Source organism: Pseudomonas sp. 6D_7.1_Bac1 (assembly GCF_025465945.1).
GTDB lineage: Bacteria > Pseudomonadota > Gammaproteobacteria > Pseudomonadales > Pseudomonadaceae > Aquipseudomonas.
In genome coordinates, this window is record NZ_JANLNW010000051.1 from 1 (window position 1) to 57,206 (window position 57,206).

The 57,206-nt window shown below is 60.5% G+C and carries 51 protein-coding genes; 29 read left to right on the plus strand and 22 right to left on the minus strand.

Annotated elements, in window-relative coordinates; all coding sequences use genetic code 11:
* The 3 genes from NTD87_RS11600 to NTD87_RS11610 form a co-directional block, all read right to left on the minus strand.
* Positions 1-2,646 (minus strand): DUF6531 domain-containing protein (locus NTD87_RS11600; protein WP_262114073.1); only part of this gene is annotated, 2,646 nt, incomplete at its 3' end.
* A gap of 177 nt (positions 2,647-2,823) precedes the next feature.
* On the minus strand, positions 2,824-3,750 hold the full coding sequence (locus NTD87_RS11605) for an alpha/beta hydrolase (RefSeq protein WP_262114074.1): 927 nt from the start codon (positions 3,748-3,750) through the stop codon (positions 2,824-2,826).
* Positions 3,737-4,576, minus strand: a complete 840-nt coding sequence (locus NTD87_RS11610) for an SDR family NAD(P)-dependent oxidoreductase (RefSeq protein ID WP_262114075.1) — start codon at positions 4,574-4,576, stop codon at positions 3,737-3,739. Before NTD87_RS11610 ends, NTD87_RS11605 begins: the two co-directional genes overlap by 14 nt.
* Before the next feature lie 311 nt (positions 4,577-4,887).
* Here NTD87_RS11610 and NTD87_RS11615 point away from each other — a divergent pair, with 311 nt between their 5' ends.
* The 4 genes from NTD87_RS11615 to NTD87_RS11630 all read left to right on the plus strand — a co-directional run bounded on the left by NTD87_RS11615 (position 4,888) and on the right by NTD87_RS11630 (position 8,294).
* Positions 4,888-5,931 (plus strand): aromatic ring-hydroxylating dioxygenase subunit alpha, encoded by a 1,044-nt coding sequence (locus NTD87_RS11615; RefSeq protein WP_262114076.1) that lies wholly within the window; start codon positions 4,888-4,890, stop codon positions 5,929-5,931.
* 134 nt (positions 5,932-6,065) lie between these two features.
* On the plus strand, positions 6,066-7,196 hold the full coding sequence (locus NTD87_RS11620) for a helix-turn-helix transcriptional regulator (RefSeq protein WP_262114077.1): 1,131 nt from the start codon (positions 6,066-6,068) through the stop codon (positions 7,194-7,196).
* A gap of 94 nt (positions 7,197-7,290) precedes the next feature.
* Entirely contained in the window at positions 7,291-7,911 is a 621-nt protein-coding gene (gene nudE, locus NTD87_RS11625) for an ADP compounds hydrolase NudE (RefSeq protein WP_262114078.1), read from the plus strand.
* A gap of 215 nt (positions 7,912-8,126) precedes the next feature.
* On the plus strand, positions 8,127-8,294 hold the full coding sequence (locus NTD87_RS11630; protein WP_262114079.1) for a hypothetical protein: 168 nt from the start codon (positions 8,127-8,129) through the stop codon (positions 8,292-8,294).
* Positions 8,295-8,367: 73 nt separating this feature from the next.
* Here the strand turns inward: NTD87_RS11630 and dmpG are convergent, their stop codons facing one another.
* The 4 genes from dmpG to NTD87_RS11650 are packed head-to-tail and all read right to left on the minus strand — an operon-like array spanning position 8,368 to position 11,959.
* On the minus strand, positions 8,368-9,402 hold the full coding sequence (gene dmpG, locus NTD87_RS11635) for a 4-hydroxy-2-oxovalerate aldolase (protein WP_262114080.1): 1,035 nt from the start codon (positions 9,400-9,402) through the stop codon (positions 8,368-8,370).
* A gap of 13 nt (positions 9,403-9,415) precedes the next feature.
* Complete coding sequence (locus NTD87_RS11640) at positions 9,416-10,324, minus strand: acetaldehyde dehydrogenase (acetylating) (protein ID WP_262114081.1); 909 nt, start codon at positions 10,322-10,324, stop codon at positions 9,416-9,418.
* A 19-nt stretch (positions 10,325-10,343) separates the two neighbouring features.
* On the minus strand, positions 10,344-11,135 hold the full coding sequence (locus NTD87_RS11645) for a fumarylacetoacetate hydrolase family protein (protein WP_262114083.1): 792 nt from the start codon (positions 11,133-11,135) through the stop codon (positions 10,344-10,346).
* Positions 11,132-11,959 carry an alpha/beta fold hydrolase gene (locus tag NTD87_RS11650; RefSeq protein WP_262114085.1) on the minus strand — a complete coding sequence of 276 codons (828 nt, stop codon included), beginning with the start codon at positions 11,957-11,959 and terminating at the stop codon, positions 11,132-11,134. Before NTD87_RS11650 ends, NTD87_RS11645 begins: the two co-directional genes overlap by 4 nt.
* Before the next feature lie 162 nt (positions 11,960-12,121).
* Between NTD87_RS11650 and NTD87_RS11655 the strand changes: the two genes are divergently transcribed.
* Together NTD87_RS11655 and NTD87_RS11660 are read left to right on the plus strand one after the other, a co-directional pair.
* The gene (locus NTD87_RS11655; protein WP_262114086.1) at positions 12,122-12,898 is read left to right on the plus strand and encodes an SDR family oxidoreductase; all 777 of its coding nucleotides are present in this window, start codon (positions 12,122-12,124) and stop codon (positions 12,896-12,898) included.
* A 13-nt stretch (positions 12,899-12,911) separates the two neighbouring features.
* Positions 12,912-13,382, plus strand: coding sequence for an SRPBCC family protein (locus tag NTD87_RS11660; protein WP_262114087.1), 471 nt, complete (start codon positions 12,912-12,914; stop codon positions 13,380-13,382).
* A 153-nt stretch (positions 13,383-13,535) separates the two neighbouring features.
* Here NTD87_RS11660 and NTD87_RS11665 read toward each other — a convergent pair whose 3' ends face one another.
* The 6 genes from NTD87_RS11665 to NTD87_RS11690 are packed head-to-tail and all read right to left on the minus strand — an operon-like array spanning position 13,536 to position 18,790.
* On the minus strand, positions 13,536-13,922 hold the full coding sequence (locus tag NTD87_RS11665; RefSeq protein ID WP_262114088.1) for a steroid Delta-isomerase: 387 nt from the start codon (positions 13,920-13,922) through the stop codon (positions 13,536-13,538).
* Positions 13,923-13,931: 9 nt separating this feature from the next.
* Complete coding sequence (locus tag NTD87_RS11670; protein WP_262114089.1) at positions 13,932-15,134, minus strand: acetyl-CoA C-acyltransferase; 1,203 nt, start codon at positions 15,132-15,134, stop codon at positions 13,932-13,934.
* 31 nt (positions 15,135-15,165) lie between these two features.
* Positions 15,166-15,624, minus strand: a complete 459-nt coding sequence (locus tag NTD87_RS11675) for a MaoC family dehydratase (RefSeq protein WP_262114090.1) — start codon at positions 15,622-15,624, stop codon at positions 15,166-15,168.
* 2 nt (positions 15,625-15,626) lie between these two features.
* Positions 15,627-16,409 (minus strand): SDR family oxidoreductase, encoded by a 783-nt coding sequence (locus NTD87_RS11680; RefSeq protein ID WP_262114092.1) that lies wholly within the window; start codon positions 16,407-16,409, stop codon positions 15,627-15,629.
* Positions 16,410-16,427: 18 nt separating this feature from the next.
* Positions 16,428-17,621, minus strand: a complete 1,194-nt coding sequence (locus NTD87_RS11685) for an acyl-CoA dehydrogenase family protein (RefSeq protein WP_262114093.1) — start codon at positions 17,619-17,621, stop codon at positions 16,428-16,430.
* A complete protein-coding gene (locus NTD87_RS11690; RefSeq protein ID WP_262114094.1) occupies positions 17,618-18,790 on the minus strand; it encodes an acyl-CoA dehydrogenase family protein in 1,173 nt (390 codons plus the stop codon). Before NTD87_RS11690 ends, NTD87_RS11685 begins: the two co-directional genes overlap by 4 nt.
* Before the next feature lie 207 nt (positions 18,791-18,997).
* Between NTD87_RS11690 and NTD87_RS11695 the strand changes: the two genes are divergently transcribed.
* Positions 18,998-19,189, plus strand: a complete 192-nt coding sequence (locus tag NTD87_RS11695) for a hypothetical protein (RefSeq protein WP_262114095.1) — start codon at positions 18,998-19,000, stop codon at positions 19,187-19,189.
* Between the two features lie 50 nt (positions 19,190-19,239).
* Here NTD87_RS11695 and NTD87_RS11700 read toward each other — a convergent pair whose 3' ends face one another.
* From NTD87_RS11700 to NTD87_RS11725, 6 genes are all read right to left on the minus strand, one after another.
* Complete coding sequence (locus NTD87_RS11700; RefSeq protein ID WP_262114096.1) at positions 19,240-19,593, minus strand: DUF1428 domain-containing protein; 354 nt, start codon at positions 19,591-19,593, stop codon at positions 19,240-19,242.
* A gap of 327 nt (positions 19,594-19,920) precedes the next feature.
* Positions 19,921-21,213 carry a sensor histidine kinase gene (locus NTD87_RS11705; RefSeq protein ID WP_262114343.1) on the minus strand — a complete coding sequence of 431 codons (1,293 nt, stop codon included), beginning with the start codon at positions 21,211-21,213 and terminating at the stop codon, positions 19,921-19,923.
* 26 nt (positions 21,214-21,239) lie between these two features.
* Positions 21,240-24,317, minus strand: coding sequence for an efflux RND transporter permease subunit (locus tag NTD87_RS11710; protein ID WP_262114097.1), 3,078 nt, complete (start codon positions 24,315-24,317; stop codon positions 21,240-21,242).
* The gene (locus tag NTD87_RS11715; protein ID WP_262114098.1) at positions 24,314-25,507 is read right to left on the minus strand and encodes an efflux RND transporter periplasmic adaptor subunit; all 1,194 of its coding nucleotides are present in this window, start codon (positions 25,505-25,507) and stop codon (positions 24,314-24,316) included. Before NTD87_RS11715 ends, NTD87_RS11710 begins: the two co-directional genes overlap by 4 nt.
* Positions 25,504-26,904 carry an efflux transporter outer membrane subunit gene (locus NTD87_RS11720; protein ID WP_262114099.1) on the minus strand — a complete coding sequence of 467 codons (1,401 nt, stop codon included), beginning with the start codon at positions 26,902-26,904 and terminating at the stop codon, positions 25,504-25,506. The genes NTD87_RS11715 and NTD87_RS11720 overlap by 4 nt, the downstream gene beginning before the upstream one ends.
* A 341-nt stretch (positions 26,905-27,245) precedes the next feature.
* The gene (locus tag NTD87_RS11725; RefSeq protein ID WP_262114100.1) at positions 27,246-27,926 is read right to left on the minus strand and encodes a response regulator transcription factor; all 681 of its coding nucleotides are present in this window, start codon (positions 27,924-27,926) and stop codon (positions 27,246-27,248) included.
* Positions 27,927-28,047: 121 nt separating this feature from the next.
* On the opposite strand from NTD87_RS11725, the gene NTD87_RS11730 reads away from it, so the two are divergent.
* The 3 genes from NTD87_RS11730 (at position 28,048) to NTD87_RS11740 (ending at position 31,067) form a co-directional block, all read left to right on the plus strand.
* Positions 28,048-28,740, plus strand: a complete 693-nt coding sequence (locus NTD87_RS11730; protein WP_262114101.1) for a response regulator transcription factor — start codon at positions 28,048-28,050, stop codon at positions 28,738-28,740.
* A complete protein-coding gene (locus tag NTD87_RS11735) occupies positions 28,718-30,091 on the plus strand; it encodes an ATP-binding protein (RefSeq protein WP_262114103.1) in 1,374 nt (457 codons plus the stop codon). The genes NTD87_RS11730 and NTD87_RS11735 overlap by 23 nt, the downstream gene beginning before the upstream one ends.
* 295 nt (positions 30,092-30,386) lie before the next feature.
* On the plus strand, positions 30,387-31,067 hold the full coding sequence (locus NTD87_RS11740; RefSeq protein ID WP_410017485.1) for a histidine phosphatase family protein: 681 nt from the start codon (positions 30,387-30,389) through the stop codon (positions 31,065-31,067).
* A gap of 64 nt (positions 31,068-31,131) precedes the next feature.
* On the opposite strand, the gene NTD87_RS11745 is transcribed toward NTD87_RS11740, so the two are convergent.
* Positions 31,132-31,377 carry a hypothetical protein gene (locus tag NTD87_RS11745; RefSeq protein WP_262114104.1) on the minus strand — a complete coding sequence of 82 codons (246 nt, stop codon included), beginning with the start codon at positions 31,375-31,377 and terminating at the stop codon, positions 31,132-31,134.
* A gap of 65 nt (positions 31,378-31,442) precedes the next feature.
* On the opposite strand from NTD87_RS11745, the gene arnT (NTD87_RS11750) reads away from it, so the two are divergent.
* From arnT (NTD87_RS11750) to NTD87_RS11770, 5 genes are all read left to right on the plus strand, one after another.
* Positions 31,443-33,092 carry a lipid IV(A) 4-amino-4-deoxy-L-arabinosyltransferase gene (gene arnT / locus NTD87_RS11750; protein WP_262114105.1) on the plus strand — a complete coding sequence of 550 codons (1,650 nt, stop codon included), beginning with the start codon at positions 31,443-31,445 and terminating at the stop codon, positions 33,090-33,092.
* A 152-nt stretch (positions 33,093-33,244) separates the two neighbouring features.
* Positions 33,245-34,780: an ArnT family glycosyltransferase gene (locus NTD87_RS11755; protein WP_262114106.1), complete on the plus strand. Its 1,536-nt coding sequence runs from the start codon at positions 33,245-33,247 to the stop codon at positions 34,778-34,780.
* A gap of 435 nt (positions 34,781-35,215) precedes the next feature.
* Positions 35,216-36,232 carry an iron ABC transporter substrate-binding protein gene (locus NTD87_RS11760; protein WP_262114110.1) on the plus strand — a complete coding sequence of 339 codons (1,017 nt, stop codon included), beginning with the start codon at positions 35,216-35,218 and terminating at the stop codon, positions 36,230-36,232.
* A gap of 154 nt (positions 36,233-36,386) precedes the next feature.
* Positions 36,387-37,850 carry an ABC transporter permease gene (locus NTD87_RS11765; protein WP_262114345.1) on the plus strand — a complete coding sequence of 488 codons (1,464 nt, stop codon included), beginning with the start codon at positions 36,387-36,389 and terminating at the stop codon, positions 37,848-37,850.
* Positions 37,847-38,953, plus strand: coding sequence for an ABC transporter ATP-binding protein (locus NTD87_RS11770; protein WP_262114111.1), 1,107 nt, complete (start codon positions 37,847-37,849; stop codon positions 38,951-38,953). Before NTD87_RS11765 ends, NTD87_RS11770 begins: the two co-directional genes overlap by 4 nt.
* A gap of 10 nt (positions 38,954-38,963) precedes the next feature.
* Here NTD87_RS11770 and xerC read toward each other — a convergent pair whose 3' ends face one another.
* Complete coding sequence (xerC, locus tag NTD87_RS11775; protein WP_262114112.1) at positions 38,964-39,878, minus strand: tyrosine recombinase XerC; 915 nt, start codon at positions 39,876-39,878, stop codon at positions 38,964-38,966.
* A gap of 552 nt (positions 39,879-40,430) precedes the next feature.
* On the opposite strand from xerC, the gene arnB reads away from it, so the two are divergent.
* The 10 genes from arnB to NTD87_RS11825 are packed head-to-tail and all read left to right on the plus strand — an operon-like array spanning position 40,431 to position 51,426.
* A complete protein-coding gene (gene arnB / locus NTD87_RS11780; RefSeq protein ID WP_262114113.1) occupies positions 40,431-41,573 on the plus strand; it encodes a UDP-4-amino-4-deoxy-L-arabinose aminotransferase in 1,143 nt (380 codons plus the stop codon).
* 5 nt (positions 41,574-41,578) lie between these two features.
* The gene (gene arnC / locus NTD87_RS11785; RefSeq protein WP_262114114.1) at positions 41,579-42,598 is read left to right on the plus strand and encodes an undecaprenyl-phosphate 4-deoxy-4-formamido-L-arabinose transferase; all 1,020 of its coding nucleotides are present in this window, start codon (positions 41,579-41,581) and stop codon (positions 42,596-42,598) included.
* Entirely contained in the window at positions 42,595-44,586 is a 1,992-nt protein-coding gene (gene arnA, locus NTD87_RS11790) for a bifunctional UDP-4-amino-4-deoxy-L-arabinose formyltransferase/UDP-glucuronic acid oxidase ArnA (protein ID WP_262114115.1), read from the plus strand. Before arnC ends, arnA begins: the two co-directional genes overlap by 4 nt.
* Positions 44,586-45,470 (plus strand): 4-deoxy-4-formamido-L-arabinose-phosphoundecaprenol deformylase, encoded by an 885-nt coding sequence (gene arnD / locus NTD87_RS11795; RefSeq protein WP_262114116.1) that lies wholly within the window; start codon positions 44,586-44,588, stop codon positions 45,468-45,470. The genes arnA and arnD overlap by 1 nt, the downstream gene beginning before the upstream one ends.
* The gene (arnT, locus tag NTD87_RS11800; RefSeq protein WP_262114117.1) at positions 45,467-47,116 is read left to right on the plus strand and encodes a lipid IV(A) 4-amino-4-deoxy-L-arabinosyltransferase; all 1,650 of its coding nucleotides are present in this window, start codon (positions 45,467-45,469) and stop codon (positions 47,114-47,116) included. The genes arnD and arnT (NTD87_RS11800) overlap by 4 nt, the downstream gene beginning before the upstream one ends.
* A complete protein-coding gene (gene arnE / locus NTD87_RS11805; protein WP_262114118.1) occupies positions 47,113-47,457 on the plus strand; it encodes a 4-amino-4-deoxy-L-arabinose-phosphoundecaprenol flippase subunit ArnE in 345 nt (114 codons plus the stop codon). The genes arnT (NTD87_RS11800) and arnE overlap by 4 nt, the downstream gene beginning before the upstream one ends.
* The gene (arnF, locus tag NTD87_RS11810) at positions 47,454-47,867 is read left to right on the plus strand and encodes a 4-amino-4-deoxy-L-arabinose-phosphoundecaprenol flippase subunit ArnF (protein ID WP_262114119.1); all 414 of its coding nucleotides are present in this window, start codon (positions 47,454-47,456) and stop codon (positions 47,865-47,867) included. Before arnE ends, arnF begins: the two co-directional genes overlap by 4 nt.
* Positions 47,864-49,243 (plus strand): UDP-glucose dehydrogenase family protein, encoded by a 1,380-nt coding sequence (locus NTD87_RS11815; protein WP_262114120.1) that lies wholly within the window; start codon positions 47,864-47,866, stop codon positions 49,241-49,243. Before arnF ends, NTD87_RS11815 begins: the two co-directional genes overlap by 4 nt.
* Before the next feature lie 11 nt (positions 49,244-49,254).
* Complete coding sequence (locus NTD87_RS11820) at positions 49,255-50,862, plus strand: ArnT family glycosyltransferase (protein ID WP_262114121.1); 1,608 nt, start codon at positions 49,255-49,257, stop codon at positions 50,860-50,862.
* A 42-nt stretch (positions 50,863-50,904) separates the two neighbouring features.
* Positions 50,905-51,426, plus strand: coding sequence for a GNAT family N-acetyltransferase (locus tag NTD87_RS11825; protein WP_262114122.1), 522 nt, complete (start codon positions 50,905-50,907; stop codon positions 51,424-51,426).
* 261 nt (positions 51,427-51,687) lie between these two features.
* On the opposite strand, the gene NTD87_RS11830 is transcribed toward NTD87_RS11825, so the two are convergent.
* On the minus strand, positions 51,688-52,653 hold the full coding sequence (locus tag NTD87_RS11830; RefSeq protein ID WP_262114123.1) for a LysR family transcriptional regulator: 966 nt from the start codon (positions 52,651-52,653) through the stop codon (positions 51,688-51,690).
* Positions 52,654-52,947: 294 nt separating this feature from the next.
* Here NTD87_RS11830 and argH point away from each other — a divergent pair, with 294 nt between their 5' ends.
* The 4 genes from argH (at position 52,948) to NTD87_RS11850 (ending at position 57,074) form a co-directional block, all read left to right on the plus strand.
* Positions 52,948-54,375 carry an argininosuccinate lyase gene (argH, locus tag NTD87_RS11835; RefSeq protein ID WP_262114124.1) on the plus strand — a complete coding sequence of 476 codons (1,428 nt, stop codon included), beginning with the start codon at positions 52,948-52,950 and terminating at the stop codon, positions 54,373-54,375.
* A 189-nt stretch (positions 54,376-54,564) separates the two neighbouring features.
* Complete coding sequence (locus NTD87_RS11840) at positions 54,565-55,440, plus strand: amino acid ABC transporter permease (RefSeq protein ID WP_262114125.1); 876 nt, start codon at positions 54,565-54,567, stop codon at positions 55,438-55,440.
* Positions 55,441-55,460: 20 nt separating this feature from the next.
* Positions 55,461-56,225: an amino acid ABC transporter ATP-binding protein gene (locus NTD87_RS11845; protein ID WP_262114126.1), complete on the plus strand. Its 765-nt coding sequence runs from the start codon at positions 55,461-55,463 to the stop codon at positions 56,223-56,225.
* Positions 56,226-56,249: 24 nt separating this feature from the next.
* Positions 56,250-57,074: an ABC transporter substrate-binding protein gene (locus NTD87_RS11850; protein ID WP_262114127.1), complete on the plus strand. Its 825-nt coding sequence runs from the start codon at positions 56,250-56,252 to the stop codon at positions 57,072-57,074.
* The last annotated feature ends 132 nt before the right edge of the window (positions 57,075-57,206 follow it).

A 57,206-nucleotide genomic window follows, 5' to 3' on the forward strand; every position in this document is an offset into this window, starting at 1 on the left:
CTCGGCGGTGACCTTGCCGTAGGCGTTGTAGCTGAAGGCGCGAGTGGCGCCATCGGGCAAGGTGGTTTGAATCAGCCGACCGACCAGATCCCACTGATAGAGCGTGGCCGCGCCATGTTCGTCCTGACGGCAGATCCGTCGGCCCAACGCGTCGTAGGCAAAACGCCGCCGTCCACCGTCCGGCAATTGCTCCTCAGTCAGTTGCCCGAGAGTGTTCCAGGTGAAAGCGTGGCGGCTGTTGTCCGGGTAACGAATGGCAACGAGTTGGCCTTTCGCGTCATGGCTGTAATGGGTGACCTGCCCGTCGGGGTCGACCTGTTCGCTGATGTCGCCCTGGGCATTGCGCCGATAGGTCCACACCGCTTTACCGCGATAGCGCTTATGCAGGTGGCCGTTGCGATACTCGTACGCCGTCGGCTCATCGTCCGGCGGCAGCAGCGCGATCAGTTGGCCGACCTCGTCGTAGCGGTATTCGGTGATTGCGCCGAGCGGGTCCTGCTCGGCGATCAACCGGCCGTTATCGTCATAAGCCTTCAGGTGTTCAGCACCATTGGCCTCGACTTTGCGCACCAGCCGCGCCTGCTGGTCGTGGACGTAAACCTCTTCGCTGCCGTCGGCGTTGTGCACCGTGACGCGGCCGTCATCGTCCCAGACATAACGCGCGTCCATCTGCGAAAACGACGCCCAGTGGCGCACGCAGCGAGCGGCCTTGCCGTCGCGCTCCCACTCCCAGAAGAAGCTCGCGCCACCGGCCAGTTGCCGCTGCAAAATCACGTGCTGATCGTCGTAGTCGTAACGCTCGCTTTCGCCGGCGGCGTTGGTGGCCTCGATCAGTTGATCACGTTCGTCGTAGCGATAACTGACCAGCGTCTGCTCGGTCTTCCAGACTTCATCAAGGCTGTCGGCCGGGAGAAAGACCTGATAGTCGACGGCGATCAGATGTCGCCGGTCGTAGCGCAACAGCAAGGCGCGACCGGCGCCGTTATCCAGGCGCTTGATCCGGTCGAAGCGGTCGCGGCTGATGCGCAAGCGGTTGTCGTAGGCATCGCTGATGGCCGTGAGGCGGCCATCGCGAAAGTGGTAAAACCGTGGCGTTTCACCGGCCTGGGCGAGGATCAGTTCATCTCTGTCATCACCCAGGTAAATCGCCGCCCGCGACAGGCTGTTGTGGATCGCCGGGCGTTCGGCGCTGGGCCTGGGGAAGCGTGTGCGGCGGTTTTCGTGGTCGATCCAGACGACGTCATTGCCGTCGATTTCCAGGCGATGCGCCAGCGAATGGCTCCAGCCGAACCCCAATCCACTGTCAAGTTCCACCGCGCTGGTGCGGTACAGCCGGGTGAAGGCAAACGGCAGCACGCCGTCCAACTCGGCATCGGTGAGGGTCAACAGCTCTTCACCGGTGACCATCGACACCGGGCAGCCATGGGTCGCGGTTTTGTTCGCGGTGTCGGCGCTGGCGCCGTTGGGGTTTTTCGCCTGAGCCGGGGCGTTGTCGTGGTGCTGGTTTTGCTTGAGCGTAGTGTTGCGGCGCCCGTCCCAGCGCAATTGCATCGTTCCCTTTTTCAGGCCCGCAGCGACGCCTCGGGCTGCGACTTTTTTGTAGTGGTCGATGTAGCCCATGAAGCTGTCGATGATCTTGTAAATGGCGGCAACGAAGCGCAGCGCGGCATCGACGATGTATTGGCCGTGGCGCATCAGCCGCACCGAAAGGTAGGCGACGCCCACCCCGAAAAAACTCAGCACGATGCCGATCAGTAGATCGATCACCAACTCGACCACCAGCTTCGAAACTGCCTCTGCCGTAGCTCCGGCAATCTGGCTCGGCGGCAACGCCTCCAGCCACAAGCTCGCGGTGTGCAACAACAAACACAGCGCCGCCTCATCACTGGCCAGCAACAGGGCTTTTTCCATCACCTGCGGTGATGCTTGCGCCAGGTTGGCCAGAGCCTCAGCGCTGCCCTCGACTCTTTCTCTGAGCTTCGCCGGGTCTTTGAGGATGTCGCCAATCAGGCCAATGCTGTCCCAAACCCCTTCGATGGCCGCCCAACTGCCGGCAAGTAATCCGTTGCCCACCGCCAGCAGCGACGCCGAGGCCGACTGTTGCGACCACTGCGGCTTGAAGCCTTTCCACTCGTTGCGCAGCCAGGTTTCCAGCTCGCCGGTCAATCCGTCATAAGCGCCAAACAGCTCGTCGAGTTGCTTCGGCGTGACCGCGCCATGCACCCGCACCCGATAGAACTTCCCTGCCTCGCCCTTGAACTGCCCCTTGCCGAATTCATCGAGATCAATCGGTGTAATTGGCCCACCGTCCGCCGGTACCACCTCGACCCGAATGTTGCCCAGAGGAATGTCGTAGACCGATTCGAACTTGCTCTCGATCTGCAGAATGCCGCCGTCCGGACACTGCGCCACGCTGGAGATGAAGTCGTCATCGCCGGTACTCACCACTTTGCTCGTGTTACCCAGTTTGATCCGCCGATCCATGCCCATCAGCGATGGCAGGTCGGCAGCGTGGCTAACCCTGTCGGTGGCCTGGATGAACCAGTGGTTGAGCTGTTCGCGGTAAAGGCTGAGGGTGTCTTTGAAGCTGTCGAGTTCGTGCTCGATGTACGGAATGTGACCGTGTTGCGGCACAGAAGCGGGCATCCATGATGTCTCTGCAGAATGAGGGCGGGCGATTCTGCATGAGCGACATGGGGGGTTGATCAGGGGTCTGAAAAATCAGATTTACCCTGATCTTTTAGGGATTTTTCCTTCATAAATAAGGATCGACGACTACAGACAATCCTTTCGTCGATCCGAACGCCGGGCTCGCCGCGCCGTTCAATTGAGCGCCCCGCGCAGGTCGGCGGCGGCTTCGGCCAGGGCCTCGGCGGCGCGTTCGACAAACGGCGCCATGCTGATAAAGCCGTGAATCATCCCCTCGCAGCGTTGCACACGTACCTGCACACCAGCGGCCTGCAAGCGTTTGGCTAAAGCCTCGCCTTCATCGCGCAGCGGGTCGAACTCGGCGCTGATCAGGGTGGTTGGCGGTAAGTCGGCAAGGTCTTCGGCGCGCAACGGCGAGGCCAGCGGATCGTCGACTTGCGCGGGGTTTTGCAGGTATTGCTGCCAGAACCAGCCCATCATCGCCCGTGTGAGGAAATAACCCTCGGCGAAGTCGGCATAGGACGCGCTGTCGCAACCGCCGTCGGTGACCGGGTAGAACAGGCATTGATGACGGATCTTCGGTCCCTGCCTTTGCGCCGCGAGACGGCTGACCGCCAACGCCAGATTGCCGCCGGCGCTGTCCCCGGCCAACGCCAGACGACTGCCATCGACGCCCAGCTCAAAGGCGTGTTCCACCAGCCAGCACGTGGCCGCGTAGCAGTCCAGCGGTGCCGCCGGGAACTTCGCTTCCGGTGCCAGTCGGTAGGCGACCGACACCACCACCGCGCCGGTCTGGCTGGCCAGTGCCCGACAGAGGTTGTCGTGAGTATCCAACGTGCCAATCACAAAACCGCCACCGTGGAAGAACACCAACAGCGGTAATTTGTCCTGGGGCAGTGGTCGATAAAGTCGTGCGTCCAACTCGCCCTCGGCACCGGCCACCTGCAAGTCACGCACATCAAACATCGGCGCGCCGGGAATCGGAGGCATCAGGTTGTCGGAGAACTGCCGGTACTGCACGGCATCGAGATGGCGGTAGTCGGGCTCCGGCACGTCGCGAAACGGCTGGAGCACGGCGGCGATCTGGCTATCGAGAGGCATGGGCATCTCCCTGGACATCGGTCATCTGAAACACCGGGTTGGTTTCCTCGAAAATGCTCTGCACCCGACGTTCCAGCGCCGGTTTGAAGTCTTTGTGCGGCAGGATCCAGAAGCGTTTGTCGTCAATGGCGCTGAACACCACCTCGGCCAGCTCGGTCGGGGTCATGCCCTGGCGAATACTGGAGTCGAGCAATTGGCTGAAGGATGAACCGGCGGCGTCAGCGACCTGGTTCGAGGCCATGATCTCGCTGGCCACCGGGCCCGGACACAGCACTGACACCGAGACCGGTGCGCCAAGCAGCGCCAGTTCGTAATGCAGGGTTTCCGAGAGCGCGACCACCGCTTGCTTGGTCACGTTGTACGGCGCCATCAACGGGCTGCTGAGCAATCCCGCCAGCGATGCGGTGTTGATCACATGAGCAGCGCGGCCCTGGCTCAACAACAGCGGCACGAAACAGCGAATGCCGTTGATTACGCCTGTAAGGTTGATGTCGAGCATGCGTTGCCACTGCGCCTGGCTGATCTCCCAGCTGTAACCGGTTTGCATCACCCCGGCGTTGTTGAACAGCAGATCGACACCGCCAAACTGCTCAACGGCAACATCACGCAGTCGCTCGACCTGCGCCAGTTGCCCCACATCCGTGACACAAGCAATCGCCTGCGTACCCGTCGCCTGCAAGGTCGCGCACAACGCCTGCAAACCCGCCGCATCGACATCCGCCAACACCAGCTGCATGCCGCGCCGTGCCGCCTGTTCGGCCAACCCCCGGCCAATCCCGCTGGCGGCACCGGTAATCACCGCGACCTGCCTGTGTTCACTGCTCATCTGAAGACTCCCGCTGTCGGTCAATGCCGTCAGTAGAGCTGCCCGCCGTTCACCGGCCATCGTCCATTCAGACGATGCCGCGCAGCACAGGGGCGGCAGAATCGGAGCAGCACAAGCGCTTGCCAGTTAATGCACAAACCTGTGGGAGCGAGCCTGCTCGCGAAGGCGGTGCTCCAGTCAACATTGATGTTGGCTGTGGCGGCCTATTCGCGAGCAGGCTCGCTCCCACAAGGATCTCACTTGACTGATAGGCCTCGGGACTTGCCTGAGCCCCAAACCGCCCAACCCGCGATGAACCGGAGAACAATAAGATGAGCACCCTGCACCGTATCGAAACCAAGCAGTTGGAGGACCGTTACGCCCGTGGCTGGCACTGCCTGGGCCTGGCCGCGCAATACCGTGACGGCAAGGCCCACCGCCTGGAGGTGTTCGGCACCCGGCTGGTGGCGTTTGCCGGTGAAGACGGCGAGCTGCATATCCTCGACGGCTATTGCCCGCACATGGGCGCCGACCTGAGCGCCGGTTGCGTCGAAGGCAACTCGATCCGTTGCCCGTTCCATGCCTGGCGCTGGGGTGCCGACGGGGTGTGCGACGACATCCCCTACGCCAAACGCATCCCGCCACGAGCGAAGATCAAGAGCTGGCCACTGATGGTGGAAAACCAGTTGCTGTTCGTCTGGAATGACCCGGAAGGCAACCCGCCGATTCCTGAGCAACGCATTCCACGGATCGACGCCTGCTTCAGCGACGAATGGGCAGCGTGGGAAGTGGCAGAGCTGCAAATCGCGACCAACTGCCGCGAACTGATCGACAACGTCGCCGACATGGCGCACTTTGGCACCGTTCACGGTGCACCAATCGAAACCTTCAGCAACGTCTTCGAAGGCCACATGGCCACACAGATCATGTGTTCTCGCAGTGAACGCCTGTCCGGCGACGGAGAACTGCACAGCACCGCCACCTACTTCGGCCCGGCTTACCAGATCACCGAAATGACCGGTTCCATGAACGGCCAGCCGATCCATTCGATCCTGCTCAACTGCCACGTGCCCATCGATCTCAACAGCTTCACCCTGCGCTACGGCGTACTGGTGAAAAAGATTCCGGGCCTGAGCGAAGAACAGAACCAGGCGATGGCCAAAGCCTATGTACAGCAGGCCCAGGAAGCGTTCTACGAGGACGTGACCATCTGGCACAGCAAGACCCGCGTCGACAACCCGCTGCTGTGCGACGGTGACGGCCCGGTCTATCAACTGCGCAAGTGGTACGAGCAGTTCTACACCGACGTCAGCGCGCTACCGGCCACGACGCTTGAGCACAAACGCTTCGACGTGCGTGAACGCGAAACGGTCTGATGCCCGCACCCCACCGCGTTCCATGGCCTGCCGGTTTGCCGCCGGTCAGGCCCGCAGCGATAGCGTTGCACGCAAACGATGCCGACGCTTATTCTCGGCCACCGCCAACGCCAATAATAAGAACGGTTTTCCCTATGCAGACGAACCTCAGCCTTGAGACGTTCAGTGACCTGATCGGCAACCTTTATCAGGGACCACTGGAAAACATTCCGTGGGCGACCTTTCTCAATCAGCTCAACCTGTACCTCGAAAGCAAGTACGTGACCTTCATCCTGCGTCCGCCAAGCGCCCATGTGGACGGGCTGATGGTCAACACCACCGGCACCTCGACCGAAGCCACCTCCTCGTACAACAAGCACTTTTTCACCCTCGACCCCTTCGTCGACCTGCCCAACCGGCAAGTGGTGACCCTGGCGGAATTCGTCTCCAACGACGATTGGCAGAATTCGGAGTTCTACAAAAGTTTTCTCGAACCGGTGGATGTGTTCCATATCCTCGGTGCCGACATCAACACCTGCGACGGCGCCCAATGTCGCCTGCGCATCAGCCGTGGGCGTGACGACAAGCCCTTCGGCAACGCTGAAAAACAGCTGCTGGCGCAGTTCATTCCGCACCTGGAACGTTCGATCAAGATCCACATGCAGCTCAATCGCATCGAGGCCGAACGCAACCTCTATGCCGGTGCAGTGGACCAGATGGCGGTCGGCACGATCATCCTCGACGAAGCCGGCAAGGTGCTGCAAACCAACCAGGTGGCCGATCGGCTGATCCAGGAAAAGGACGGCATCAAATTGGTCAACGACGGGTTGCAAGTCGGCACCGCTCGCGACACCCAGGAATTTCGCCGCCTGGTGAAACAGTCGCTGCTGTCGCAAAAAAGCAGCAACCCGTCGGTGGTCGAAGCGCTGCGGGTGCAACGGCCTTCTGGTCGTGCAGACCTGGGGATCATCGTCCGTTCAGTGCCACTGTCGGCCTGGAGCGAAGGTAAACAGTGCCCGACCGTGGTGATTTTTATCAGCGACCCGGAACAGCAATCCACCGCGCCGCAGGAAATCGTCCGCGCGCTGTTCGATTTCACCCCCGCTGAAACCCAGCTGGCGATGCTGCTGGCCAACGGTCTGACCCTCGACGAAGCTTCCGAAGAGCTGGGCATCAGCCGCAACACCTCGCGAGCGCACCTGCGTTCGACTTTCTCCAAGACCGGCGTGACCCGCCAGACCATGCTGGTGCGCCTGATCCTGCGCAGCGTGGCGACCCTCGGCTGAGCGGCCTGTCGCCCTCGTCCGCTTGGACGATGGCGGCAATGCCTGCACAGCGCACAGTGCCTTGACTCTCACCCTCCCCACGCGGGGCCAGACCATGCGCACTTGTCCGACCATCCTCAAGACCGAACTGCTGGCCGAAAGCGGTCATTTCCAGATCGAAGCCTTGCACCTGCAATTCAGCAATGGCCAGCAACGGGTTTACGAACGGCTGCGTGGCACCGGTTATCGCTCGGTGATGCTGGTGGCGATGCCCGACCCGCTGCACGTGTTGCTGGTGCACGAATACGCGGTCGGCGTCGAAAACACGGTGCTCGGCCTGCCCAAGGGCGGCGCCGAACCGGATGAGGACTACCTGCAAGCAGCGCAGCGCGAGTTGTGCGAAGAAGTCGGCCTGCGCGCCGGGCGCCTGACCGAGCTTGGCGAATTGACCCTGGCGCCCGGTCATCTGTGTCATCGCTACCAGGTGGTGCTCGCCGAAGATCTCAGCCCGTGCCTGCTGGAAGGTGACGAACCGGAACCGCTGGAATGCCTGCGCGTACCGCTGACGCAGATTCCGGAACTGGTGGCCTGTGGGGACCTGCATGAAGCGCGGGCGATTGCGGCGTTGTTTATGGCGATCGGGGCTTTGGCCCGGCGTGATCAGCCATCTGTGTCAGCCTCCCCACTTCCCTGTGGCGAGGGAGCTTGCTCCCGCTCGGCGGCGCAGCCGTCGTAAACCCGCTGATGAGTTTTGCCTGAACGAACGCGGTGGAAGGTTTTGGGGCTGCTTCGCACCCCAGCGGGAGCAAACTCCCTCGCCACATTTGAAAGCAGCGACCTCTAGAACACATTTATCGAGCACACCATCGGCTAGTCCATTCGGACGAAGCAACGCATCAACCATCGCCATAAGGTTTGCCTACAACAATAAAACCGCCGTCGAGGCTCGTTATGCACAAAGCCACTTACGCCCTGCTCATCCTCGTTTGCGCTGGCAGCACTGCCAGTCTCTGCCAAGTGTTCAAAAACGAAGCCTATCGACCGAACACTGCCCTGCTCAACTGCGCCAGCGCCACCAACAGTTGCTACCCGCCGCTGGTGCGTAATCTGTTGCCCTGAGCCACAAAAAACGAACTCAAAAAAACCACCGGGCTTGCACACAAGGCCGGTGGTTTTTCCGTGCATCCGAGAATCAGGTCGGCAGGACACCGCGCGCCCGTGACAAGGTCAGCGCCAGGTCTTCAATCATGTCTTCCTGACCGCCCACCGTACCGCGACGCCCCAGCTCCACCAGCAGTTCGCGGGCGGCAATCCCGTATTTCTGCTCGGCGCGTTTGGCGAACAACAGGAACGAGCTGTAGACCCCGGCGTAACCCAGGGTCAGCGCGTCGCGGTCGAGACGGATCGGCTGGTCCATCATCGGCACCACCAGGTCCTCGGCGACGTCCATGATCCGGTACAGATCAATGCCACTGTTCACGCCCATGCGTTCCAGCACCGCGACGAACACTTCCAGCGGCGTGTTGCCGGCACCGGCGCCGAGCCCCGCCACCGAGCCGTCGATCCGTGCCGCGCCGGCCTCGATCGCCGCCAGCGAGTTGGCAATCGCCATGCCCATGTTGTGGTGGCCGTGAAAGCCCACCTCAGTGCCGGCGTTGAGCCCCTGACGCAGCGCGCCGATCTTCTCGCTGACTTCATCCGGCAGCATGTAGCCCGCCGAGTCGGTGCAGTAGATGCAATTGGCGCCGTAGCTCTCCATCAGCCGCGCCTGTTCCAGCAGTTTCTCGGCGCTGAGCATATGCGCCATCATCAGGAAGCCGACGGTGTCCAGGCCCATTTTCGCCGACATGCCAATGTGCTGACCGGAGACGTCGGCCTCGGTGCAGTGGGTCGCCACGCGGATGGTGGTGACCCCGTGCTCATGAGCCATTTTCAAGTGATCGAGGGTACCGATCCCCGGCAGCAGCAACGCCGAGACCTTGGCCTGCTTGAGCTGCGGAATCACTGCCGTGAAATACTCTTCGTCGCTGTGGGCCGGAAAACCGTAGTTCAACGACGCGCCACCCAGGCCATCGCCGTGGGTGATTTCAATCAGCGGCACACCGGCCGCATCCAGTCCGGTGGCGACCGAGACCATTTGTTCCAGGCTGATCTGATGACGCTTGGCGTGCATACCGTCGCGCAGGCTCATGTCATGCAGACGAACGCTCTTACCTTGCAGATTCATGGCAATTCTCCACTTAACGAACGGGCAGTTGCAGGGTGCCCTTGTGGGCTTCTTCGGCGAACATCTCGGCGGTGCGCAAACCGGCGGCGGTCATGATGTCCAGGTTGCCGGCGGACTTGGGCAGGAAGTCGCCGAGGCCTTCGACCTCAATGAAGATCGACACCTTGTGCCCATCGAACACCGGCCCGTTGATCAGCTTGTAACCCGGCACATACCGCTGCACCTCCTTGACCATCTGCAACACCGAGGTACGGATCGCGTCCTGGTTCGGTTCTTCATCGGTCAGGCAATGGATGGTGTCGCGCATCATCAGCGGCGGTTCGGCCGGGTTGATCACGATGATCGCCTTGCCGCGTCGGGCGCCGCCGATCTGCTCGACCGCCCCAGCGGTGGTGCGAGTGAATTCATCGATGTTCTGCCGCGTGCCCGGCCCGACCGAACCGGACGACACGGTGGCGACGATTTCGCCGTAACTCACCGACTGTACCCGCGACACCGCCGCGACCATCGGAATCGTCGCCTGACCACCGCAGGTGACCATGTTGACGTTCATCGCCAGGCTCAACGCGTGTTCCTTGAGGTTGACCGGCGGCACGCAGAACGGGCCGATGGCCGCCGGTGTCAGGTCGATCATGATCACCCCAAGCTCATTGAGCTTGCGGCTGTTTTCGGCGTGCACGTAAGCCGAGGTCGCGTCGAAGGCGATGCGAATGTCATCGTCGAGCACGTGGGGCAGCAAGCCGTCGACCCCGCCTGCGGTGGTTTTCAGCCCCAGTTCGCGAGCGCGCTTGAGACCTTCGGACCCCGGGTCGACACCGACCATCCACACCGGCTCGATCCATTCAGAACGGCACATTTTCATCAGCAGATCGGTGCCGATATTGCCCGGGCCGATAATGGCCGCTTTGAGTTTCTTGCTCATCCGGTTACAACCCCTTGAGTCAGGCGCAGAAGGACACCCGGGCACTGCCCAGGCCATCGATGGTCAGGGAAAAACGGTCGCCGGGCGCCGCCGGTTCCAGCGGCACCAGGGAGCCGGAGAGAATGATTTCCCCGGCTTTGAACGGAATGCCGAAAGCGCCCAGGGTGTTGGCCAGCCAGGCCACGGCGGTCAGCGGATTGCCCTGGACTGCCGAGCCCAGGCCTTCGCTGATCAGTTGATCGTTCTTGAACACCTGCATGCGCAGGTTGGGCAAATCCAGTTCACGCGGGTCGACCTGGCAGTCGCCGAGCACGAACACCCCGCACGACGCGTTGTCGGCCACGGTGTCCTGAATGCGGATGCGCCAGTCGTGAATCCGCGAGTCGACGATTTCGAAACACGGCATCACGTACTCGGTCGCCGCCAATACATCGGCTTCGGTCACGCCTGGGCCGCGTAAATCGTGTTTGAGTTTGAAGGCGATCTCGCCTTCGGCGCGGGGCTGGATCAGCTTGTTGGCGGACAGGGAAATCTGCGCGTCATCGGCAAACGACATCTGCTCGGTGATGAAGCCGAAGTCCGGTTGATGCACATTGAGCATTCGCTGGACCGCTGCCGAGGTCACGCCGATTTTCTTGCCGACAATACGGTCGCCGTCCGCCACCCGGCGCTCGATGCTGTAGAGCGAAATATGGTAGGCGTCCTCGATGCTGATGGCCGGCCAACGCTCGGTCAGCGGCACCAGGGTTACGCCTGCGAGCAACGCCTGATACAGCTCTTCGCCATACTGCTGGCGCAATTGCGCACTCATGCGCGGCCCTCCGCGAGAAAGTCCAGGCACTGGCGATTGAACACTTCACGGTGCTCGACCATCACCCAATGCCCGCATTCGCTGAACAGGACAAAGCGAATCTGCCGGCAGTGCTCCATCATCGTTTGCGCGCCGGAGACCGGGCAGAATTTGTCGTTCATGCCCCAGAAACCGAGGATCGGGCACTGCAACTCGCCCAGGCGGGCGCTCATGTTCGGCACTTGCATGGTCGACAGCACGCAGATCGGTTGCTGCTGCACCACCGCCACCCGTTCATTCACCGTTTCGTCGCTGATCAGCGACGGGTCGAACAGTTGCAGGCTGAGCAAACGGCGCATACCGGCGGCGTCGTTGAGTTCGCCCTTGGCAAAGGCCGCGCCCATCTTCTGGATGCCTTCCATTTGCAGGTAGTACTGTTCTTTTTCCATCAGGCCACCGGGCGCCATCAGCACCAGTCGGCTGACCCGCTGTGGCTGATCGAGGGCCAACTTGAGCGCAATCGCGCCGCCCAATGAGTTGCCGACCAGCGCGCAGCGCGGGATATCCAGTGCATCGAGCAGACCACTCAGGGCTTCGACGAAAAAGTCCAGGGTGTAGAGACTGTCCGGTTTGTCCGACGCGCCGTAACCCGGCAGGTCAGGGACGATGCTGCGGTAGCCGGCGGCGGCAAACACCGGGTAGTTCTGCTTGAAGTTGCTGTGACCGCTGGCGCCCGGCCCGCTGCCATGAATGAAAACCACCGGCTCACCGGCACCGGTGTCCTGGTAATGCAGCTGCAAACCACTGGGCAGCGTAACGAAGTGCCCCTGCGCTGATGCGCTCATGCGGTGTCCTCCCGGCCTGTTGTTGTGCAGGGAGTATTCCCGGCACCTGCGGCGCCAACATCGTCCGACAGGACTACGCAGCTCTAGTCTCTTCGGACGTTGGCTGTCGGGCGCCACGGACCTAGCATCCGTGGTATTCCTGAGTGACAAAATGAGGCAGCCATGCACGACCCGATGGACTTTCGCGGCACAGTGGTACTGGTCACCGGCGGTGGCAAAGGCGTCGGGCGCGGCATCAGCCAGCGCTTTCTCGACTGCGGCGCCGAGGTGGTGATCTGTGGCCGTGAAGCTCCCGAGACCTTGCCCGCCAGCGCCGGCCGCGAGGCGCTGTTCGTCGCCTGCGACCTGCGCGATGTCGAGCAGTCGCAGCGTTTGATCGACAGCGTGGTCGAGCGTTTCGGCCGACTCGACGTGCTGGTCAACAACGCCGGTGGTGCACCGAATGCCGACGCCGCGACCGCCTCGCCGCGTTTCAGCGAAGCGATCATCCGACTCAACCTGCTGGCACCGTTGAACCTCTGTCAGCAAGCCAATCGGGTGATGCAGGCGCAGGCCAGTGGCGGCGCGATCATCAACATCGCCAGCGTCAGCGCCACCCGCCCTTCCCCAGGTACCGCCGCCTATGGCGCGGCGAAGGCTGGGTTGCTGAGCCTGACCCGCTCGCTGGCGGTGGAATGGGCGCCGAAGGTGCGCCTGAACGCAATCACCGCCGGGCTGATCCTCACCGAACAGGCCGCGCTGCATTATGGTGATCAGGCCGGTATTGCTCGGGTGGCGGCCGGTATTCCATTGCAACGGCTGGCCACGCCGGACGATATCGGCGACACCTGCCTGTACCTGGCTTCCTCACTGGCACGTTACGTCAGCGGCGCCGACCTGGTGGTACACGGCGGTGGCGAACGCCCGGCCTTTCTCGATGCCGCTCAAGCCCATTCATAAGAGGACACCGGACATGCCCGCCGTTGCCAGCCACAGCGTTTTACTCCGACTCAGCCCGCAAGACACCTGGACCAGACTGCGCGACTTGAGCCTGGCCCCGCATTATGTGCCGGGCCTGACCGGTTGCCAGTTTCACCCAGGCAAAACAGAAGGCTTGGGCGCCAGCCGCCGGGTGTTTCGCAAAGGCGGTCAGTGGCTGGATGAAAGCGTGGTGCAGTGGCAGGAAGGCCAAGGGTTTGTGCTGGTGCTGCACAAGGCCAATGCCGGAGCGCCTTTCCCGTTTCGCGAGGCGACGTTTCACTACAGCTTGCAGGCTGAAGGCGATGCTACGCGGATTACCACCTGCATGAAGTACAGCCTGCGGGGTGGGTGGATTGTCGAGGGATTGTTGGGGAAAGCGTTCGTCAAAGTGGTGCGGCAGATTGCCGAGAACCTCAAGGCTTACTACGAGACGGGGCAGACGCAGAATGCGGATTTTCGCTAACCCCACGCAAAACAACCTGTGGGAGCGAGCCTGCTCGCGATAGCGGTGGTTCAGTCAGCATTGATGTTGAATGTAATACCGCCATCGCGAGCAGGCTCGCTCCCACAGGGATTGCGCTTAACCAGGTTAAACGCAGCCTCCCCTCCCGCTCCATCAACTTTCCTGCGGGCCGATGTTGGCCGGGCTCCAATAGGCTTTCATCGACCGAATCCGCCCTTCGGCATCGAACTCCATCACGTCGATCACCTGCAGCGAGCACGCTTGCCCGCCCCACGTCATGTCGACCCGAAACGGCATCGCGCCGCAGCCGTTGAGCGTCGCTCGCACCGGGCCGGTCAGGGTCGCGGACACCCTGCTGACGCCCAGCCCTTGCCGATAAAACTGCTCGATGGCGGCGAGGCCGTGAATCGGTGGATTACCCACCGGGTCTTCGACCACCGCGTCCGTAGCATAGAGCGCGACAATCCCATCGATATCTCCGGCATCCACCAGTTCGACATACCGCGCCATGCTCGCCTGAATCCGCTCTGCACTGATCATCGTTTTCTCCTAGACCACTTCGAACAGCGCCGCTGCGCCCATGCCGCCACCGATGCACATGCTCACCACCACGTAACGCAAGCCACGGCGCTGACCTTCGACCAAGGCGTGGCCGACCATCCGTGCGCCGGACATGCCGAACGGATGGCCGATGGAAATCGCCCCGCCGTTGACGTTCATCCGCTCCATGGGAATGCCCAGGGTGTCGCGGCAGTACAGCACCTGACTGGCGAAGGCCTCGTTCAATTCCCAAAGACCGATGTGGTCCACCGTCAAACCGTGACGCTTGAGCAGTTTGGGAATCGCGTAGACCGGGCCGATGCCCATTTCGTCTGCGTTGCACCCGGCCACCGCCATCCCGCGATAGATACCCAGCGGCTCAAGCCCACGCTGTTCGGCGAGTTTGGCGCTCATCAGCACCGAGGCCGAGGCGCCGTCGGACAGTTGCGAGGCGTTGCCGGCAGTGATGAAGCGGCCCTTGCCGGTCCACTCCCCGCCCTGCCACACCGGCTCCAGTGCACTCAGGCTTTCGCGGGTGGTGTCAGCACGGTTGCACTCGTCGCGCAGCAAGGTCAGGGTTTCATAACGGGTTTCGCCGCTGGCCTTGTCGACGATCAGCTTGCGGCTGGTCATCGGCGCCAGTTCGCGGTCGAACAGCCCGGCACTCTGGGCCAGCGCGGTGCGCACCTGGCTCTGGTAGCTGTATTCGTCCTGCTCTTCGCGGGAGATGCCGTAACGCTCGGCGACGATTTCACCGGTTTCGATCATCGGGATGTAAGCCCGCGGGTCCAGTTCAATCACGGCACCGGACTGGTTGCGGTAGGTGTTCTTGAATGTGTTCTGTACCAGCGAAATCGACTCCAGGCCACCGGCCACGGCGATGTCGATTTCATCGCACATGATGCCCTTGGCAGCCGTGGCGATGCTCATCAACCCCGAGGCGCACTGGCGCTCGATGGCCATTCCGGCGACCGAACCCGGCAAGCCGCCGGCAATCGCACAGAGACGCCCGAGGTTGTAAGACTGGGTACCTTGCTGGGCGGCGGCGCCCATCAGCACGTCGTCTACTTCACCCGGTTCGATGCCGGCGCGGCGTACCGCTTCGCGCACCACGTGGCCGCCCAGTTGCGGCGCCTCCGTGTCGTTGAAGGCACCGCGAAAAGCCTTGCCTATCGGCGTGCGTGCAGTGGAAACGATGACGGCTTCTTTCATGCTGGAATCCTCGAATAAGCGGCTGAAATGTTCAGGCCGGGTAATAGCGACTGATGGTGTCGACCACGCAGCCTGGACGTGCCTGACCCTCGATCTCGACGCTGACGCGGATGGTCGCCTGGACTCCGCCCTTGACCTGCTCGACCGCCATCAGTTGCGCACTGCCACGCACCTGCGAGCCGACGTGAACCACATTGGGAAAACGCACCCGCTCGCAGCCATAGTTGACGCCCATGGCAATCCCGCGGACCTCGACGATCTGCGGCAAAAACAGGTTCACCAGCGACAGGCTCAGGTAACCATGAGCAATGCAGGCACCGAACGGCCCGGTGGCCGCCTTGAGCGGATCGACGTGAATCCATTGGTGATCGCCGGTCGCGTCGGCAAACAGATCGATGCGCGACTGCTCCAGCAGCAGCCAGTCGCTGACGCCAAGCGCTTCGCCCACCGCGCCGGGCAGTTCGTGGGGGGTGTTGAATATCCGTGGCATGTTCAAGCCCTCTGACTGGAAACCGACAATACTTCGCCGGTCATGTAGGAGCTGTAATCGCTGGCCAGGAACATCATCACGTTGGCCACTTCCCAGACTTCGGCGGCCCGCCCGAAGGCTTCGTTGGCGGCCAGTTGATCGAGCACCGCCTGCGGTGCCGAGCGGCGGAGGAAGTCGTGCAAGGCAATGCTCGGGCTCACGGCGTTGATGCGAATCCCGTGTTCGGCGGCTTCAACCGCCGCGCAGCGGGTCAGCGCCATGACCCCGGCCTTGGCGGCGGCGTAATGGGACTGTTCTTTCTGCGCGCGCCAGCCGAGCACCGAGGCGTTGTTGACGATGACCCCGGCGCGGCGCTCGATCATCTTCGGCAGCATGGCGCGGGTCATACGCATGGTGCCGGTGAGCGTCACGTCGAGTACCCGGTGCCACTCTTCGTCAGGCATCTCCACCAGCAACCGCGAACCGCCCAGGCCTGCGTTGTTGATCAGCACATCGACACCCTGCAAATCACGCTCGGCGCAGGCGATCAAATGCTGCACCTGCGCTTCATCGGCAACGTTGCAGACCTCTGCGTACACTTCGGTCAAACCGGTGGCTTCGCGGATCTTCAACACCGCCTCGCGCAATCGGCCTTCATGGATGTCGCTGAGCATCAACGCCCGGCAGCCTTCTTCGGCGGCGCGCAAGGCTGCGGAAAAACCGATACCGGCGCCGGCGGCGGCGGTGATCAGCACCGACTTGCCGCGCAGCAGGCCATGGCCCGCCACATACTGAGGAACTGACATATGCAAATACTCCTTTGATCAGGTGCGCGGACGCGGCTCTTTGGGCATGCCCAAGGCGCGTTCGGCGATGATGTTGCGCTGGATTTCATTGCTGCCGCCGTAGAGGGTGTCGGCGCGGCTGAACAGGTACAGCGACTGCAAGCGCGTGAGCCGATACGGCGCGGCCTCAAGCAGTTCGGCTTCGGCACCGAGCACGTCCATCGCCAGCTTGCCGAGGTTGGCGTGCCAGGTGGACCAGAACAGTTTGTAGATGGTCGCTTCTTTGCGCAGCGTGCCGTCATGCGCACCCGAGAGCATGCGCAGCGAGTTGTAGCGCATGATCCGCAAACCGCTCCAGGCCTCGGCCAGACGCTGGCGCAGCATCGGGTCGCGGGCAGCGCCGTTGGATCGGGCGATGGCAATGATTTCGTTCAATTCGTTTTGAAACTGCATCTGCTGGCCGAGGGTCGAGACCCCGCGTTCGAAGCCGAGCAGCGCCATGGCAATTTTCCAGCCTTCACCGGGCTCACCGACAATATTCGCCGCAGCGGTGCGGGTGTCATCGAAGAACACTTCGTTGAATTCCGAGGTACCGGTCAGTTGCTCGATCGGCCGCACGCTAATGCTGGCCTGGGCCATCGGCACCAGAAGGAACGACAGCCCCTTGTGGCCGACGCTGCCGGCTTCGGTGCGGGCGATCACGAAACACCAGTCCGACTCATGGGCCAGCGAGGTCCAGACCTTCTGCCCGTTGATCACCCATTCGCCCGTGGTCTCATCCAGCACCGCGCGGGTCTTGACGTTGGCCAGGTCGGAACCGGCTCCGGGCTCGGAGTAGCCCTGACACCAGAACGCCTTGCCGCTGACGATCCCCGGCAGCAAACGACGCTTTTGTTCTTCAGTGCCGAATGCGGCGATGGTCGGCCCGGCCAGGCCTTCACCGATATGGCCCATGCGGCCGGGGCCGCCAGCGCGGGCGTATTCTTCGTGGAAAATCACTTGCTGACTGATCGACAGACCGCGCCCGCCATGCGCAGGCGACCAGCCAACGCAGGTCCAGCGACCTTCGGCGAGTTTGCGCTCCCAGGCTTTGCGTTCCTCGGGAAAGCTGTGTTCATCCCCCGGTCCGCCACGAAAGCGCAACGGCTCGAACTCGACGCAGAGGTTGGCGGCCATCCAGTCGGCGACCTCCTGACGGAAGCCCTCATCCTGCTCGCTGAAACCGATCTTCATGGCTGTTCTCCGAGAATCTGCATGGCAATCCGCTCACGGTGCCAGGCAGGTGCGCCGAGAAAGCTTTCGCTGGCCCGGGCCCGTTTGAAATACAGATGCGGGTCGTATTCCCAGGTGAAGCCCACACCACCGTGCAGCTGGATCGACTCGGCAGCACAGTGGAAATAGCTCTCCGAGCACTGAGCCTTGGCCAACGCTGCGGCCAGTGGTAATTGCGCCGCGACCTGCGGATCGCCGTGTGGGTCGAGCACTTCCTGCGCCACGCAAGCCGCGTAATAGCTGGCCGAACGCGCGCACTCGACCTGCAGCATCATGTCGGCGGCGCGGTGTTTAAGGGCTTGAAAACTGGCGATGGGCCGACCGAACTGCTGACGTTCCTGCATGTAGGCAACACTCAAGTCCAGCACCTGCTGCGCGCCACCGGTCTGCTCGGCGGCGAGGGCGATACAGGCCAGTTGCAGCACCTGATCAAGGACCGGCCAACCCGCGCCGACGGTGCCGAGCAGGCAGTCCGCTTCGAGGTACAGGTGGTTCAGTTCGATCCGCGCCTGACGGCGAGTCTGGTCCATAGTCGGCAACATCTGCCGGTTGATCCCGACACGGTTGGCCTCGACGGCAAACAGGCTGATGCCGGCTTCTCCGGTCGAACCAGGAGTTCGTGCGGCAATGATCAACAGGTCGGCGCTTTGGCCATCGAGTACGTGAGTCAGGGTGCCGTCGAGGACAAACCCCGAACCTTCGGCCACCACCGTGGCTTGCACATCCTCGGCCGCCCAGCCGTTACCACTGGTGAACGCCAGCGTGGCGGTGATGCGGCCATCGGCAATCTGCGGCAACCAGCGCTGTTGTTGCGCAGGACTCGCCGCCAGTAACAACGCGGGTGTGGCCATGCAGGCGGTGGCGAAGAATGGCGAGCAGAGCAAACGCCGGCCCATCTGTTCCAGCAAAACCGACAACTCGACAAAGCCCAGCCCCAAACCACCGAAGGCTTCGGGAATATGGATCGCCGGCCAATACATTTCGCTGCACAGGCGCTGCCACAGCGCGCTGTCATACCCCTGCTCACTGACCATGGCCGCACGCACGGCGGCACAGTCGGAGACATCGGCGAGAAAACCTTCGGCCGATGCGCGAATCATTTCCTGCTCGTCGCTGAATGCAAAGTCCATCGCGGCGCCTTCTGCTCGTCTGGCGAGGTGTTCACCCCTTAGGCCATCGAGTGTGGCGAGCGCCGCCACCGGCAGAATCGTTAGCCTTGCCTAGTCCGAACGGGCGATGCCGTGGCGATCGACATGATTGCCCCCTCACCCGACACAATCTGGCACCCCTGGCCATCCACGTTATAGTTGAAGGGATCCAAACCGCGTGGAGGGGGTATGCGCCAGATTGTCAGCAAAGAGCCATGGTGGGCTGCACCGCCCAAGCCGGGGCAGGATGAATCTGAACTGGAGTGGGGTTGGCTGGTCACGTACAACGAGGGCGAACCGCGCTTTGAGTTTGTCAAAGAGCGGCCGACGGATGATGAGATCCGCAATCGCAAGAGTTGCAGGATCACCGTTCAGGAATAGGGACGGGGCTGCGTCCTTGCTCGCCCCGCCCTTGGGTCACGCAACGAACCTCACACGTTTACGATCGTCTCGAAGCCGCCGAAGATCATCCGCTGACCATCGAAGGGCATCGAGTTGCCCTCCGAACGGACTCGAGGGTCGTCCATGAACTGTTGCATGCCGGTGTCACGCGTTTTGCGGTCCGGCCAGAGGATCCACGAGAACACCACGGTCTCGCCTTCCTTGAGTTTCACCGCCATCGGGAACGAGGTCACCTTGCCTTCGGGCACGTCGTCCCCCCAGCATTCGGTGACGCTCAATGCGCCGTTCTCTTTGAAAATGGCGGCCATGAACTCGGCGTGCTGCTTGAATTTTTCACGGTTGGCGGTGGGTACAGCGGCAATAAAGCCATCGACATAGGGCATGATCACTCTCCTCGTTGAAATGCGTCACTGATTTACCGGTTAGTCGATCCGCAGGACCGCAAATCGACAGGCACCTCAAGTAGACCGACCAACGGGCATAAATTGAAATGCGGTGCAGAACTATCCCGTAGCAGCTGTCGAGCCCGCGAGGCTGCGTTCGAGGACGAAGTCCTCGTAAATCCTATATACGCGGATTGCCTGATAGAACGCGCTGCCCGATTTTACGACCGCTTCGCAGCCGAACGCAGCCTCGCGGGCTCGACAGCTGCTACGGGCGGTTCATCCGCCGTATTTCATTGTTGTGCAGATACCTATGCACTATCCCCGTCAGAGCGGGAGTTGCTCCTGGCGCGCTGTCAGGTCTACGGCGAAGTGGCAGCCGTGGGGTTCGCAGGTGGTGAGTTCCACTCGCCAGTTCTGGTTGGTGCAGATCCGCTGGACCAGCGACAGCCCCAATCCCAGCCCTTCGCCTCGGTGTTCGTCGCCCCTGACAAAGGGCTGGAACATCGCATGGCGTTTTTCTTCCGGAATGCCGATTCCGCTGTCTTCCACGCTGAAGCCTTGGTCACGCAGGGTCAGGCGAATGAAGCCATGATCCGTGTAGTGCCAGGCGTTGCGTAGCAGGTTGCCCATCACCGATTGCAGGAATGTCAGATTATAGTGGGTGTTTGAGGCCTGCTCGTCGAGGTAGATGAACTCCAGGCCTTTTTCCCGGATCAGCCGGCCCCATATCTCCGCCAGCGCATCGGCGACTTCTTTCAACGACGCGTTGACACCGTTGCCGGAGTCGTTGTCCCGGTCACGCGCCAGCATCAGGAACGTGTCGACCAGTTGCCGCATTTCATCGCTGGCCCTGGCAATACGGCTGATCTGAGCCATCGAGCGTTGATCCAGGGCACGATTGCTCAGCAACAGCTCACACGAACTGGCGAGCACCATCAACGGGGTGCGCAGCTCGTGGCTCACATCGCTGGTGAAGAGTTTTTCCCGGCCCAGTGCCTCACGCAGTCGACCCAGGGTTTGATCAAAGGAAACGGCCAGTTCGCCAACCTCGTCGACGGCGTACTCGGGTGCCAGCGGCGGTGCGAGTTCCAGTAACTGGTCGCGGTGACGCACCTGGCGCGCCAGACGGATCACCGGCGCCATGACGCGTCGGGCCAGCAGCCAACCCAACAGAATCGCCAGCAGGATGCTCAACACGAACCCGACAATCACCACCGCGTACAACAACCGTTCGCGTTGTTCGTGGCTTCGCTGATCCTTGAGCAGGATGTATTGGCGACCGTCGACCACCCGCACCATGGCGTAGTAGTCCTCGCCGTCATAGACAATTTCCTGAAAGCCGGGGTGCAGCGCCTTGAGCTGCTCGTCCGGAGCCATTTCGCCCAGCCCGCCCTCAAAGAAAAAAAACTCGTCTTTCTCCGGTCGATGGGTCCAGTCATCGGTGTTGTCCATCAGCAGCAAACGTTGCAGCCCACCGCTCAGACTGGTGGTGGTGAGCTTTCCTTCAACGACATGCACGGTCACGACAATGCCGACCGCAAAGACCCCCGCGACAAACGCAGTCATCAATGCGAAAACAATCACAATCCTTTTTGTCAGGCTCTGTTTGGAGTCCATGTCTTTCCAGTGTTCGAAGACCGGTTTCACACCTTGATGTCCTGCGCGACGAGCGTTTGCCCGCGACGCCGACGCTCAAACCAAAGGTAGACAACCGGTGTGGTGTACAACGTCAGGATCTGCGATACCGCCAGGCCACCAACGATGGCGATGCCCAATGGTTGGCGAAGCTCCGAGCCGGCACCGTGGCCGAACGCCAAGGGCACCGCACCGAGCAATGCCGCCAGTGAGGTCATCAAGATAGGGCGCAATCGTAACAGACACCCTTCACGCACGGCCTCTCTGGCGGACAGGCCACGTTGCTGGGCCGACAGCGTGAAGTCAACGATCATGATCGCGTTCTTCTTGACGATGCCGATCAGCAAAATAATGCCGATCATCCCAAGTACCGACAGGTCCTGTCCACACAGCATCAGTGCCAGCAGCGCACCGAACCCGGCAGACGGCAGGGTCGAGATGATCGTCAACGGGTGAATGGCATTCTCGTACAGCACGCCCAGCACGATGTAGACGGTCAGAATCGCCGCCAGAATCAGCCAGGGCTGGGATTTGAGCGAGTCCTGGAATGCCTGGGCGGTGCCCTGGAAACTACCCACGACGGAGTCAGGCATCGCCACTGCCAGGGACGCTTGGTTGATCGCGCTGACTGCATCGCTCAGGGCCTGGCCGGACGCCAGGTCAAACGACAGGGTAATGGCCGGAAACACCCCTTGGTGGTTGATGATGATCGGCACCTGCTCGGTCTTGATGCTCGCCAACAGACTCAGTGGCACCAGGGTTCCCGAGTTTGCGCGCACGTATAAATGCTCAAGCGTGGTGGTGGACGTCTGCCAGTGCGGGTCCAGTTCGAGAATCACGTGGTTCTGGTCGAGTTGGGTGAACATCGTCGCGACCTGACGCTGCCCGAAGGCGTCGTACAGCACGTCGTCAATGGACTGCACCGTCACGCCCAGGCGCGCCGCCGTGGCCCGGTCGATCACCAGGGTTGCCTGAGGAATCGCCTGTTGCTGGTCAGATGTCACGTGTTGCAGTTGCGGCAAGGTCTTGAGTTTTTCCAGCAATACCCCGCTCCAGTGATCCAGCTCGGCACTGTCCGGGTCCTGAAGGGTGTACTGGTACTGGGTTTTACTGGCGCGGCCACCGATCTGGATGTCCTGGTTGGCCTGCAGGTAGACCTTGACGCCGGACAACTGATCGAGGGCCGGCTGCAAGCGGCTGATCACCTCGCGGGCACTGTCGGTGCGCTCGCTGAACGGCTTGAGGTTGATCATCACCTTGCCCTGGCTGACGGTCGGGTTCGGGCCAATCCAGAAATACACCTTGGCCACCGCCGGGTCATGACCGATGACCTCGGCGACGCGATTGACCTGGTCTCGCATGGCCAACGGCGAAATATCGGCAGCGGATTCGGCGATGCCCTGGATCAGGCCGTTATCCTGCTGCGGGAAGAAGCCCTTGGGAATGCTGACGTACAACACCGCCGTCGCCAGCAACGTGGCCAGTGTCACGCCGAGGGTCAGGCGCTGATGGTCGAGTACCCAGTCGAGGCTGCGGCGATAGCCATCGTGCAGGCCGGTGAATACCCGCTCGCAGGCCTGGGCGAAACGCCCCTCCTCGCTCTCGGCATGGGGTTTGAGCAGCCAGGCGCAGAGCATCGGCGTGATGGTCAGCGAGACGATGCAGGACATGATGATCGCCACGCTGACCGTGACCGCGAACTCGCGCATCAAGCGCCCGACGATCCCTGACATCAACAGGATCGGCAAAAACACCGCGATCAGCGACACCGTCATCGAGACAATGGTGAACGCCACTTCGCGCAAGCCATCGACCGCCGATTGCAGGCGCGACTTGCCCATCTCCAGATGGCGCACGATGTTTTCCATCACCACGATGGCATCGTCCACCACAAAGCCAACGGCAATCGCCAGGCCCATGATCGACAGGTTGTCCAGGCTGTAGCCCAGCAAATACATGACGCCGAAGGTCGACACCAGTGACAGCGGAATGGTCAGGCTCGGGATCAGGGTGGCAGTGGCCTTGCGCAGAAACACGAAGATCACCACGACCACCAGGGCAATCGACAACAGCAAGGTGAACTGCATGTCGTTGACCGAGGCTTCGATGGTTTGAGTCCGATCACCCACCACCTGCACCTGTACATCACGCGGCAAGGACGCGGTCAGTTCGGGCAGCTTGGCCTTGATCGTGGCGATGGTCGACAGCAGGTTGAATCCCGGTTGCTTGTGGATGTCGACGATCACCGTCGGCTCACCGCCCAACTGCGCGGCCTGCTGGGTGTCTTCGGCGCCGGCAATCACCCGACCGAGGTCGCCGAGCTTGATCGGCATGCCGTTTTTATAGGCAATGACCTGATCGCGGTAATGCTGCGGGTCGAGCATCTGGTCGGTCGCGCCGAGGGTGATGGAACGGGTCTGCCCGTCAAGGGTGCCCTTGGGCTGATCCACGGTACTGACACCGATCACGCTGCGCACGTCTTCCAGGCTCAGGCCACGTGCGGCCAGCGCATCCGGGTCGATCTGAATGCGCACCGCCGGTTTCTGTTCGCCATGGAAATCCACCAGGCCGACGCCGGGCATCTGCGACAAACGCTGGGCAATGTAGTTGTCCGCGTAACGGTCGAGTTCCGGCAGCGTGCGCGTCGGCGATGTCACAGCCAGCGACAACACCGTCCCTTCCGCCGGGTTGACCTTGTTGAAGGTCGGGGTGCTGGTCATGGTCTTCGGCAGGTTCGGGGTGGCGGTGTTGATCGCGGTCTGCACATCCTGTGCAGCGCCGTCGATGTTCCGCGACAGGTCGAACTGCAAGACAATCTGGGTTTTGCCGGCCGCGCTCGATGAAGTCATCGAGGTGACTTGAGGAACAGCGGCAAAGGCTCTTTCCAGTGGCGTCGCCACCGATGAAGCCATGGTCTCGGCGCTGGCCCCGGAGAGTTTGGCGGTCACCTGAATGGTCGGAAAATCAACGGTGGGCAGCGGTGCCACCGGCAATTGGAAGTAAGCGAAAGCCCCCAGCAGCATGACCCCAAGCGCCAACAGGCTCAGGCCAACCCGTCGTTGAATCAGTCCGGCGAGTCCGTTCATTGCGCATTCTCCACCGGCGTGGCGGACACCAGCGCGGCGGCTTCGTCAGCCTTGATCGACGTGACTTTGACGCCCGGCGCGATGCGTGACTGACCTTGCACGACCACCGTTTCTCCGGCAGTCAGCCCCTGACGAATCCACTGTTTGCCATCGACCACCGCGGCGGCATCGACCTGGCGCGGCTGCACGCGTTGATCGGTGCCCACCACATAAACAAAGTTACCCTGACGGCCGAACTGCACGGCGTTGGCCGGCACTACCGTGACGTCCTGACGGGTATTGACCAGCAAGCGTGCGCTGACCAACTCGCCGGGCCACAACTGGTTGGCACTGTTGTCGAATTCGGCCTTCAACTGGATCTGACCGCTGGCCGCTGCGACTTGGCTGTCAATGAAGCTCAGATGACCGCGCGCGATTTCCTGCTGGCCGTCGCGGGTCATGGCGACTACCTGCAAGGCATTCCTGGCGTTTTCTGCAAGGATCTGCGGCAGTTCATCCTGGGAGACGGCGAAGGCCACTGAAATCGGGTTCATCTGGGTGATGGTCACCAGACCTGTGGCTTCCGCGCCGTGGGCGATGGCGCCGACATCCAGCAAACGCTGGCCGGTACGCCCGGTCAGCGGCGCTTTGACCTGAGTGAACTCCAGTTGCAGGCGCGCGTTGTCCAGTGCCGCCTGGTCAGCCTGCACCGTGGCCTGTTGCGCGGCCAATTGGGCGCGGTAGGTGTCAACATCCTGGGTCGGGCCGGCCTTGGCCGCTGCCAGTTTGCTGGCCCGGTCCAGATTGACCCGCAGGTCGGCCAACTGCGCCTGATCCTTGGCCACCAGCGCTTGCGCCTGGGCCACTTGCGCCTGATAGACCCGTGGATCGATCACCGCCAGCAGACTGCCGGCATTCACCGTCTGGCCTTCCTTGAACAGGACTTTCTGCAACTCGCCGTCCACCCGAACCCGCACATTGACGCTGTTGAGCGGCTGGACGTTGCCAATCGCACTGAGCCAGATCGGCAGGTCCTGTCGGCTCACCTGCGTCAGTTGCACCGGCACTGCTGTGGCTTCAGCCTTGGTGGGCGCGGCCTGGGCCCGTTTGATCCACTGAAAGCCGCCGACGCCGGCGCCTAGCAGGAGGACCAGCAGCGCCCAGGAGAGTGCTCGATGGCGAGGGTTCACAACGCGTGGCTTAGCATTCATGGGTGAGACGCCTGGGAAGGAGAAAGGGAAGCGAGGGTGTCGGGCGTGAAGTCACCGCCCAGCGCGCGAAACAAACCGACGGCGGCCTGCAGGTGTTGCAGGCGCACCTGCAACAGCGTGTCTTCGGCCTGGTACTGGGTGCGCTCGACGATCAGCAAGGTCTGAAAGTCGGTGGAGCCCAGCCGGTAACGAACCTGCGCTAACCTCGCGGCCTCACGGGCGGAGTCCACCGCGGCCTGATTCAAGGCATAGCTTTTATCCAGTTCGCGATTGGCGCTCAGTTGGGTTTCGACGTCTTGCAGCGCCTCGATCACCGATTCGCGGTAACTGGCGGTCAGTTCCTGCGCGTGGGCCTGATCAAAGTGCAACTGGCCGTTGAGCTGGCCGCCGGTGAACACCGGTTGGGCCAATGTGCCAACCGCGCTCCAGATACTGCCGCCGGCAATGGTGTCGATGCCGCCGATCAAGTCCAGTGACAGATTCGGCAAGAACGCTGCACGAGCGACCCCAACATCGAAGTTGGCGGAGATCAGCCGCGCTTCAGCCGCTTGCACATCGGGCCGCTGACGCAGCAGGCCGATGGGTAATCCGGCGGACGGGCTCGGAACCTGCAAACCGTCGAGGCCGGAGCTTTGCAGGTGGAAACCTTGCGGCGTCTCGCCCACCAGCACCGCCAATTGGTAGAGCGCCAGATCGCGCTGCTGCCGCAGGGGCGGCATCGCGGCCTGGAAGGTTTGCAAGGCGTTGCGTTGCTGCGCCACCTCCAAATTGGACACGGCACCCTGACTGGCCTGGACTTCGACCAGGTCGAGTACCTGCTTGGCGTCATCGGCGATCGACTGGGCCAAGCGCAGCCGTTCCTCCAGCGACAACACCTGGAAGTAGCTGTCGGCGATGCTCGCCCCCAGGCTCATGCGCAAGGTTTGTGCATCGAACACGCTGGCATTGGCCAGTGCGTCGGCGGAATCGGCGGCGGCGCGCTGTTTGCCCCAGAAGTCCAGTTCGTAGGTCGCTTCGGCGAACACGCTGCTTTTTTTCGTGGTGCCGTAATTGCTCTGACGCTGGACATTGCCGCCCAGCGCCAGCGTCGGATATTGACCAGCGCCGACGACCTGAGCCGAAGCGCGGGCTTCTTCAATGCGGCTGGCCGCGGCTTTAAGGGTGTAATTGGCCGAGAGGCCGCGGGCGATCAGGTTATTGAGTTCAGCACTGTGAAATTCGCTCCACCACTGCCCGCCTCGCGCAGCGGACGTTTGCTCGGCGCCGTTCCAGCTTTTCGCCAGCGGCAATTGCGGCTGGTGGTAAGTGGGCACCATCGAGCAGCCACCGAGCATCAATACGCCCAGAAGCACCGATATTGATAAAAAGTTACGCCTCGGTGAGGTTGCAACTGACATTGGCACGCGATCTCCGGCTGAAACGTTTGTGGAGCTAGTCCACGAATCAGCCGAAGATAGCCTGTAGCGCCTAGCAGAGCGTTCGCCTGTAGGTAAACTTTTGTTTAATCAGGCTCGGGGCCAATGCCAGTCAGTTAAGGGAAAAGCACGCCGAACACAAAACCTGTGGCGAGGGAGCTTGCTCCCGCTGGGTCGCGAAGCGACCCTAAAATCAGCCACCGCAAATACCCAGATAGAACGCGATTGCCGGATTACGACCGCTTCGCGGCCGAGCGGGAGCAAGCTCCCTCGCCACAATGGATCACCAGGCGATAGATTTCCGTTAGCTGACTGGCATTACCCTAAGGACCGGGCTGGAAGCTGTAACCCGCGCCCGGAATGGTCTTGATCAGGGAGTACTCGAAACCCTCGTCCAGTTTTCGACGCAGCCGATGGATATGCTTGTCGATGACATTGTCATTGGGGTCGAAGGCGTAATCCCAGGCACTGTCGAGCAGCATGTCGCGGGTCACCACCTGGCCGCTGTGACGCATGAGCTTTTCCAGCAATAACGCTTCGCGCTGCTGCAAGGCGATACTGCGGCCCTGACGCACCGCCGTACGCGTCGCGCAGTCGAGTTCGAGTTCTCCCACTATCAGCTTGCGCCCTGCCGCGCTCGGCTGATCGGCGCCACGCAGCAAGGCTTCGAGTCGCGCCAGTACTTCAGCGAAGGCATAGGGTTTGGCCAGGTAATCATCGCAACCGGCTTGCAGGCCTTCGACTTTTTGCGCAGTGGTGGACTGAGCGCTGAGCATCAACACCGGAATGCGCAAGCCGCGACTGCGGATGGCCCGCACCAGCGCGATGCCGTCGAGCCCCGGCAGGCGCCGGTCGACAATCAGCGCGTCATGAATCCCTTCCAGCGCCATGGCCAGGCCATCGTTGCCTTCTTCGGCGACATCCACCACGTGCCCGCTTTCCGTCAACCCACGTAACAGGTAGGTCGCGGTCTGGGCATCGTCTTCAACCACTAGAATGCGCAAGGGGCTTTCTCTCTATAACAGAAACCTAAACTTTTATTTATCCGGCGGCGACGTTGGCGTCTGCCTGGATTTGACACACTATGCCATCTATCCACTCCTTCTAGTGACCGGTTCAACTGCCATGACCCATGTTCTGGTCGTCGAAGACGACAGCTCCACCGCTCGCGAAATTGAAGCAGCACTGCAGGATCACGGCTTTACGGTCACCTGCGTGAACAACGGCCGTGACGGCTTGCTCAAAGCCCTCAGCGAGCCCTTCGACCTGATCGTCCTCGACCGGATGCTGCCCGGCGGCATCGATGGGCTGGGCGTCTTGACTGCCTTGCGTGCGGCGAGCGTGAGCACGCCGGTCTTGATCCTCAGTGCCCTGAGTGCCCTGGATGAACGTGTTCGAGGCTTGCGCGCCGGTGGCGATGACTACCTGACCAAGCCCTTCGAGTTCATCGAACTCACCGCGCGGCTGGATGCCTTGAGCCGCCGCCGTGCCGAACCCGCTACCCGCGAGCCGGACAATCAGTTGCGTGTCGGCAACCTGCACGTCGATCTGTTGCGACGCAGCGTGCGCCGTGGCGATCGAACCATCGACCTGGTGCCGCGTGAATATGCGTTGTTGGAACACCTGATGCGCAACGCCGAACAGGTGGTGACGCGCACGATGTTGTTTGAAGCCGTGTGGAATTACAGCTATGACGAGCGCACCAATGTCATCGAAGTGCATATCGGTCGCCTGCGTCGCAAGATCGACGCCGAAGGCGAAGCGCAGATGATTCACACCATCCGGGGGGCCGGTTATGTTCTCCGTTCACCTGAGTGAGATTCCGCGCACCATCAGTTTTCGCACGGGCCTGATATTCCTCGGGCTGTTCGGTTGCTCGTTTCTGGCGCTGTTCGGGTACATTTACTGGCAGACCGCGTTTTACCTGAAGACCGAGGCCGACACCGCGCTCTATCGTCAGGTAGAGAGTCGCAGCCAGCAAACCCCGCAGCTGCGTGAAGAGGAAATCCGCAAACACGCGAACTCGGACACAGAAGGCCGCCTGCCCCATAGTTTGTTCGATGAAAACGGCCAGTACATTGTCGGCGCCATCCATCAACTGCCGGCGTTCAAAAAATATGATCGACCCGCCGAGTTCGACTGGCAAAAAACCAACGATCGCTCCCGTCCAGTGCGGTTTATTGTCCATAAACTGGAAGACGGCAAAACCTTGCTGGTCGCCCAGGACATGCATGACATCGGCGAGTTTGATGAACTGTTGGTCCATGCGCTGGTTTCCGGTGGGGTCCTGCTGCTGGTGGTCGGCCTGTTAGGTGCAATCGGCCTCGGCTACTCGGCGCGGCGTCGGCTCGACAAATTGAGCAACTCGATCAAAGGCATTATCGAGGGCGACTTGAGTGGCCGCTTGCCTACCCTGGGCAACAACGATGACATCGACCGTCTGGCCCATGTTGTCAACAGCATGCTGGATGAGCTGGAACGCTTGATGAGCGAAGTCAAAGGTGTCTGCGACGACATCGCCCACGACCTTCGCACACCGCTGACCCGGCTGATCGCGGGCCTTGAGCGCGCGCAGCGCCGAGGTTTGCGCGAAGACGAGTACGCCACCAGCATTGACTCGGCCCTGACCGAGGCCAAGGGCTTGCTGATGACATTCCGTGCCTTGCTGCGCATTTCGGAGATTGAGGACAGTGCGCGACGCAGCCACTTTGCGCCGGTCGATCTGAACCTGATTGGCGCCGATGCCGCCGAACTCTATGAGCCGCTGGCCGAAGAACGCGGTATCAGCCTGGCGTTCCATGCCAACGCGCAGCCATCACTGATCGCAGGCGATGCCCAATTGCTGTTCGATGCGTGCTGCAATCTGCTGGACAACGCGATCAAGTTCTCTCCCGACCATAGCAGCGTCAGTCTCAGCGTTATTAGCGATGCAGCGGGCATCGGTATTCGGGTAACCGATAACGGTCCGGGCATTCCGGAAGCCGAGCGCGAGGCGGTATTTCGCCGGCTCTACCGTTCTGAGTTGAGCCGCCACACCCCCGGCAACGGATTGGGTTTGAGCATGGTCTCGGCGGTGGCGCGGTTGCACGACATGAAACTGGCGGCTTACGACGCGGGCCCGGGTTGCCGAATCGATCTGTTGGGGAAACCGCTCCACGAAGCAACTTGAAACAACTATGCCTGAGCGGGCACTTGCCGCCTTCCCGACGACCACATTTGCGGTCCCGGCGAGGCGGCGTCCATGGTTGGCAATGCACTTAAAATCAACTATTTAGCCTTCATTAAGGGAAGGTTAAGAATCCCAGCGAAATTTTCACATTCGTTTCACTTATCCCCCACCTGCCCGCCCCTAAATTGGCCGGCACAAATCGACCTTCAATGCTCGCGTTTTTATGTACTGACTAAGCTGCCTGCTTGAACGATGTCTAAATTCTTCGTCCCAATACTATTTACAGGTGACAGGCGTGGTTAATTCTGCAATGCCCAAGGACTCGCCTAAACGGGCGATCAAAAACCGCTTCATGAAAGTGACCCTCGTAGCCTCGGCAGTGATCGTGGCAGCACTGGTCACCGGTTTCGCCTTGTGGCCCCGCTCTCCTGCGATGCTGGCGGAAGGAAATCACATGGCAACTGCCGGTGTATTCGAACACTGGCAGGCTGGGGACGTGGCGGTGCTGGTTCGACATGCCGAACGTTGCGATCAGTCGAAAAACCCTTGCCTGGGCCCTGTCGATGGCATTACCCAGGTAGGCAGCGCGGCATCGACAGAAGTGGGCAAAGGATTCAACGCCCTGGGCATGGACCATGCGGATGTATTCAGCAGCCCGGCGACCCGTACGATGCAAACCGCGCAATACATGTTCGGCAAAGAAGCGACGCATCAGGACTGGCTGGCTCAATGTGGCAAGACCATGCGTGACGATGTGGTTGCACACAAAACGGCTCATCGCAATCTGGTGCTGGTCACCCACAGCGGCTGCATCAGTGACTTCGAGAAACAGGCCGGCTTCAAGCATGCCCCCACCAGTGAGTACACCAGTGCCCTGTTCGTCTCGGTTACCGCTGACGGGCAGTTGAAAGTCCTTGGCATTGTGAACTCCCAGGACTGGCCAGCCGTGCTGGATAAACGATTCGCCAGCAAATAATGATTCTGGCGGGTGCACGCAGGCACGGTTAACGAACTCGAAAAGTCTTAACTACGATAGTTCGTCAGCGCTTGCGTGCACTTGAAACAAGTTGAACAACTTTATTTTTTAATGTATTGCACTGACTTTTTTCTTTTGCCGAATAATACGGCCGGCTCGCCGCTACAGCGATGTCCGCGCCTCTGCGCGCGCCTTTGTTGAGGAAGGCCTGCGCAACGCCGAACGTCATACCCAAAAACACTAAAAACCGAGCAATGTCTTCCGGTATCAAGGCCGTCTCATGAAGCGAAAAATCATACTCGTCACGCATCACTTTACTGGTTGCTCGCGCAGCAATCCGAACCGTCGCATGAAGTCGCAGGGAGCACGAGTCAAATGATCAAACGCTGGGCTTTACCCTGCCTGTTGTTGGCCTTCGGCCTGTTCTACCTGTTGCCGATGGTAGGCCACGGGTTATGGATTCCCGACGAACCCCGCTACGCGCAGATCAGCCAGGAAATGTTGCTGAGCGGTGACTGGGTGTCTCCGCATTTCATGGGCTTTCGCTATTTCGAGAAGCCCATTGCCGGTTACTGGATGATCGCTATCGGTCAGGCGATCTTTGGCGAGAACCTGTTCGGCGTGCGTATTGCCTCGGCAGTCAGCACCGGTCTGAGTGTGTGGCTGGCTTATCTGATTGCCCGTCGCCTGTGGAACGATCCGCGCAAGAGCTTCGCTGCCGCCCTGCTCTATATGAGCTTCGGCCTGATCGCCGGCCAGGCTGGCTACTCCAACCTCGATCCGCAGTTTACCTTCTGGGTCAACCTGAGCCTGGTTGCCCTGTGGTTTGCCCTGGATAACAAAACCCCACGCGGCAAGCTCGGTGCCTGGGCCCTGCTCGGCCTCGCCTGCGGCATGGGTTTCCTGACCAAGGGCTTCCTCGCCTGGCTGTTGCCGGTGTTGATCGCACTGCCTTACATGATCTGGCAAAAACGCTTTGGTGAATTACTGCGCTATGGCGTGGTGGCGATGGTCATCGCTATCGTTGTCAGCCTGCCGTGGGTGCTGTTGATCAATAGCCATGAACCCGACTTCTGGCGGTACTTCTTCTGGCAAGAGCATATTCGCCGGTTCGCCGCCGAAGATGCCCAGCACACCCGGCCGTGGTGGTTCTTCCTGCCGATCATGGTGGTATCGAGCTTGCCGTGGGCGGCCCTGCTGCCATCGACGCTGATTCAGGCCTGGAAAGACAAGCGTCAGAACAGCATCGGCTTCCTGCTGCTGTGGATGCTCCTGCCGCTGGCGTTTTTCAGCTTGAGCAAGGGCAAACTGCCAACCTACATCATGCCGTGCCTGTTGCCGCTGGCCTTGCTGATGGCCAACACCCTGATCGACCTGGTAACCCAGGCCCGTGGCCAGGCGATTCGTATCAACGGCTTGCTCAACGCGGCGATCGCGACGATTGCGCTGATTGTCCTGATCTATCTGCAGATCACCAGGCAGATCTTCGATAACACCGAAATGTTCCCTATGTCGCTGGGCTTCATCGTGCTGGCCGGCTGGATCATCGCCAACGCCCTGCAAGCCCTCAGGCCGCTGGTCTATTGGGCCGCTCCGGCGCTGGGCATCTGGCTGCTGGTCGCCTTGTTGCCGGCCTCCATGCCCGCCGCAATCGTCAACAGCAAAATGCCTGACCAGTTCATCGCCGAACACCTTCAGGAATTGAGCGAGACCTCTTCGCTGCTGAGTAACGATCTGGGCGCTGCTTCGGCATTGTCCTGGCGCCTGAAACGCCCGCAAGTTGACCTGTACAACACTGTCGGCGAACTGAAGTACGGCACGGATTACCCAGAAGCAGAACACCGCAAGATCGACATGACCAGTGTCCAGCAGTGGATGACCGAAGCCCGTAAAAAAGGTTCGGTGGGTGTGGTGATGCGGGTGAAAAATGCCCTGGAAGAACAGGAAGTCTTGCTGCTGCCGATCGATGGCAAGCATTACAAGCGAGGCGAACTGGAGATCCTGGTCTTCCCGAAACTGCCCTGAAGATTCCTGATGCACCGGTGGCCGGGTGACGATACACAGACCGTCACCCGGCACGTAGATGATCTGCATTTTCTGACCCTGGCGCGCTGGTTGCGGCGCCCATTGGCACGGAGCAATCCGGCGGCTGGCGGTCGGACCCAAGGAAGCAACCTATGAAATCGCGGGACACCGAAACACGCGCGCTGCTGATCCTGCTTGGGGTCTCAGCGCTTCTCCTGTTATTGGGATTGGGCACACGGGAACTCTGGGGCCCGGAAACCCGTTGGGCGAACATCGCGTTGCAGATGCTGCAAAGCGGTAACTACTTCGACCCATACCTCATGGGCGGCTCCTATTACGACAAGCCACTGCCCTCTTACTGGTTGATTACCGCTACCACTTGGTTCACCGGCGGCCTTGGCCACTGGTCCTTGCGCCTGTCTTCAGTGATTTCAGCCTGGCTGAGTGTCTGGCTGGTCTACCTGATCGGCGAACAGCTGTTTCGCAAAGGCACCGGGCTGATCGCCGGCTGGATGCTGGCAACCACCTTCTATTTCGTCTTTTGGGCCCGGGTCGCGACGGCTGACATTCTGACCGTGTGCGGCGTGCTGGCGGCTGTCTGGTGGTATTTGCGCGGCCCGGACGACACGCGACTCGGTCGCTACTGCGTGTTCTTCCTGCTGCTGTCCGTCACATCACTGTTCAAAGGCCTGATCGGGTTCATCCTGCCGGGGCTGGTGCTGCTGCCCCATCTGCTGCAAGACGGCCGCTGGAAGCGTCACCTCAACCTGCGCCTGTGCGTCGCCCTGCTGGTTGCCGGCCTGGTCTACGCAGTGCCGTTCGTGTTGTCGAATATCTACGGCGCACCCACCTCCGCCCAGAGTGGCCTGGGACTGGTCTTCCGGGAAAACGTGGTACGTTTTTTCCAGCCGTTCGACCAGTTCGGGCCGATTTACACCTACCTGATCTATTTACCGGTTTATACCCTGCCGTGGGCACCGTTCTGGGTGCTTGGGTTGTGGGTCGCGGTTCGCAACTGGCGCACGACCGAGCCCAATACCCGCTGGCTGATCTGGGGCCTGGGTTTGCTGTTTCTGTTCTTCACCGCCAGCGGTAGCCGACGCAGCTACTACGTTTTGCCACTGGTGCCGTTTGCCCAACTGCTGGCGGCCTGGTGGGTCACCCAGCGCATGGAGCAACGGCGTGCTGCCGGCAAAGTCGAAGGCCGCGGGTGGAAGATCGGCTTTGGCGTCACGACGGCCCTGCTGTTGCTGGTGCTCGGGATTATCTCGCCCTGGAGCAACGGTGGCGGCGGCGTCGTGCAGTTCGGCAACGACGTCAAGGCTCAAGCGAGCCTGATCGCGCCGTGGAATCAATGGCGGATGGTGATGGTCGACGTCGACAACAAGGTCCCGATGTACCTGCAAAACGACGGTGCGCCTTTCTACTATGTGTCCGAAACCAAGGACTTCCCCCGCGAAGGCAGTAGCGCACAGTTCATGGCATGGCTGGAAAAGACCAGCGGCCAGCAATGGGACCCGCAGCGCACCATCATTGTGGCGCAATACAAACGTGGCGATCAGCTGCCGCTTAACTACCTGACTGTCGACCATCAGGCTGTCATCACGCAACCAGATAACGGTGAACGGCTGCTGCATCCGCGCTCGGACGCCAGCATCGCCTTCATCCCCAACGCCCCCGCCAACTGAAAAAACATCGAGAGGCCCAGTGGGCCTCTCGATCACTTTCAAGCACTGCCGTTTAACTTCATGTATCTCTTCTAAAAATATCTGCAAGATATTGTATTTATTGATAATTTTTATTTTATCAAGCGTTACGCTACCGATCAGGTGCTGGAGATCGTGAATGGCACCCCTCCTTCCAGCCACATCCTCGTCGACGATAGTGTTTGAGTTCAATCAGCTCTGTCCTTCAAACTCCGCCCTGAGCCACTCAATCTAAATACAAACCACATTGATTAATGATGCATTTGACGTTTTTTTCACAGTTCCCGCACTAAATTGCCGGCGCATGAAAGACATGCGAATGATTCGCATTGTTTTGAGCAAGCTGCAGGGACCGCAGAAGCACCATGAAAGGCTTGCACAGCTGATTCTTAAAAAACCGCAGGAGCTGCTAAAAAAATGAATCCTCGTCTCCCTTCGTTTCTGAAAACCGCGCTGCTCGCCACCGCTCTATTGGGTGCCGGCCATGTCTTTGCTGCGCCAAGTCCTGAAGGCATCGTCGTCTATAACGCTCAGCATGAGACCCTGACCAAAGCCTGGGTCGAAGGTTTTACCCACGAAACAGGGATCAAGGTCACGCTGCGCAACGGCGATGACAGCGAAATGGGCAATCAGCTCGTGCAAGAAGGTGCGGCTTCCCCCGCTGACGTATTCCTGACCGAGAACTCCCCGGCCATGGTGCTGGTGGATAACGCCGGGCTGTTTGCACCTGTCGCGCCGTCGACCCTGGAACAGATCGGTTCGGCCTATCGCCCGGCCCATGGCAAATGGGTAGGCATCGCGGCTCGTTCGACCGTATTCGTTTACAACAAAAGCAAACTGGCCGAAGCCGACCTGCCAAAGTCGCTGATGGACCTGGCGTCCCCAAGCTGGAAAGGTCGTTGGGCCGGTTCGCCTGCCGGCGCCGATTTCCAGGCCATCGTCGCCGCCGTACTGGAACTCAAAGGCGAAGCCGCCACCCTGGAATGGCTCAAGGGGATGAAAGCCAACGCTACCGCCTACCGTGGCAACAGCGCTGTGCTCAAGGCAGTGAACGCCGGCCAGATCGAAGGCGGCGTGATCTACCACTACTACAGCTTCGTCGATCAGAGCAAAACCGGCGAAAACAGCAAGAACACCTCGCTGCACTACTTCAAGCACAAAGATCCAGGCGCGTTTGTCAGCCTCTCCGGTGGCGCTGTTCTGGCATCCAGCAAACACCAGGAAGAAGCTCAGGCTTTCCTGAAGTGGATCACCGGCAAAGAAGGCCAGGCCATTCTGAAAACCGGCAAGTCGTTTGAGTACGCGGTGGGCAAGGATGCAGAGTCGAACCCGAAACTGGTGCCGCTGGCGCAACTTGACGCACCTGCCGTCGACGCCTCCAAGCTCAACAGCAAAAAAGCTGTCGAGCTGATGACTCAGGCGGGGCTGCTGTAATCCGATGTCCAAGCCAGTCGCGCTGCCAGAAGCTGCTGAAGTCGTCCACCTGACGACTCTAGCCTCCCCACGTCAACACCCGCGCCGCGCCTCCGGGAGGCGCGGCGGCACGTGGGTGGTTGCCACTTCCATTCTGGTGTCGTTGCTGGCGCTGATGCCGCTGGCGTTTGTCATCGGCATTTCCATTCAAACCGGCTGGGCGACGATCGCCGAGCTGGTCTTCAGGCCTCGAGTGGCCGAACTTTTGATCAACACCGTGTTGCTGGTGGTGATCACGATTCCTCTGTGTGTCGCGCTGGGCGTGGCACTCGCCTGGTTGACCGAGCGCACTGACTTGCCGGGGCGACGCCTTTGGTCGGTGCTGGCAACCGCACCGATTGCGGTACCGGCGTTTGTGCACAGTTATGCCTGGGTCAGCCTGGTTCCACCGATTCACGGGTTGTTTGCCGGGGTACTGGTTTCGGTCATTGCCTACTTCCCGTTCCTCTACCTGCCGATCGCCGCCACCCTGCGACGCCTGGATCCGGCCATCGAAGATGTCTCCGAATCGCTGGGGCTAAAGCCCTGGGCAGTGTTTTTCAAGGTCGTGCTGCCGCAACTGCGCCTGGCCATCTGTGGCGGTGCGTTGCTGGTCGGGTTGCACTTACTGGCCGAATACGGCTTGTACGCGATGATTCGCTTCGACACCTTCACCACGGCCATCTTCGACCAGTTCCAATCGTCCTTCAACGGTCCGGCGGCGAATATGCTGGCTGGGGTTCTGGCGCTGTGCTGCCTGCTGATGTTGACCGCGGAGTCCGCGTCCCGTGGCCATGCGCGTTACGCACGGGTCGGTTCCGGCAGCGCTCGCCTGCAGCGTACCCAGCGTCTGTCGCGAAATACCAAGGCCGCCATGCTGTTGCTGCCAATCATCAGCAGCGTACTGGCGCTCGGTGTGCCGCTGATTACCCTGGCCCAATGGTTGATTGCCGGTGGTGCAGAGGTCTGGCGCATGGCGGAAATTCTGCCGGCGCTAAAGCAGACCCTCATCCTGGCCAGCGTCGGCGCAGTGATCACCACCTGCGCGGCGGTTCCGGTGGCCTGGCTGTCAATCCGTTCGCCGGGGCGCCTGCATCGCCTCCTGGAAAGCTGCAACTACATCACCAGTTCCTTGCCGGGGATCGTCGTGGCACTGGCGTTGGTGACGGTCACCATCAACTTTGCCCGGCCGATTTACCAGACCACCATCACCGTGCTGCTGGCCTACCTGCTGATGTTCTTGCCACGAGCGCTGGTCAGCCTGCGCGCAGGCATTGCTCAGGCACCGGTAGAGCTGGAAAACATCGCCCGCAGCCTGGGCAGCTCGCCGAGCAAGGCGCTCTGGCTGATTACCATGCGCCTGGCAGCACCGGGTGCTGCGGCCGGTGCAGCGCTGGTGTTCCTGGCGATCACCAATGAACTGACCGCAACCCTGTTGCTCTCGCCGAGTGGCACCCGCACCCTGGCCACCGGCTTTTGGGCCATGACCAGCGAAATCGACTATGCCGCAGCGGCACCTTACGCGCTGATCATGATTTTGCTTTCGCTTCCGTTGACCGCCCTTCTCTATCATCAATCCAAACGCACGGCAGGCCGATGAACGCTCTCGAACTGAACTCCATCTTCAAAACCTTCGGCGCCCTGCCTGCCCTCGACAACGTTAGCCTGACGGTGCCAGCGGGTAGCCGCACGGCTATCGTCGGCCCTTCCGGCTCGGGCAAGACCACCTTGCTGCGGATGATAGCCGGGTTCGAGTTTCCCGATTCGGGTAGCATCTCGCTCAACGGCCAGACGCTGGTCGACGGTTCGACCGAAGTGCCCGCGCATCAGCGCCTGATTGGTTATGTGCCGCAGGATGGTGCGTTGTTTCCGCACATGACGGTGGCCGGCAACATCGGTTTTGGACTCTCGGGTGATGCCGCTTCCAAGCAAACACGTATCGCCGAGTTGATGGACATGGTGGCGTTGGACTCACGCATGAGCCAACGCTGGCCGCACGAGCTTTCCGGTGGCCAGCAACAGCGGGTCGCCCTGGCCCGCGCCCTGGCGCAGCGGCCTCGGCTGATGCTGCTGGATGAACCCTTCTCTGCACTGGACACTGGCCTGCGGGCATCCATGCGCAAGATGGTTGCCAAGCTTCTGTCGGACAGCGGCGTGACCACTATCCTGGTGACCCACGACCAGTCCGAGGCGCTGTCATTCGCCGATCAACTGGCCGTGATGCGCCAAGGCCGACTGGTGCAGACCGGGCAGCCGATGGACTTGTACCTGCGCCCTCATGACGAAGAAACAGCGCTGTTCCTCGGTGATGCCGTGGTCATGCCGGCCTGGGTCGAAAATGGCCGGGCCACCTGCGATCTCGGACGGGTTCATGTCTGCCATACCTCGCAAAACGGCGCGGCGCAGATCATGTTGCGGCCCGAGCAGTTGCAGATTTCCAGTCAGGTTGCAGGCCAGGAGCAGGTGGACGGCTGCATCGGGGTGGTGACCGATCGCGACTTTGGCGGCAATACCTGCACGTTGACGGTGGAACTGAAGCTGCCCTCCCCAGCCATAGACGGACGGTCAGCAAGCCGCTCGTTACTGGTACGAAGCTCTGGCGTGCATGCACCGGCGGCTGGCAGCCTGGTACACATTTCGACCTTGGGTCATGCGCACGTACTGACTGAGCCCCTTCGCCGGCAGGCGGTTGCGACGCCCTGATCGGTCACATTCAGAGGTCGAATCGATCAATCGCCCGGCGCCGCTCGTTGTCATCACGCACGTCGTAGCTGGCGGTCGTCTGGATATTGCTGTGGTGAGCCAGTTTCTGGGCGATCGACAGGTCATGCTCCTCGATCACTCGGGTAATGAACGAGCGGCGAAAGTCGTGGGGCATGATCTTCACTCCGACCTGTGCACCGCGTTGCCGGGCGATGTAGTAGATCGCATGCTTGGTAATTCGCTCGCGGGTGATGTGACTGCCACGGCGAATCCGGTTGAACAGGAACCCATCATCGTCCTGCCCTTGCGGCAACAGTGAGCGGCGCAACTCAAGCCATGCTTGCAGTTTGGCGAAAGCCCAGCTCGGCGCATATTTGATCAATTGCTTGTTACCTTTGGCCGTGACCCGCAGGCTGCGTTCGGCAAAGTCGACCTGCGCCAGATCCAGGTTCACCGACTCGGACTTGCGCATCCCCGAACCGTAGAGAATCGCAATGATCGCGGCGTCGCGCAGGCCCTGAGGCCTTGGGTCGGCAGTGCACACCGCCATCAGGTCGCGAATCAGCGTCCGCTTGAGGTTGCGCCCCTGGGACAACCGGGTACCGGCGATGCCTTTGACCGAGCGCATCTTCAGCAGGTGCTCCTGACCGATCAGGCTCAGGCGCCAGGCTTCGTTCATCACGCCACGCACAGCATTGACGTACAGTGAGGAAGTGTTGGGGGCGTAACCGTCACTGCGCAGCGTCGCGACCAGCGCGATGACATGCTCGGGCTGGAGCTCGTGCCACGGGATTTCTTCGATGTTCAGCTCTTCAAAGCCCAGGCGATCTGCGGCATCCTGTAAGACATAGCGCATGGTCAGCTGACTTGAAGGGGCAAGACGCGCCAGATAAGACGTCAGCGGGTTGGGCCTGGCCGATTTCATTGCTGTCATTTCTGGCTGGTCGCTGGCGCAACGAGGCAATGCCGTGTCGGGTAAATCAATCAAACTGAACCGGCCTTAAATGAACGCCCCTCAACTCACGGAATTTGTGTTGAGAACAATGAAAAATTGAGATAGGCAGGGTAGCAGATCAGCAATGCGCGGGTCATTGGGCGGCCCGCTTCACAATGCCAAAAAAATGGCAAAAGCTGTCATAAAGGGCCTTAACGTGTGAAAATCCCTGAACATTTGCTGTAAAGGTTACAGTTAAACATTCTCGACACCGGTTTTTCATGTCCCTTTCACATTTTCGAGATTACCCTCTGCGCATCCGGAGCGATGCCTTTGGGTCGCTCAAACTGCCGACCGACAAAATAAAAGTCAATTAGTGCACTTTTCCCAAAAGATTGGTTAACTGATTGATATACTTTTCGTTTTTTCGTCTACGCTGTCACGGACGACGCTTCGAAGCACCGCTTCGAGCTGATTCGAAAGTTGTGACCGCTGATTTGCCGCCCCACCCAGGCTGTTGATATTTCCAAACCCGAGGTCCACATGAATCAGGCTTTTCTCCCCTTCTCTCGCCCGAGCATCGGTGATGAAGAAATCGCCGCCGTTGAGCAGGTGTTGCGCTCCGGCTGGATCACCACCGGGCCGAAGAACCAGGAACTCGAGCAGCAATTCGCAGACTACGTAGGTTGCCAGCACGCCGTAGCGCTGTCTTCGGCCACCGGCGGCATGCACATTGCACTCCTGGCGCTGGGCATCGGCCCTGGCGATGAAGTGATCACGCCGTCGCAGACCTGGGTCTCGACCGCCAACATGATCTGCCTGTTGGGCGCCACCCCGGTGTTTGTCGACGTCGACCGCGACACCCTGATGACCGACGTCCAGGCCATCGAAGCCGCCATTACCCCACGCACCAAAGCCATCATCCCGGTGCACTACGCTGGCGCGGCGTTCGATCTCGATCCGCTCTATGCACTGGCAGACAAGCATGGCATCGCCGTTATCGAAGACGCCGCCCATGCTGCCGGCACCCGTTATCGCGGTCGCGCCATTGGCGCTCAGGGCACCGCGATCTTCTCGTTCCACGCGATCAAGAACATGACCTGCGCCGAAGGCGCAATGTTTGTCAGCGACAATCAAGCGCTGGCAGATCGAGTGCGCATGCTCAAGTTCCACGGTCTCGGCGTAGATGCCTACGATCGCCTGACCCATGGCCGTAAACCTCAGGCCATGGTCGTCGAGCCGGGTTTCAAGTACAACCTGGCCGACATCAACGCCGCCATTGCACTGGTACAGTTGCAGCGCCTCGACGAAATCAACGCCAAGCGCACAGCGCTGGCGCAGACCTACCTGCAACGTCTGGAAGGCCTGCCGGTACAACCACTGAGTGTGCCGACTACTTACCCGCAGCAGCATGCCTGGCATCTGTTTATACTGCGCATCGATGCTGAACGTTGCGGGATGGACCGTGAGGCTTTCATGAAAGCCTTGCAGGAACAGAATATCGGTACAGGTATTCACTTTGTGGCCACCCACCTGCACACTTACTACCGCCAACGATTCCCGGGCATCCATCTGCCCAACACCGAATGGAACTCGGCACGACTGTGCTCGATCCCGCTGTTCCCTGACATGACTACCAATGATGTCGAACGCGTCGTTGGCGCCATTGAAAATATTCTGGACTGAAGCCTTTGAAGCCATATCCAATTAACTGCGTGTCGATCGTTATCCCGGTCTACAACGAAGAAGAAAGCTTGCCTGAATTGCTGCGCCGTACCGAAGCGGCCTGCAAGCAACTCAAGCACGAGTATGAAATCGTCCTGGTCGATGACGGCAGCCGCGACAACTCGGCACAAATTCTCGAAGACGCCGCCCAGCGCGAAGGCAGTTCCGTGGTGGCGGTCATCCTGAACCGCAACTACGGCCAGCACGCAGCAATCATGGCCGGTTTCGAGCACTGCAAAGGCGATGTGGTCATTACCCTCGACGCCGACCTGCAGAACCCGCCGGAAGAAATCCCCCGTCTGGTGGAACAAGCCGAACTGGGCTACGACGTGGTTGCCACTGTGCGCAACAATCGCCAGGACTCGGCCCTGCGCCGCTGGCCGTCGAAACTGATCAACCTGGCTGTGCAACGCTCCACCGGCGTCGCCATGAGCGACTACGGTTGCATGCTGCGCGCCTACCGCCGCACCATCGTCGACGCCATGCTGGCGTGCCGTGAGCGCAGCACCTTCATCCCGATTCTGGCCAACAGTTTCGCCCGCCACACCACCGAAATTCTGGTGCAGCACGCCGAGCGCGAGCATGGCGAGTCGAAATACAGCCCGATGCGCCTGATCAGCCTGATGTTCGATCTGCTGACCTGCATGACCACTACCCCGCTGCGCCTGCTGAGCATCATTGGTTTCAGCCTGGCGGCACTGGGCACGCTGTTTGCCTTCCTGCTGATCTTCCTGCGCCTGATATTCGGCGCCAGTTGGGCGGGTGACGGCACCTTCGTACTGTTCGCCGTGCTCTTTGTGTTCACCGGCGGCCAGTTCATCGGCATGGGCCTTCTGGGTGAATACCTGGGCCGCATGTACAGCGATGTCCGCGCGCGACCACGTTTCTTTATCGAAAAAATCCTACGTAACCAACCCGCTGCTCCTGCTCCCGTTGTCACTGTCGACGGTCTGCCTTCCACCCCTACTGATCAGGTTTCGCCATGAGTTCAAAAGCTGTTGTTTTCGCCTATCACGACATTGGCTGTGCAGGTATCGAAGCACTGCTCAACGCAGGTTTCGAGATTGCTGCCGTGTTCACCCACGCCGACGATCCGAAGGAAAACACCTTCTACGGCTCGGTCGCGCAACTGTGCGCCCGTAAAGGCATTCCTGTGCACGCACCGGAAGACGCCAACCACCCACTGTGGATCGAGCGTATTGCCAAACTGAACCCGGACTACCTGTTCTCGTTCTACTACCGCAACCTGCTGGGCGAGCAACTGCTGGCGACCGCCCGCAAAGGCGCGTTCAACCTGCACGGCTCCCTGCTGCCAACCTACCGTGGCCGTGCTCCAGCGAACTGGGTACTGGTCAACGGCGAAACCGAAACCGGCGTGACCCTGCACCGCATGGTCAAGCGTGCCGACGCTGGCGCGATCATCGCCCAGCAACGCGTTGCGATCGAGCGTGCCGATACCGCTCTGACCCTGCACGGCAAGCTGCGCGAAGCCGCTTCCAACCTGCTGCGCGACACCCTGCCGCTGCTGGCACAGGGCAAAATCACCGAAACCGCCCAGGACGAGTCCAAGGCCACTGTTTTCGGTCGTCGTACTGCTGCAGACGGCAAACTGGTCTGGAAGAAACCGGCTGAAGAGCTGTTCAACCTGGTTCGCGCCGTGACCCAGCCTTACCCGGGCGCTTTCTGCGCGGTGGGCGAGCACAAACTGATTGTCTGGAGCGCTGAAGTCGTCAAGGGCAACGAAGGTCTGGCACCAGGCCGCGTAATCAGCGTCGACCCTCTGCGTATCGCTTGCGGCGAAGACTCCCTGGTCGTCACCTCCGGCCAGCGTAACGAAAACGGCCTGTACCTGAGCGGCCCGCAACTGGCCAACGAACTGGGTCTGGTCGACGGTTCCGTACTGCGTGGCGCTGAATCGGGCCGTGCCCCACGTCGCACCCGCGTACTGATCCTCGGCGTCAACGGCTTCATCGGTAACCACCTGTCCGAGCGCCTGCTGCGTGACGACAAGTACGACGTCTATGGTCTGGACATCGGCTCCGACGCTATCGAGCGTCTGCGCAGCCATCCAAACTTCCACTTCGTTGAAGGCGATATCAGCATTCACTCCGAGTGGATCGAATATCACATCAAGAAGTGCGACGTGGTTCTGCCGCTGGTGGCCATCGCCACCCCAATCGAATACACCCGCAACCCGCTGCGCGTATTCGAACTGGACTTCGAAGAGAACCTGAAACTGGTTCGCTACTGCGTGAAGTACAACAAGCGCGTGATCTTCCCGTCGACTTCCGAAGTCTACGGCATGTGCCAGGACAAGAACTTCGACGAAGACACCTCGAACCTGATCGTTGGTCCGATCAACAAGCAACGCTGGATCTACTCGGTTTCCAAGCAACTGCTGGACCGCGTGATCTGGGCCTACGGCGCCAAAGGCCTGAACTTCACCCTGTTCCGTCCGTTCAACTGGATGGGCCCACGTCTGGACCGTCTGGACTCGGCCCGTATCGGCAGCTCCCGCGCCATCACCCAGCTGATCCTGAACCTGGTAGAAGGCACCCCGATCCGTCTGTTCGACGGCGGCGAGCAGAAGCGCTGCTTCACTGACATTGCCGACGGTATCGAAGCTCTGGCGCGTATCGTTGATAACGAAAATGACGCGTGCAACGGTCAGGTCATCAACATCGGTAACCCGGACAACGAAGCCAGCATCCGTCAGCTGGGCGAAGAGCTGCTGCGTCAGTTCGAAGCTCACCCACTGCGCGCCAACTTCCCTCCGTTCGCCGGTTTCCGCGACGTAGAGAGCAAGGCGTTCTACGGCGCTGGCTACCAGGACGTGGAACACCGCAAGCCAAGCATCGCAAACGCCAAGCGCCTGCTGAACTGGGAGCCGACCGTCGAGATGAGCGAAACCATCGGTAACACGCTGGACTTCTTCCTGCGCGAAGCCATGCTCGAAATCGCGGACAAGCGCTGATGCAGGCAGGTCTTCGGATCGATGTCGACACCTACCGAGGTACCCGTGAGGGGGTACCCCGGTTGTTGGAGATGCTCGATGAAGCACAAGTCAAGGCGACGTTCTTTTTCAGCGTTGGTCCGGACAACATGGGGCGCCATTTATGGCGCCTCATCCGTCCGCAGTTCCTCTGGAAAATGCTCCGCTCCAATGCCGCGGGCCTGTACGGCTGGGACATCTTGCTGGCCGGCACTGCCTGGCCAGGCAAGCCTATCGGCCGTGACCTGGGGCACCTGATGCGCCAGACCCTCGCGGCTGGCCATGAAGTCGGTTTGCACGCCTGGGATCACCACGGCTGGCAAGCCAACGCAGGGCGCTGGAGCGACGCTGACCTGATCGAGCAGATTCGCCGGGGCGTAGACACCCTTAGCGATATTCTCGGGCAGGCCGTGGACTGTTCGGCGGCCGCCGGTTGGCGCGCCGACGAGCGGGTCATCGAAGCCAAGCAGCGTTTTGGCTTTCGTTACAACAGCGACTGTCGTGGACAAAGCCTGTTCCAGCCACGGCTGGCAGACGGCAGCCTCGGCACGCCACAAATTCCGGTCGACTTGCCAACCTTCGATGAAGTGGTGGGTCCCGTCGTTGCAGCCAATGAGTTCAACTCATACATTCTTGACCGATTCAGCCCCTCGAAGCTGAACGTATATACGATACATGCGGAGGTAGAAGGGATTCTGATGGCTAACGATTTCCGCCAACTGCTGGTCGACGCGCGTCAGCGCGGCATCCAGTTCCAGCCTTTGGGTGATTTGTTACCCGCCCAGCCGACAACTCTGCCTCAGGGCCGCGTGCTACGTGGCGCCCTTGAAGGCCGTGAAGGATGGTTGGGAGTGCAAGGCGAATGAGCAAACGCTGGGCTTTGCCGTTATTGCTGATCGCTTTCGGTCTGGTCTATCTGTTGCCGCTTGGCACGCATGGTCTGTGGATTCCGGATGAAACCCGCTACGCCCAGGTCAGTCAGGAAATGCTCCTGAGTGGCAACTGGGTGTCGCCGCATTTCATGGGCCTGCGTTATTTCGAGAAGCCGATCGCCGGTTACTGGATGATCGCCATCGGTCAGGCCGTGTTCGGCGAAAACCTGTTCGGTGTGCGCGTTGCTTCGGCACTCGCGACCGGACTGAGCATCGTGCTGACCTACCTGATCGCTCGCAGGCTCTGGAACGATCCGCGCAAAAGCATTGCCAGCGCATTGCTCTACATGAGTTTTGCGGTGGTTGCCGGTCAAGGGGGCTACGCCAACCTCGACCCGCAATTCACTTTCTGGGTCGACCTGAGCCTGGTGGCCTTGTGGTTTGCGCTCGACAGCAGCAGTCGCAATGCGCGGCTGATGAGTTGGGCAACCCTGGGTCTAGCCTGCGGCATGGGCTTCCTGACCAAGGGTTTCCTGGCCTGGCTGCTTCCGGTATTGATCGCCCTGCCCTACATGATCTGGCAAAAACGCTGGCGTGAACTGCTGGCGTACGGCCCGATGGCTATCGTGGTGGCGATTGTCGTGAGCCTGCCGTGGGTCCTGGCCGTGCATGCGCAGGAACCCGATTACTGGCGTTTCTTCTTCTGGCACGAGCACATTCGCCGCTTTGCCGGTGACGATGCGCAACACGCGGCGCCGTGGTGGTTCTATCTGCCGATGCTGGTAGCGTTCAGCCTGCCATGGGCGGTGTTCCTGCCTTCGGCCCTCAAACAAGCCTGGCAAACCAGGCGTCAGGCCAGCACCGGTTTTCTGCTGCTGTGGCTGGTCCTTCCGCTGGCGTTTTTCAGCCTGAGCAAAGGCAAGTTGCCAACCTACATCCTGCCGTGCCTGCTGCCCTTGGCACTGTTGATGGGGAATGCGCTGATTGACCGACTGAACCAGGGCCAAAGCCGGCTGTTCAAGATCAACGGCCTGCTGAACCTGGTCATCGGTCTGACCACCCTGCTGGTGATGGTTTACCTGCAACTGACAAAACCCGTGTATGTCGATGAAATGCACAATCTGGTGCTGGTGTTCATCGTGATCATGGGCTGGATCCTGTCCAACCTGTTGCTGGTGGTCCGTCCATTGAGCCTATGGGCTGCGCCGGCCATCGGCAGCTGGCTGCTGATTGCCATTCTGCCGGCCGCATTGCCGCACTCGGTGGTCTACAACAAAATGCCCGATCAGTTTGTCCTCCAGCACATTGACGAACTCAGCCAGACCAAAAGCTTGCTGAGCAATGACCTGGGAGCCGCGTCCGCAGTCGCCTGGCGCCTGCAACGCCCTGAAGTGGCGTTGTACAACACCAACGGCGAAGTGAAATACGGCCTGGACTACCCGGATGCCGCTGCGCGTCGGGTCGATACCGATCACGTGCAACAGTGGATGAGCGAAGCCCGCAAGACGGGTCCGGTCGGCGTGGTCATGCGCGTCAAGGGTGACGACGAAATCCGCGAGCTCGAACTGCTGCCCAAGGATGGTAAGCATTACGAGCAAGGTAACATGGTCATTCTGATCATCCCGCAGAGCGCACCATGACCCTGATTCTGCTGTTGTCGGCCTGCCTGCTGACCTGCCTGGGCCAGATCGCCCAGAAGTACGCCGTCGAAAGCTGGCGCGGCAAAGACTCCGGCTGGAGCGAGAAACTGCTCTCGCCGTGGCTGTGGCTGGCATTGGCCAGCCTGGGCTTTGGCCTGTTGGTGTGGTTGTTGGTGTTGCAGCGTCTGGAAGTCGGTATCGCCTACCCGATGTTGAGCCTCAATTTTGTGCTGATCACCCTGGCCGCCCATTTCGTCTTCCACGAAACCATTGATCGCCGTCACTGGATCGGCGTTGCGCTGATCATCGCCGGCGTCGTTCTGCTCGGGAGGCACGCATGAGCCTTCGTCGCGGAATCAGCTTTGCGATGGGCAGTGTGGCGCTGGTCAGTGCCGCCCAATTGGGCATGCGCTGGAGCATGAGCCATTTGCCGCTGCCCGATCAGTGGCTACAGGCCCTGAGCAACGGTAGTATCGACCTGCTCGCGGTCGGCGTGGTGCTTGCCTCGATCTTCGCTTACGCCCTGTCCATGCTGTGCTGGCTCGCCGCGCTGCGCGATCTGCCGCTGGGTCGGGCGTATTCGCTGTTGAGTATCAGCTATGCGCTGGTGTATCTGTTGGCCGCCAGCCTGCCGCTGTTCAACGAAAACTTCAGTCTTTACAAAACACTCGGGGTGGCCTTGGTCATCCTCGGTGTCATCACTATTAACTCTCGAACTGCCAGCGCCCCAGAAGTCAGGAATGCCTCATGAAAATCAGTGTAATTGGTAGCGGTTATGTAGGTCTGGTGCAGGCGACTGTCCTGGCTGAAGTCGGTCATGATGTCGTATGCATGGACGTCGATCAGAACAAGATCAAACTGCTGCAAAAAGGCCACGTCACTATCTTTGAACCAGGGCTGGAGAGCATGGTCAAGGAGAACCTGGAGAGCGGGCGCCTGCACTTCACCAGCGACGAGAAAATGGCGATCGAGCACGGGCAGGTGTTGTTCATCGCTGTCGGCACGCCGTCGGACGAGGACGGCTCGGCCGACCTGAAATATGTCCTGTCCGTGGGCGACGCTGTCGCGCGCCATCGGGTTGAACCGCTGATTCTCGTGGAAAAATCCACTGTCCCGGTCGGCACCGGCGACACCCTGCGGGCCCACATTGAAGAAGTATTGAAGAAAGCCGGGCGTACCCTGGAGTTCGATATTGTCTCCAACCCGGAATTCCTCAAGGAAGGCTCGGCCGTCAGTGACTGCCGCCGCCCTGACCGCATCGTCATCGGTTGCGAACGTGAAGAAGTGCGTGAAGTGATGCGCGACCTCTACGCCCCCTTCAACCGCAACCATGACCGCATCATGTTCATGGACCTGCGCAGTGCCGAACTCACCAAGTACGCGGCCAACTGCATGCTCGCGACCAAAATCAGCTTTATCAACCAGATCGCCGAACTGGCCGAACACCTGGGTGCGGACATCGAAGCCGTACGCATGGGCATCGGTGCAGACCAGCGCATTGGCTACCACTTCATCTACCCTGGCTGCGGCTATGGCGGTTCGTGTTTCCCTAAAGACATGCGCGCCCTGATCCACAGTGCCCAGGAAGCCAATTGCTCCAGCGACCTGCTGGAAGCAGTCGAGGCCATCAACCAACGGCAGAAACACAAGCTGTTCGAGCGCATCAACGCGTTCTACAAAGGCGAGCTGAAAGGCAAGACCTTCGCCCTCTGGGGTCTGGCATTCAAACCCAACACCGACGACATGCGCGATGCGCCAAGCCGGGTGCTGATGGAAGCGTTGTGGGCCGCCGGTGCACACGTACGGGCCTTCGACCCTGAAGCCATGCAGGAAACCCAACACCTGTACCCGGATCAACCGAACCTGTCGCTGATGGGCACGCCGGAATCCGCGCTGGTAGGCGCAGACGCCTTGATCGTGTGCACCGAATGGCAACAGTTCAAGGCGCCGGACTTCAAATTGATCGAGGAGCGTCTCAAGGCCCCGGTGATCTTCGACGGCCGTAACCTGTATGACGCTGATCGCCTGGCACGCAAAGGCTTCAAGTACTTCCCGATGGGTCGTGGCGAGTCGCGTAACCTGCCAATCCCTCAGCAACAGTGGCCAGCCTCTTCCGTCGTAGCCTAGGAGGCCCCCGCGTGCACGCCAATCCATCGACAGGGATCCGTCAACAATCGTTAGGTCTGGGGCTACTGGCGCTGCTGCTGTTCTGCGCCGGGGTCTACCAGCAATCGGCGATCGGATTCGACACGCGGTTTGTACTGTTTGCCCAGGAAATGCTGCGCCATGGGCCGGGATTCTTCCCGACCACCTATGGCCAGCCTTACGCGGACTATTGGGCCACCTCGACGTTTTTTACCTGGCTGCTTTCGCTGCCCTTTGGCCAGGTAAACGCGTTGACGGCCTGGCTGCCCAGCGCCATTGCATCAGCGTTGATCGTGACACTGATGTACCGGCTGGTAGCGCCCTACTCCAGAACCTGGGCTCTGCTCAGCATCGCCATGATGATGCTGAGCAATACCTTCATCACCGAAACCCGCGCCGTGTCCCTCGACCAGATGGTCGCGGCCGTGACCTTCGCCGTGTTCTATCTGGGCTATGCCGCTGACCACTTCCAGGCTCCGCGACGACTGCCGCTGATACTCGCGTTGCTGGTACTCGGTTTTGCCATTCGCGGGCCGATCGGTCTGGTGGTGCCTACCGGTGTGCTGTGCAGTTATTACCTGCTCAACGGCCAGTGGCGCCGCATGATCACGTTCGCCTTGCTGGCAGCGGTGCTACTGGCGGCCGGTGTCGGCTTGTTGCTGTGGCTGGCGAATGTCAGCGGCGGCCCGACCTTTGTGCAAGACGTGATCCGCATGCAGTTCATGGGGCGCATGGACGGCCGCGAAGGTGCGAGCGGCGTGCTGTATTACTTCAGCAGTTCGCTGGGCAACTATGCGCTGGCCTTTCCCTTGGCAGTGATGGTGTTGGCTGCGGTGTTGCTGGCTGGCCGCAAGGACCGTGGACCGGCCCTGCGCCTGCTGACCTTGTGCGCTGCCGCCGGGCTGATCGTGATGATTGGCCTGTCGATCCCGATGGCGAAAAAAGCCCGTTACATGCTGCCAATGCTGCCGATGGCGGCGATCATTGCCGCGTATCCGTTCCAGGGCGCGCAGGGTCGGGTCTTTCAGTGGCTGCGTGGCCTGATGCAAGGTCTGTGGCTGCTGATGCCCGGCCTGCTGATCATCGGACTGGTGGTGGCCAAGCGACGTTTTCCGGAGCATCTCACCTCGGTGACAGCGGTGATGGTGATACTCGGTGTGTTGCAGGCGGTCGCAGTGGGGCTGCTGTTCAAGCCGCGTGTGCGTGCGGTGGGCCTGGCGTTCGCTGCGGTGCTGGCGCTGTGGTCGACCTACATTCTGGTGTTCGAGCCGGTGGAGCGTTCGCTCTTCGACACCCGCACGTTCAGTCATGCAGCCATTGAACTGATCCAGAAAGACCCGGCTCCCTTGGTGCTGCACGCCATGGGCAAAGACGCCAAGGCCATCAAGTTCATGGTCAATGTCGAGCACGACCTGTTCCCGGTCTTCACCTCTTCAGTGCAAGAGCTGGAAAACCTGAAAGGCCCTGCCTGGCTGGTAATGGACAAAAGCGACTACGAGGCCCTGAAAGGCTCTCGGTTGGCGACATTGCAACCGGTGCTGAACGGGAACTTCGACAAGAACGACTACGTCTTGCTGCACCTGGTACCTGTGCAACCCTGAACCGGTTGCACTTCGTCAGGGCGCTTGCTTAAGCTTGCGCCCATGACCCTTTCCCTTCGCCGTGCCCAACTCGCTGACGCCAGCGCGCTACCCGCCGTAGAGCGTTCAGCTGCTGCCCTTTTCCGTAACGATCCCGAACTCAGCTGGCTAGCCGATGCACCGGTCACCGGCGTCGAACAGCATCAGCGCGATATTGATTCAGCCGAAGTCTGGGTCATCGAGGCGGCTGAGGGTTTGATCGTGGGCTTTCTCAGCGCCTATACCGTCGACACCGAACTGCATATCCAGGAAGTGTCTGTCAGCAGCGGGTTTCAGGGCCAAGGACTGGGACGCAGGTTGATGCAGACAGCCCTGGAGCACGCACGCAGCAGTGGGCTGACGGCGCTGACCCTGACCACCTTTCGCGAATTGCCGTGGAACGAAGTTTTTTACCGGCGTTTCGGTTTTGAGACCCTACCGTTTTCCAGTCTCGATCAGCGCTTGAAGGCTGTGCTGGAAGCCGAAATCGCCCACGGATTGCCGGGCGCTCGACGCTGCGCCATGCGTTATCGCATCGAACCGTAAGCGCTGCTGTATCGGTAGTAAACAGCCGAGGAACAATTGTCCCGCGCCCTGAACTTTCACCGTATTACCCCATCTTTCGTTGAAAGATCTCAGATTGATATCAGTCAACACTTCGGACAAACAGATGGGTTGTTTTACTTGTCCGCCGACCACTTGAGGAAGTGTTCGACACACCCTGACAGACGCTATAGATGCCAAACCCTGCGACAACTCCGCCGTGCTATCAGCGGCTATCAAGCAACCAGACTTTCGCGCTCGATGTCATACGCCAGACTTCAGATCCACCCCTAACGCCTGGGCGAACGCTTTGACCAAAGGACTGCGTACCGTGTTGTGCCGCAGGATCAGGTTGAACGGTGTATTGAAGCTGATCAGGTCCGGCCGCAAGGCTCTGAACGTGCCTTGTGCAACCAGTGGCGCGGCATAGTGCTGTGGAAGAAAACCCAGAAAACGCCCGGTTTTGATTAGCATCGCGACCGCTTCCACCTGAGAGGCCGACGCGGAGAAGCTGTCGTATCGGGCAAACGCCAGCTTGTCACGGTGGATGGCGTAGCGATGGTTGATGAACTCGTGCTGCTTGAGCACGTCCTCGCCCATTTCCTCTTCCGGAACGCTGAACAACGGGTGCCCGACCGCACAGTAGGCCTCTGATCTTTCTTCATACAGCGCGAAGTAATCGAACTCTTCTCTTTTTTGATAGACCGGTACTATTCCGGCGACTAAGCGACCTTCCACTACACCTCTTTCCACTTCATCCAGTTGCGAGGCCTGAAGTTGAAATCTCACCTTCGGTGACTCTTCATTGATTCGTTTAAGCGCTGCAACTAACGGTGAGTTTTCATCGGAAATCGTATTGTCGATCACCCCCACGCCAAGGTCGCCGATCAATTCATTTTGCGCGCAACTAAGCCGATCTCGAAAGTTGTCGACCGAGGCAAATAAATCGATCGATGCCTGGTAGACCAGACGCCCCTCTTCGGTCAGGCAAAACCCCTCCCGACCACGGGTACACAAGCGCATGCCGATGCGAATCTCAAGGTCCGAGATCTGTTTGCTGATGGCTGCAAGCCCCACATTCAGCTCGTTTTGAGCCGCACTGAAACCACCGGCCTCGACCACTGCCTTGAACACTTTGAGCAGTTTGAAGTCCAGCCCGCTAAGGGCCAAAGGGGCTCGATGGGCCGTTTTCAACGGCGGGTTTCCAGAATTGGAAAGTGGGGTTTCCATAATGCTTATTTACCTCTGGCGCCCGATTCAACAGTCTGTGTCCAACAACAAAAACATAGCTGGCCAATAATAATGAACACAGAAAACCACGCTTGGCAACCACCAATAATTCTCCCCGATCAGTGCCAACTCACTGATTCGAAACTATTAAAAGCTGACACTTCGATCAGCTCTCGCCACTTGCAACTGCCCTTTTGAAAACTGCATGAGCCGAACCACGCCCGGAAGATCCCGGCGAGTGTTCAAGGCTTTGCGTAACGAATTCAGTTCGTGTTACCGACGAGGAAAACAACAATGACTCAAGCAACCGATCGTTTGTGGGGAGCGCGTTTCAAAAGCGGCCCGTCCGAAGCCCTGGCGGCCCTGTCCCGCTGCCCTGAGCGGTACTTCCGCCTCACCCCTTACGACCTGGCCGGCTCCAAGGCTCACGCCGGGGAACTGCAACGCGCCGGTCTGCTCGATGCGCAGGAAACCCAAACCATGCTCGACGCTCTCGAGCGCATCGGCGAAGACTTCCGCGCAGGTAAAGTCAGCCCGACGCTGGATGACGAAGACGTTCACACTTTCATCGAGCGCCTGCTGACCGAACGCCTGGGTGCACTGGGTGGCAAGCTGCGCGCCGGACGCTCGCGCAACGATCAGACCGCCAACGATCTGCGGCTGTTTCTGCGTGATCACGCTCGGACCCTGACCACTGAAGTGCTGGCCCTGCAACAGGCGCTGGTCGACCAGGCCGAGCAGCACATCGAAAGCATTTGCCCAGGTTTTACTCACCTGCAACAAGCGCAGCCGATCGTGTTCGCTCACCATTTGCTGGCCCACGCTCAGTCGATGCTGCGCGACGTGCAGCGCCTAGTGGATTGGGACGTACGCACCTCGCTGTCGCCATTGGGCGCGGCAGCCATGGCCGGTTCCGCCATCGCCCGCCAGCCACAGCAATCGGCCAAGGAAATGGGCTACAACGGTGTTTGCGAGAACTCCATCGACGCGGTAGCCAGCCGCGACCACGTCGCCGAATTCCTGTTCGTGGCGAGCATGCTCGGCGTCAACATCTCGCGTCTGGCCGAAGAGTTTTGCCTGTGGTCTTCACGGCAATTTCGTTGGGTTGCGCTGGACGATGCCTACGCCACCGGCAGTTCGATCATGCCGCAGAAGAAAAACCCGGACATCGCCGAACTGGCGCGTGGCAAGGCCGGCCGTTTGATCGGCAACCTGACCGGTCTGCTCTCGACCCTCAAATCCCTGCCACTGTCCTACAACCGTGATTTGAGCGAAGACAAAAACGGTGTGCTCGACAGCGTCGACACCCTGCTGCTGGTACTGCCGGCGATGGCCGGGATGGTCGCGACCATGAAGGTCAACGTCGAAGAGCTGCGTCGTCAGGCCCCTCTGGGCTTCACCCTCGCCACCGAGGTCGCCGACTGGCTGGCGGTGCGCGGCGTGCCGTTCAAGGAAGCCCACGAAATCACTGGCGCTTTGGTTCAAGCCTGTGAAAAACACGACATCGAACTCTGGGAAGCCTCGCCGGCGCTGCTCGCCGAGATCGATGTGCGCCTGACGCCCGAAGTCCGTGACAGCCTGACCCTGGAAGCTGCCATCGCTGCTCGCAGTGGCTGGGGCGGTACCGCGCCGCAACAGGTGCGCGAGCAAATCGGCCGCTTGAAAACCGCCCTCGCTGCACAACAGCAATGGGCGGCGGACTATCAGGGCTTTCGTCTCTGATCCACAGGGCGTAAATCGAGTAACACAACCTGTGGGAGCGAGCCTGCTCGCGATGGCGGTATTACATTCAACATCGATGTTGGCTGATCCGCCTCTATCGCGAGCAAGCTCGCTCCCACAGGGGTTGCGTTTAACCTGAAGAACCACACACCCGTCTGCATCAGGAAGGGCGGTGTTCGGAGAACCCAAATGAACCAGACTCAGGCAGAGCTCCTTGCGGAGCGTAAACAGGCTGAAAACCAGTTCGATATCACCCAGTACGAACATGTGCCGCGGCGCTATTACGGGCGGATCTTTTTCGCCACGCTGATCGTCATCGCCCTCATCGGCCTGGTAAAGGCCTTCGCCGAAGGCAAGATCGAGTGGTCGTACATCGGCCAGTTCCTGACCTCCCAGGCGATCTTGTTCGGCTTGCTCAACACCATCGTCATGGCGGTACTGGCGATGGCCTTGGGGATCCTCTTCGGGGTGATCACTGCCGTGATGCGCATGTCGGCGAACCCGATCCTGCGCTATGTCGCGGTGACGTACACCTGGCTGTTCCGCGGTACGCCGTTGATTCTGCAACTGCTGTTGTGGTTCAACCTGGCGCTGATCTTCCCCACTATCGGCATTCCCGGGCTGTTCCAGCTCGATACCGTCAGCCTGATGACGCCGTTCGTGGCGGCGCTGCTGGGCCTGAGCATCAACCAGGGTGCCTACACCGCTGAAGTGGTGCGTGCCGGCCTGCTCTCGGTGGACACCGGTCAGTACGAAGCCGCCAAGTCGATCGGCATGCCGCGCCTGCAAGCGCTGCGCCGGATCATCCTGCCTCAGGCCATGCGCATCATCATTCCACCGGTCGGCAACGAATTCATCGGCATGGTCAAAATGACGTCGCTGGCCAGTGTGATCCAGTACTCGGAACTGCTCTACAACGCCCAGAACATCTACTACGCCAACGCCCGTGTGATGGAGCTGCTGATCGTCGCCGGGATCTGGTACCTGGCCGCCGTCACCGTCTTGTCCTTTGGTCAAAGCCGTCTGGAGCGTCGTTTCGCTCGTGGCGCCGGCAAGCGCTCGTGAGTCGCGCAGGAGAATTGAACATGAGAAGCATCGTCAAGGCCGTTGGCCTGAACAAGTACTACGACCAATACCACGCGCTCAAAGACATCAACATTGAAATCGAACAGGGCGAAGTGCTGTGCATCATCGGCCCGTCCGGTTCGGGCAAAAGCACCCTGCTGCGCTGCGTCAATCAGCTGGAAAAGATCGACAGGGGCGGCCTCTGGGTCGATGGCGAACTGGTGGGCTACCGCATCGTTGGCAACAAACTGCACGAGCTCAACGAGTCGCAGATTGCCCGCCAGCGCCTGGCCACCGGTATGGTGTTCCAGCGCTTCAACCTGTTCCCGCACATGACTGTGCTGCAAAACATCATCGAAGGCCCGTGCCAAGTGCTCAAGCGTTCGCCCAAGGAAGCCCACGAAGATGCGCTGGAGCTGCTGGCCCGCGTCGGCCTGGCCGACAAGCGCAACAGCTACCCGATCGAACTCTCGGGCGGCCAGCAGCAACGGGTGGCCATTGCCCGAGCGCTGGCCATGCGACCCAAGCTGATGCTGTTCGATGAACCCACTTCGGCACTCGACCCGGAACTGGTCGGTGAGGTGCTGTCGGTGATGCGCGATCTGGCGCAGACCGGCATGACCATGATCGTCGTCACCCATGAACTGGGCTTCGCCCGCGAGGTTTCCAATCGCATGGTGTTCATGGACGGCGGGCAGATCGTGGAGGCAGGAAGCCCCGAAGAAATACTAATAAGTCCACAAAACCCGCGCACCCAAAGCTTCATTTCTGCCGTTCGCACCTAACGACAACTCAAAAAGAGAACGACCATGAAAAACCTCCTCATCCCCGCAGTAGTGGCTGGCCTGATGGCCTCTTCGGTGACCTGGGCAGCTGAATTGCCCGCGAGCATCAAGGCCAAGGGCGAAATCGTCGTGGCGATCATGCCCAACTATCCGCCGATGGATTTCAAGGACCCGGCCACCAACACCCTCACCGGCCTGGACTACGACCTGGGCAACGCCCTGGCCGAACGTTTGGGCGTGAAGATCAAATGGCAGGAAACCGGCTTCGAGCAAATGATCAACGCCCTGACCACCGATCGCGTAGACGTGGTGTTGTCGGGCATGACCGACACCGCCGAGCGCCAGCAGAGCGTTACCTTTGTTGACTACTTCACCAGCGGGCCGCAGTTCTACACCCTGCAAAAGAACAAGGACACCAACGAAATCGCCGACCTGTGCGGCAAGAAAGTCGGGACCAGCCGACGGACCACCTTCCCGGCGGAAATCGCCGAGTGGAGCAAGGCCAATTGCGAAGCGAAGGGTAAACCAGCGATCAACGTGATCGGCACCGAAGGCTCCGCCGACGCCCGTGCGCAACTGCGCCAGAGCCGCATCGACGCGGCCATGCAGGGCAGCGAAACCCTGTCGTACCTGAAGACCCAGGAAAAAGACACCTACAAAACCGTGGGCCAGCCGATCTCGGTGCAGTTCAGCGGGTTGGGCGTCAGCAAGAAAAAACCTGAGCTGAGTGAAGCAGTGAAAGTGGCGTTGCAAAGCATGGTCGATGACGGCAGCTATCAGGCGATCTTGAAGAAGTGGGATCTGGAGTTGGGGGCGATTAAAACCGTGACCATCAACGCCGGGAAGTAACGTTGAAATACGTTGCTCTGTAGCAGCTGCCGAGCCCGCGAGGCTGCGTTCGAGGCGGGCCGCGTTCGGACGCAGTCCTCGCAGATCTGTGCACATGGTCTGTCTGAAAGAACGCATCGCCTGATTTTACGG

Excerpts from the sequence above, each read along its gene's own strand:
- NTD87_RS11605 (WP_262114074.1), bottom strand. The coding sequence starts at position 3,750 with ATGCCTCTCGATAGCCAGATCGCCGCCGTGCTCCAGCCGTTTCGCGAC.
- NTD87_RS11610 (WP_262114075.1), bottom strand. The coding sequence starts at position 4,576 with ATGAGCAGTGAACACAGGCAGGTCGCGGTGATTACCGGTGCCGCCAGC.
- NTD87_RS11615 (WP_262114076.1), top strand. The coding sequence starts at position 4,888 with ATGAGCACCCTGCACCGTATCGAAACCAAGCAGTTGGAGGACCGTTAC.
- NTD87_RS11620 (WP_262114077.1), top strand. The coding sequence starts at position 6,066 with ATGCAGACGAACCTCAGCCTTGAGACGTTCAGTGACCTGATCGGCAAC.
- nudE (WP_262114078.1), top strand. The coding sequence starts at position 7,291 with ATGCGCACTTGTCCGACCATCCTCAAGACCGAACTGCTGGCCGAAAGC.
- NTD87_RS11630 (WP_262114079.1), top strand. The coding sequence starts at position 8,127 with ATGCACAAAGCCACTTACGCCCTGCTCATCCTCGTTTGCGCTGGCAGC.
- dmpG (WP_262114080.1), bottom strand. The coding sequence starts at position 9,402 with ATGAATCTGCAAGGTAAGAGCGTTCGTCTGCATGACATGAGCCTGCGC.
- NTD87_RS11640 (WP_262114081.1), bottom strand. The coding sequence starts at position 10,324 with ATGAGCAAGAAACTCAAAGCGGCCATTATCGGCCCGGGCAATATCGGC.
- NTD87_RS11645 (WP_262114083.1), bottom strand. The coding sequence starts at position 11,135 with ATGAGTGCGCAATTGCGCCAGCAGTATGGCGAAGAGCTGTATCAGGCG.
- NTD87_RS11650 (WP_262114085.1), bottom strand. The coding sequence starts at position 11,959 with ATGAGCGCATCAGCGCAGGGGCACTTCGTTACGCTGCCCAGTGGTTTG.
- NTD87_RS11655 (WP_262114086.1), top strand. The coding sequence starts at position 12,122 with ATGCACGACCCGATGGACTTTCGCGGCACAGTGGTACTGGTCACCGGC.
- NTD87_RS11660 (WP_262114087.1), top strand. The coding sequence starts at position 12,912 with ATGCCCGCCGTTGCCAGCCACAGCGTTTTACTCCGACTCAGCCCGCAA.
- NTD87_RS11665 (WP_262114088.1), bottom strand. The coding sequence starts at position 13,922 with ATGATCAGTGCAGAGCGGATTCAGGCGAGCATGGCGCGGTATGTCGAA.
- NTD87_RS11670 (WP_262114089.1), bottom strand. The coding sequence starts at position 15,134 with ATGAAAGAAGCCGTCATCGTTTCCACTGCACGCACGCCGATAGGCAAG.
- NTD87_RS11675 (WP_262114090.1), bottom strand. The coding sequence starts at position 15,624 with ATGCCACGGATATTCAACACCCCCCACGAACTGCCCGGCGCGGTGGGC.
- NTD87_RS11680 (WP_262114092.1), bottom strand. The coding sequence starts at position 16,409 with ATGTCAGTTCCTCAGTATGTGGCGGGCCATGGCCTGCTGCGCGGCAAG.
- NTD87_RS11685 (WP_262114093.1), bottom strand. The coding sequence starts at position 17,621 with ATGAAGATCGGTTTCAGCGAGCAGGATGAGGGCTTCCGTCAGGAGGTC.
- NTD87_RS11690 (WP_262114094.1), bottom strand. The coding sequence starts at position 18,790 with ATGGACTTTGCATTCAGCGACGAGCAGGAAATGATTCGCGCATCGGCC.
- NTD87_RS11695 (WP_262114095.1), top strand. The coding sequence starts at position 18,998 with ATGCGCCAGATTGTCAGCAAAGAGCCATGGTGGGCTGCACCGCCCAAG.
- NTD87_RS11700 (WP_262114096.1), bottom strand. The coding sequence starts at position 19,593 with ATGCCCTATGTCGATGGCTTTATTGCCGCTGTACCCACCGCCAACCGT.
- NTD87_RS11705 (WP_262114343.1), bottom strand. The coding sequence starts at position 21,213 with ATGGACTCCAAACAGAGCCTGACAAAAAGGATTGTGATTGTTTTCGCA.
- NTD87_RS11710 (WP_262114097.1), bottom strand. The coding sequence starts at position 24,317 with ATGAACGGACTCGCCGGACTGATTCAACGACGGGTTGGCCTGAGCCTG.
- NTD87_RS11715 (WP_262114098.1), bottom strand. The coding sequence starts at position 25,507 with ATGAATGCTAAGCCACGCGTTGTGAACCCTCGCCATCGAGCACTCTCC.
- NTD87_RS11720 (WP_262114099.1), bottom strand. The coding sequence starts at position 26,904 with ATGTCAGTTGCAACCTCACCGAGGCGTAACTTTTTATCAATATCGGTG.
- NTD87_RS11730 (WP_262114101.1), top strand. The coding sequence starts at position 28,048 with ATGACCCATGTTCTGGTCGTCGAAGACGACAGCTCCACCGCTCGCGAA.
- NTD87_RS11735 (WP_262114103.1), top strand. The coding sequence starts at position 28,718 with ATGTTCTCCGTTCACCTGAGTGAGATTCCGCGCACCATCAGTTTTCGC.
- NTD87_RS11745 (WP_262114104.1), bottom strand. The coding sequence starts at position 31,377 with ATGCGTGACGAGTATGATTTTTCGCTTCATGAGACGGCCTTGATACCG.
- arnT (WP_262114105.1), top strand. The coding sequence starts at position 31,443 with ATGATCAAACGCTGGGCTTTACCCTGCCTGTTGTTGGCCTTCGGCCTG.
- NTD87_RS11755 (WP_262114106.1), top strand. The coding sequence starts at position 33,245 with ATGAAATCGCGGGACACCGAAACACGCGCGCTGCTGATCCTGCTTGGG.
- NTD87_RS11760 (WP_262114110.1), top strand. The coding sequence starts at position 35,216 with ATGAATCCTCGTCTCCCTTCGTTTCTGAAAACCGCGCTGCTCGCCACC.
- NTD87_RS11765 (WP_262114345.1), top strand. The coding sequence starts at position 36,387 with ATGCCGCTGGCGTTTGTCATCGGCATTTCCATTCAAACCGGCTGGGCG.
- NTD87_RS11770 (WP_262114111.1), top strand. The coding sequence starts at position 37,847 with ATGAACGCTCTCGAACTGAACTCCATCTTCAAAACCTTCGGCGCCCTG.
- xerC (WP_262114112.1), bottom strand. The coding sequence starts at position 39,878 with ATGAAATCGGCCAGGCCCAACCCGCTGACGTCTTATCTGGCGCGTCTT.
- arnB (WP_262114113.1), top strand. The coding sequence starts at position 40,431 with ATGAATCAGGCTTTTCTCCCCTTCTCTCGCCCGAGCATCGGTGATGAA.
- arnA (WP_262114115.1), top strand. The coding sequence starts at position 42,595 with ATGAGTTCAAAAGCTGTTGTTTTCGCCTATCACGACATTGGCTGTGCA.
- arnD (WP_262114116.1), top strand. The coding sequence starts at position 44,586 with ATGCAGGCAGGTCTTCGGATCGATGTCGACACCTACCGAGGTACCCGT.
- arnT (WP_262114117.1), top strand. The coding sequence starts at position 45,467 with ATGAGCAAACGCTGGGCTTTGCCGTTATTGCTGATCGCTTTCGGTCTG.
- arnE (WP_262114118.1), top strand. The coding sequence starts at position 47,113 with ATGACCCTGATTCTGCTGTTGTCGGCCTGCCTGCTGACCTGCCTGGGC.
- arnF (WP_262114119.1), top strand. The coding sequence starts at position 47,454 with ATGAGCCTTCGTCGCGGAATCAGCTTTGCGATGGGCAGTGTGGCGCTG.
- NTD87_RS11815 (WP_262114120.1), top strand. The coding sequence starts at position 47,864 with ATGAAAATCAGTGTAATTGGTAGCGGTTATGTAGGTCTGGTGCAGGCG.
- NTD87_RS11825 (WP_262114122.1), top strand. The coding sequence starts at position 50,905 with ATGACCCTTTCCCTTCGCCGTGCCCAACTCGCTGACGCCAGCGCGCTA.
- NTD87_RS11830 (WP_262114123.1), bottom strand. The coding sequence starts at position 52,653 with ATGGAAACCCCACTTTCCAATTCTGGAAACCCGCCGTTGAAAACGGCC.
- argH (WP_262114124.1), top strand. The coding sequence starts at position 52,948 with ATGACTCAAGCAACCGATCGTTTGTGGGGAGCGCGTTTCAAAAGCGGC.
- NTD87_RS11840 (WP_262114125.1), top strand. The coding sequence starts at position 54,565 with ATGAACCAGACTCAGGCAGAGCTCCTTGCGGAGCGTAAACAGGCTGAA.
- NTD87_RS11845 (WP_262114126.1), top strand. The coding sequence starts at position 55,461 with ATGAGAAGCATCGTCAAGGCCGTTGGCCTGAACAAGTACTACGACCAA.
- NTD87_RS11850 (WP_262114127.1), top strand. The coding sequence starts at position 56,250 with ATGAAAAACCTCCTCATCCCCGCAGTAGTGGCTGGCCTGATGGCCTCT.